The organism is Phycicoccus sp. (assembly GCF_035325325.1).
In the GTDB taxonomy this organism is placed as follows: domain Bacteria; phylum Actinomycetota; class Actinomycetes; order Actinomycetales; family Dermatophilaceae; genus Phycicoccus.
The window spans coordinates 1-55,459 of sequence record NZ_DAOLAC010000014.1 but is presented as its reverse complement, the minus strand read 5'-3'; the positions used below and the strand labels follow the sequence as shown (position 1 = coordinate 55,459).

At 73.1% G+C, this 55,459-nt stretch carries 53 protein-coding genes and 1 tRNA gene (1 of these 54 cut by a window edge); 24 read left to right on the top strand and 30 right to left on the bottom strand.

The features are described 5' to 3' along the window. The 4 genes from PKA89_RS10620 to PKA89_RS10605 form a co-directional block, all read left to right on the top strand. Positions 1-662, top strand: the 3' portion of a protein-coding gene (locus PKA89_RS10620) for a 4Fe-4S dicluster domain-containing protein (protein ID WP_324419225.1). The gene continues 256 nt to the left of window position 1, outside the view; only the last 662 of its 918 coding nucleotides appear in the window; its start codon lies off the left edge, out of view; its stop codon occupies positions 660-662. Continuing rightward, entirely contained in the window at positions 659-1,597 is a 939-nt protein-coding gene (gene nrfD, locus PKA89_RS10615; RefSeq protein ID WP_324419224.1) for an NrfD/PsrC family molybdoenzyme membrane anchor subunit, read from the top strand. Before PKA89_RS10620 ends, nrfD begins: the two co-directional genes overlap by 4 nt. Further along, positions 1,594-2,586 (top strand): selenide, water dikinase SelD, encoded by a 993-nt coding sequence (gene selD / locus PKA89_RS10610; protein ID WP_324419223.1) that lies wholly within the window; start codon positions 1,594-1,596, stop codon positions 2,584-2,586. Before nrfD ends, selD begins: the two co-directional genes overlap by 4 nt. 97 nt (positions 2,587-2,683) lie before the next feature. Further along, positions 2,684-3,133 carry a phage holin family protein gene (locus PKA89_RS10605; RefSeq protein WP_324419222.1) on the top strand — a complete coding sequence of 150 codons (450 nt, stop codon included), beginning with the start codon at positions 2,684-2,686 and terminating at the stop codon, positions 3,131-3,133. Positions 3,134-3,246: 113 nt separating this feature from the next. Here PKA89_RS10605 and PKA89_RS10600 read toward each other — a convergent pair whose 3' ends face one another. Next, entirely contained in the window at positions 3,247-3,783 is a 537-nt protein-coding gene (locus tag PKA89_RS10600; protein WP_324419221.1) for a rhodanese-like domain-containing protein, read from the bottom strand. Continuing rightward, positions 3,780-4,811, bottom strand: a complete 1,032-nt coding sequence (locus PKA89_RS10595) for an MBL fold metallo-hydrolase (protein WP_324419220.1) — start codon at positions 4,809-4,811, stop codon at positions 3,780-3,782. Before PKA89_RS10595 ends, PKA89_RS10600 begins: the two co-directional genes overlap by 4 nt. A gap of 140 nt (positions 4,812-4,951) precedes the next feature. Between PKA89_RS10595 and PKA89_RS10590 the strand changes: the two genes are divergently transcribed. Beyond that, positions 4,952-5,701: a ZIP family zinc transporter gene (locus PKA89_RS10590; RefSeq protein ID WP_324419219.1), complete on the top strand. Its 750-nt coding sequence runs from the start codon at positions 4,952-4,954 to the stop codon at positions 5,699-5,701. 12 nt (positions 5,702-5,713) lie between these two features. Here the strand turns inward: PKA89_RS10590 and PKA89_RS10585 are convergent, their stop codons facing one another. From PKA89_RS10585 to PKA89_RS10575, 3 genes are all read right to left on the bottom strand, one after another. Beyond that, positions 5,714-6,148: a hypothetical protein gene (locus PKA89_RS10585; RefSeq protein ID WP_324419218.1), complete on the bottom strand. Its 435-nt coding sequence runs from the start codon at positions 6,146-6,148 to the stop codon at positions 5,714-5,716. Positions 6,149-6,224: 76 nt separating this feature from the next. Continuing rightward, positions 6,225-7,253, bottom strand: a complete 1,029-nt coding sequence (locus tag PKA89_RS10580; protein WP_324419217.1) for a hemolysin family protein — start codon at positions 7,251-7,253, stop codon at positions 6,225-6,227. After that, positions 7,250-8,587: a hemolysin family protein gene (locus PKA89_RS10575; protein WP_324419216.1), complete on the bottom strand. Its 1,338-nt coding sequence runs from the start codon at positions 8,585-8,587 to the stop codon at positions 7,250-7,252. The genes PKA89_RS10580 and PKA89_RS10575 overlap by 4 nt, the downstream gene beginning before the upstream one ends. Positions 8,588-8,759: 172 nt before the next feature. Between PKA89_RS10575 and PKA89_RS10570 the strand changes: the two genes are divergently transcribed. The 5 genes from PKA89_RS10570 to PKA89_RS10550 all read left to right on the top strand — a co-directional run bounded on the left by PKA89_RS10570 (position 8,760) and on the right by PKA89_RS10550 (position 15,450). Next, positions 8,760-9,755, top strand: coding sequence for an ATP-binding cassette domain-containing protein (locus PKA89_RS10570; RefSeq protein ID WP_324419215.1), 996 nt, complete (start codon positions 8,760-8,762; stop codon positions 9,753-9,755). Further along, a complete protein-coding gene (locus tag PKA89_RS10565; RefSeq protein WP_324419214.1) occupies positions 9,752-10,549 on the top strand; it encodes an ABC transporter permease in 798 nt (265 codons plus the stop codon). The genes PKA89_RS10570 and PKA89_RS10565 overlap by 4 nt, the downstream gene beginning before the upstream one ends. A gap of 165 nt (positions 10,550-10,714) precedes the next feature. Beyond that, entirely contained in the window at positions 10,715-14,563 is a 3,849-nt protein-coding gene (locus PKA89_RS10560) for a multifunctional oxoglutarate decarboxylase/oxoglutarate dehydrogenase thiamine pyrophosphate-binding subunit/dihydrolipoyllysine-residue succinyltransferase subunit (protein ID WP_324419213.1), read from the top strand. Between the two features lie 27 nt (positions 14,564-14,590). Further along, positions 14,591-14,767 carry a DUF6104 family protein gene (locus tag PKA89_RS10555; protein ID WP_324419212.1) on the top strand — a complete coding sequence of 59 codons (177 nt, stop codon included), beginning with the start codon at positions 14,591-14,593 and terminating at the stop codon, positions 14,765-14,767. An 8-nt stretch (positions 14,768-14,775) separates the two neighbouring features. Then, positions 14,776-15,450 (top strand): GDSL-type esterase/lipase family protein, encoded by a 675-nt coding sequence (locus PKA89_RS10550; RefSeq protein WP_324419248.1) that lies wholly within the window; start codon positions 14,776-14,778, stop codon positions 15,448-15,450. 13 nt (positions 15,451-15,463) lie between these two features. Here PKA89_RS10550 and PKA89_RS10545 read toward each other — a convergent pair whose 3' ends face one another. The 4 genes from PKA89_RS10545 to rfbB are packed head-to-tail and all read right to left on the bottom strand — an operon-like array spanning position 15,464 to position 19,221. After that, positions 15,464-16,315, bottom strand: a complete 852-nt coding sequence (locus PKA89_RS10545) for an alpha/beta fold hydrolase (protein ID WP_324419211.1) — start codon at positions 16,313-16,315, stop codon at positions 15,464-15,466. 59 nt (positions 16,316-16,374) lie between these two features. Then, entirely contained in the window at positions 16,375-17,343 is a 969-nt protein-coding gene (locus PKA89_RS10540; RefSeq protein WP_324419210.1) for a zinc-binding dehydrogenase, read from the bottom strand. A 10-nt stretch (positions 17,344-17,353) separates the two neighbouring features. Next, positions 17,354-18,214, bottom strand: a complete 861-nt coding sequence (gene rfbD / locus PKA89_RS10535; protein ID WP_324419209.1) for a dTDP-4-dehydrorhamnose reductase — start codon at positions 18,212-18,214, stop codon at positions 17,354-17,356. Then, complete coding sequence (gene rfbB, locus PKA89_RS10530; protein WP_324419208.1) at positions 18,214-19,221, bottom strand: dTDP-glucose 4,6-dehydratase; 1,008 nt, start codon at positions 19,219-19,221, stop codon at positions 18,214-18,216. Before rfbB ends, rfbD begins: the two co-directional genes overlap by 1 nt. Positions 19,222-19,275: 54 nt before the next feature. On the opposite strand from rfbB, the gene rfbA reads away from it, so the two are divergent. Together rfbA and rfbC are read left to right on the top strand one after the other, a co-directional pair. After that, positions 19,276-20,154 carry a glucose-1-phosphate thymidylyltransferase RfbA gene (gene rfbA, locus PKA89_RS10525; RefSeq protein WP_324419207.1) on the top strand — a complete coding sequence of 293 codons (879 nt, stop codon included), beginning with the start codon at positions 19,276-19,278 and terminating at the stop codon, positions 20,152-20,154. After that, complete coding sequence (rfbC, locus tag PKA89_RS10520) at positions 20,154-20,777, top strand: dTDP-4-dehydrorhamnose 3,5-epimerase (RefSeq protein ID WP_324419206.1); 624 nt, start codon at positions 20,154-20,156, stop codon at positions 20,775-20,777. The genes rfbA and rfbC overlap by 1 nt, the downstream gene beginning before the upstream one ends. On the opposite strand, the gene PKA89_RS10515 is transcribed toward rfbC, so the two are convergent. Continuing rightward, positions 20,747-21,949 carry an NADP-dependent malic enzyme gene (locus PKA89_RS10515; RefSeq protein WP_324419205.1) on the bottom strand — a complete coding sequence of 401 codons (1,203 nt, stop codon included), beginning with the start codon at positions 21,947-21,949 and terminating at the stop codon, positions 20,747-20,749. The two genes, rfbC and PKA89_RS10515, sit on opposite strands and share 31 nt — an antisense overlap. Before the next feature lie 313 nt (positions 21,950-22,262). Between PKA89_RS10515 and PKA89_RS10510 the strand changes: the two genes are divergently transcribed. Genes PKA89_RS10510 through sodN form a run of 5 tightly spaced genes read left to right on the top strand, consistent with a single transcriptional unit; the run spans position 22,263 to position 25,713 of the window. Then, a complete protein-coding gene (locus tag PKA89_RS10510; RefSeq protein WP_324419204.1) occupies positions 22,263-23,183 on the top strand; it encodes an ABC transporter substrate-binding protein in 921 nt (306 codons plus the stop codon). Between the two features lie 3 nt (positions 23,184-23,186). Then, a complete protein-coding gene (locus PKA89_RS10505) occupies positions 23,187-24,101 on the top strand; it encodes an amino acid ABC transporter permease (protein WP_324419203.1) in 915 nt (304 codons plus the stop codon). Positions 24,102-24,121: 20 nt separating this feature from the next. After that, positions 24,122-24,961, top strand: coding sequence for an amino acid ABC transporter ATP-binding protein (locus PKA89_RS10500; RefSeq protein ID WP_324419247.1), 840 nt, complete (start codon positions 24,122-24,124; stop codon positions 24,959-24,961). Then, positions 24,958-25,308 (top strand): S24 family peptidase, encoded by a 351-nt coding sequence (locus tag PKA89_RS10495; RefSeq protein ID WP_324419202.1) that lies wholly within the window; start codon positions 24,958-24,960, stop codon positions 25,306-25,308. Before PKA89_RS10500 ends, PKA89_RS10495 begins: the two co-directional genes overlap by 4 nt. A gap of 9 nt (positions 25,309-25,317) precedes the next feature. After that, the gene (gene sodN, locus PKA89_RS10490; RefSeq protein WP_324419201.1) at positions 25,318-25,713 is read left to right on the top strand and encodes a superoxide dismutase, Ni; all 396 of its coding nucleotides are present in this window, start codon (positions 25,318-25,320) and stop codon (positions 25,711-25,713) included. A gap of 113 nt (positions 25,714-25,826) precedes the next feature. Here the strand turns inward: sodN and manA are convergent, their stop codons facing one another. The 7 genes from manA to PKA89_RS10455 form a co-directional block, all read right to left on the bottom strand. Next, on the bottom strand, positions 25,827-26,981 hold the full coding sequence (gene manA / locus PKA89_RS10485; RefSeq protein ID WP_324419200.1) for a mannose-6-phosphate isomerase, class I: 1,155 nt from the start codon (positions 26,979-26,981) through the stop codon (positions 25,827-25,829). 38 nt (positions 26,982-27,019) lie between these two features. Beyond that, positions 27,020-28,345, bottom strand: coding sequence for an HD domain-containing phosphohydrolase (locus PKA89_RS10480; protein WP_324419199.1), 1,326 nt, complete (start codon positions 28,343-28,345; stop codon positions 27,020-27,022). Continuing rightward, positions 28,342-29,550: an HD domain-containing phosphohydrolase gene (locus PKA89_RS10475; protein ID WP_324419198.1), complete on the bottom strand. Its 1,209-nt coding sequence runs from the start codon at positions 29,548-29,550 to the stop codon at positions 28,342-28,344. Before PKA89_RS10475 ends, PKA89_RS10480 begins: the two co-directional genes overlap by 4 nt. 504 nt (positions 29,551-30,054) lie before the next feature. Next, the gene (rsrA, locus tag PKA89_RS10470) at positions 30,055-30,324 is read right to left on the bottom strand and encodes a mycothiol system anti-sigma-R factor (protein WP_324419197.1); all 270 of its coding nucleotides are present in this window, start codon (positions 30,322-30,324) and stop codon (positions 30,055-30,057) included. Next, complete coding sequence (locus PKA89_RS10465; RefSeq protein WP_324419196.1) at positions 30,324-30,956, bottom strand: sigma-70 family RNA polymerase sigma factor; 633 nt, start codon at positions 30,954-30,956, stop codon at positions 30,324-30,326. Before PKA89_RS10465 ends, rsrA begins: the two co-directional genes overlap by 1 nt. Positions 30,957-31,081: 125 nt before the next feature. Further along, a complete protein-coding gene (locus PKA89_RS10460) occupies positions 31,082-31,705 on the bottom strand; it encodes an alpha/beta family hydrolase (protein ID WP_324419195.1) in 624 nt (207 codons plus the stop codon). After that, on the bottom strand, positions 31,702-32,541 hold the full coding sequence (locus PKA89_RS10455) for an SOS response-associated peptidase (RefSeq protein ID WP_324419194.1): 840 nt from the start codon (positions 32,539-32,541) through the stop codon (positions 31,702-31,704). Before PKA89_RS10455 ends, PKA89_RS10460 begins: the two co-directional genes overlap by 4 nt. A gap of 87 nt (positions 32,542-32,628) precedes the next feature. Between PKA89_RS10455 and PKA89_RS10450 the strand changes: the two genes are divergently transcribed. Genes PKA89_RS10450 through rsgA form a run of 3 tightly spaced genes read left to right on the top strand, consistent with a single transcriptional unit; the run spans position 32,629 to position 35,475 of the window. After that, complete coding sequence (locus PKA89_RS10450) at positions 32,629-33,171, top strand: DoxX family protein (protein WP_324419193.1); 543 nt, start codon at positions 32,629-32,631, stop codon at positions 33,169-33,171. Continuing rightward, positions 33,158-34,450 (top strand): 3-phosphoshikimate 1-carboxyvinyltransferase, encoded by a 1,293-nt coding sequence (gene aroA / locus PKA89_RS10445; protein WP_324419192.1) that lies wholly within the window; start codon positions 33,158-33,160, stop codon positions 34,448-34,450. The genes PKA89_RS10450 and aroA overlap by 14 nt, the downstream gene beginning before the upstream one ends. Beyond that, positions 34,450-35,475 carry a ribosome small subunit-dependent GTPase A gene (rsgA, locus tag PKA89_RS10440; RefSeq protein WP_324419191.1) on the top strand — a complete coding sequence of 342 codons (1,026 nt, stop codon included), beginning with the start codon at positions 34,450-34,452 and terminating at the stop codon, positions 35,473-35,475. The genes aroA and rsgA overlap by 1 nt, the downstream gene beginning before the upstream one ends. Positions 35,476-35,512: 37 nt before the next feature. Here the strand turns inward: rsgA and PKA89_RS10435 are convergent, their stop codons facing one another. From PKA89_RS10435 to PKA89_RS10415, 5 genes are all read right to left on the bottom strand, one after another. Then, positions 35,513-36,739, bottom strand: coding sequence for a dipeptide ABC transporter ATP-binding protein (locus tag PKA89_RS10435; protein WP_324419190.1), 1,227 nt, complete (start codon positions 36,737-36,739; stop codon positions 35,513-35,515). Continuing rightward, positions 36,732-37,769, bottom strand: a complete 1,038-nt coding sequence (locus tag PKA89_RS10430) for an ABC transporter ATP-binding protein (protein ID WP_324419189.1) — start codon at positions 37,767-37,769, stop codon at positions 36,732-36,734. The genes PKA89_RS10435 and PKA89_RS10430 overlap by 8 nt, the downstream gene beginning before the upstream one ends. A gap of 10 nt (positions 37,770-37,779) precedes the next feature. Further along, positions 37,780-38,712 (bottom strand): ABC transporter permease, encoded by a 933-nt coding sequence (locus PKA89_RS10425; RefSeq protein ID WP_324419188.1) that lies wholly within the window; start codon positions 38,710-38,712, stop codon positions 37,780-37,782. After that, positions 38,705-39,634 carry an ABC transporter permease gene (locus tag PKA89_RS10420; RefSeq protein ID WP_324419187.1) on the bottom strand — a complete coding sequence of 310 codons (930 nt, stop codon included), beginning with the start codon at positions 39,632-39,634 and terminating at the stop codon, positions 38,705-38,707. Before PKA89_RS10420 ends, PKA89_RS10425 begins: the two co-directional genes overlap by 8 nt. 210 nt (positions 39,635-39,844) lie before the next feature. Further along, complete coding sequence (locus tag PKA89_RS10415) at positions 39,845-41,467, bottom strand: ABC transporter substrate-binding protein (protein ID WP_324419186.1); 1,623 nt, start codon at positions 41,465-41,467, stop codon at positions 39,845-39,847. A gap of 262 nt (positions 41,468-41,729) precedes the next feature. Between PKA89_RS10415 and hisN the strand changes: the two genes are divergently transcribed. Continuing rightward, positions 41,730-42,545, top strand: a complete 816-nt coding sequence (gene hisN, locus PKA89_RS10410) for a histidinol-phosphatase (protein ID WP_324419185.1) — start codon at positions 41,730-41,732, stop codon at positions 42,543-42,545. Here hisN and PKA89_RS10405 read toward each other — a convergent pair. From PKA89_RS10405 to PKA89_RS10385, 5 genes are all read right to left on the bottom strand, one after another. Further along, positions 42,542-43,054: a methylated-DNA--[protein]-cysteine S-methyltransferase gene (locus PKA89_RS10405; RefSeq protein WP_324419184.1), complete on the bottom strand. Its 513-nt coding sequence runs from the start codon at positions 43,052-43,054 to the stop codon at positions 42,542-42,544. The two genes, hisN and PKA89_RS10405, sit on opposite strands and share 4 nt — an antisense overlap. Beyond that, on the bottom strand, positions 43,044-44,390 hold the full coding sequence (locus PKA89_RS10400; RefSeq protein ID WP_324419183.1) for a pitrilysin family protein: 1,347 nt from the start codon (positions 44,388-44,390) through the stop codon (positions 43,044-43,046). The genes PKA89_RS10405 and PKA89_RS10400 overlap by 11 nt, the downstream gene beginning before the upstream one ends. Beyond that, the gene (locus PKA89_RS10395) at positions 44,387-45,676 is read right to left on the bottom strand and encodes a pitrilysin family protein (RefSeq protein ID WP_324419182.1); all 1,290 of its coding nucleotides are present in this window, start codon (positions 45,674-45,676) and stop codon (positions 44,387-44,389) included. Before PKA89_RS10395 ends, PKA89_RS10400 begins: the two co-directional genes overlap by 4 nt. A 47-nt stretch (positions 45,677-45,723) precedes the next feature. Continuing rightward, entirely contained in the window at positions 45,724-47,079 is a 1,356-nt protein-coding gene (locus tag PKA89_RS10390) for an NAD(P)/FAD-dependent oxidoreductase (protein ID WP_324419181.1), read from the bottom strand. An 85-nt stretch (positions 47,080-47,164) separates the two neighbouring features. Further along, positions 47,165-47,632, bottom strand: coding sequence for a hypothetical protein (locus PKA89_RS10385; RefSeq protein WP_324419180.1), 468 nt, complete (start codon positions 47,630-47,632; stop codon positions 47,165-47,167). A gap of 192 nt (positions 47,633-47,824) precedes the next feature. On the opposite strand from PKA89_RS10385, the gene PKA89_RS10380 reads away from it, so the two are divergent. Then, positions 47,825-48,097, top strand: a complete 273-nt coding sequence (locus PKA89_RS10380) for a DUF4242 domain-containing protein (RefSeq protein WP_324419179.1) — start codon at positions 47,825-47,827, stop codon at positions 48,095-48,097. Here the strand turns inward: PKA89_RS10380 and PKA89_RS10375 are convergent. Next, positions 48,077-51,037 carry an AAA family ATPase gene (locus PKA89_RS10375; RefSeq protein ID WP_324419178.1) on the bottom strand — a complete coding sequence of 987 codons (2,961 nt, stop codon included), beginning with the start codon at positions 51,035-51,037 and terminating at the stop codon, positions 48,077-48,079. The genes PKA89_RS10380 and PKA89_RS10375 overlap by 21 nt on opposite strands. 146 nt (positions 51,038-51,183) lie before the next feature. Between PKA89_RS10375 and PKA89_RS10370 the strand changes: the two genes are divergently transcribed. Next, positions 51,184-51,408, top strand: a complete 225-nt coding sequence (locus tag PKA89_RS10370) for a hypothetical protein (RefSeq protein ID WP_324419177.1) — start codon at positions 51,184-51,186, stop codon at positions 51,406-51,408. A gap of 186 nt (positions 51,409-51,594) precedes the next feature. On the opposite strand, the gene PKA89_RS10365 is transcribed toward PKA89_RS10370, so the two are convergent. After that, positions 51,595-51,671 (bottom strand) — tRNA-Met (locus PKA89_RS10365). A gap of 79 nt (positions 51,672-51,750) precedes the next feature. Next, on the bottom strand, positions 51,751-54,771 hold the full coding sequence (locus PKA89_RS10360; RefSeq protein ID WP_324419176.1) for a UPF0182 family protein: 3,021 nt from the start codon (positions 54,769-54,771) through the stop codon (positions 51,751-51,753). Between the two features lie 111 nt (positions 54,772-54,882). Between PKA89_RS10360 and PKA89_RS10355 the strand changes: the two genes are divergently transcribed. Further along, on the top strand, positions 54,883-55,416 hold the full coding sequence (locus PKA89_RS10355; protein ID WP_324419175.1) for a PPA1309 family protein: 534 nt from the start codon (positions 54,883-54,885) through the stop codon (positions 55,414-55,416). Positions 55,417-55,459: the final 43 nt, after the last annotated feature.

Below are 55,459 nucleotides of genomic sequence, written 5' to 3'. Positions count from 1 at the left end.
CCTCGCGGACCGACCTCGGCATGCCGGGCATGGGTCCGCCCGGAGGCACCGAGCCGCCCGTCGGGCCGGGCCAGGAGACCGACTCCGGTGAGGGCGGCGTGCGGTGGCTGATGTCCTCGGACGTCTGCAAGCACTGCACGCACGCGGCCTGCCTCGACGTCTGCCCCACGGGGTCGTTGTTCCGCACCGAGTTCGGCACCGTCGTCGTCCAGGAGGACATCTGCAACGGGTGCGGCTACTGCGTGCCCGCCTGCCCGTACGGGGTCATCGACATCCGTCCCGGCGACGGCCGGGCCTTCAAGTGCACGCTCTGCTACGACCGGATCGGCGAGGGGATGACCCCCGCCTGCGCGCAGGCCTGCCCGACCGAGTCCATCCAGTACGGCGAGCTCGACGAGCTGCGCGAGCGGGCCGGCCGCCGGCTCGGCGAGCTGCAGGAGCAGGGGGTCGACGGCGCCCGGCTCTACGGCGCCGACCCGGACGACGGCGTCGGCGGCGACGGCGCGTTCTTCCTCCTCCTCGACGAGCCGGAGGTCTACGGCCTGCCGCCGGACCCTGTCGTCACGACCCGCGACCTCGGCTCGATGTGGCGCCACGTCGGCGCCGCGGCCGCCGCGCTCGTCGGCGTCGGCGTCGCCTCGTTCCTCGGGAGGCGCCGGTGAGGGAGCAGCGGATGGTCCCGGAGGCGAGCCCGGACTCCTACTACGGCCGGCCGATCATCAAGCCGCCGACCTGGAAGACCCCGGACGTCCCCCTCTACCTCTTCCTCGGCGGGCTGGCCGGCGCCTCGGCCGTGCTCGCGGAGGGAGCGGCGGTCACCGGTCGCCCCGACCTCGAGCGGGTGGCCCGGGTGGCGGCGAGCGCCGGCGCCGGGCTCGGCACCGTCGCGCTCATCCACGACCTGCACCGCCCCGAGCGGTTCCTCAACATGCTGCGCGTCCTCAAGCCGACCTCCCCGCTGTCGGTCGGCTCGTGGATTCTCGCCCCGTTCAGCGGGCTGTCCGCCGCCGCAGCCGCGTCCGACCTCACCGGACGGCTGCCGCGCCTCGGCCGCGCGGCCGGGATGGGAGCGACCGCGCTCGGCCCGGCCCTCGCCACCTACACCGCGGCCCTGCTCGCCAACACGGCCGTCCCCGCCTGGCACGACGCCCACCGCGAGCTGCCCTTCGTGTTCGCCGGGTCGGGCGCCACGGCCGCCGGCGGCCTCGCCTGCATGTTCACCCCCACCGACCAGGCCGGACCGGCCCGGAGGATGCTCGCCGCGGGCGCCCTCGTCGAGCTCGCCGCGTCCGAGCGCCTCACGAGCCGGCTCGGGATGGTCGGCGAGCCCTACCGGGAGGGTCGGCCGGGGCGCCTCATGAAGGCCGCCCGCGTGCTGACCGCGGTCGGCGGCACCGCGGCACTGCTCGCCGGCGGCCGCTCCCGCACCGTCTCGACCGTGGCCGGGGCCGCCTGCGTCGCGGCCTCGGTCCTCACCCGGTTCGGCATCTTCGAGGCGGGGATGGCCTCGGCCCGCGACCCGAAGTACACGGTCGAGCCACAGCGCGAGCGCCTGCGGGCCCGGGCGGCGCAGGCCGCCAGCACAATGGCGGGATGACCTCCGCCGCCGCGACGTACCGACTCACCCAGTACGCCTCCGGAGGCGGGTGCGCGTGCAAGGTACCGCCCGGCGAGCTCGAGCGGGTGCTCGCCGGGCTCACTCCGGCGGCCGGTCCGGACCTGCTCGTCGGCGTCGAGACCGGCGACGACGCCGCCGTGGTGCGGCTCGACTCCGGACGCGCCGTGGTGCTGACGACCGACTTCTTCACCCCCGTCGTCGACGACCCGTACGACTGGGGCCGGATCGCGGCGACCAACGCCCTCTCCGACGTCTACGCGATGGGCGGCGAGCCCCTCGTCGCGGTCAACCTCCTCGCGTGGCCGCGGGAGCGAGTCCCCTTCGAGCTGGCCGCGGAGGTGCTGCGCGGTGGCGCCGACGTCGCCCGCGTGGCCGGCTGCCACCTCGCCGGAGGGCACAGCATCGACGACCCCGAACCCAAGTACGGACTCGCCGTCACCGGTATCGCCGACCCGGACCGGCTGCTGCGCAACGACTCCGGCCGGGCCGGCCTCCCGTTGACCCTCACCAAGCCGCTGGGCCTCGGGGTGCTCAACAACCGCCACAAGGCGACCGGTGAGGTCTTCCCGGAGGCGGTCGCCACGATGACGACGCTCAACGCCGACGCGTCCCGGGCGGCGCTGGCGGCCGGGCTCACGTGCGCCACCGACGTCACCGGCTTCGGCCTGCTCGGCCACCTCTACAAGCTGTGCCGCGCGAGCGGGGTGTCGGCGGTCGTCGACGCCGCGGCCGTGCCGTACCTCGACGGCGCCCGCGAGGCGCTGGCCGAGGGCTTCGTCCCGGGCGGCAGCCGGCGCAACCTCGACTGGGTGCGGCCGCACCTCGCGAGCGAGGTGGCCGAGGACGAGCTGGTGCTCCTCGCCGACGCGCAGACCAGCGGCGGACTGCTCGTGGCGGGTGAGGTGCCGGGCCACCCGGTGGTCGGCGAGCTCGTGCGCGGGAGCGAGGCGACGATCGCGGTGCGCTGACGGCGGGGCACCGATCTCGCCGCGTAGCCGGCGGTCCGAACGGGTAGGGGCTCGGCGACCACGGCACCGCGACCTGCGGGTCACGAGAGGAGTCCCCATGACGGAGCACCACGGAGGCGAGGCCTCCCCCGACCCCGCGACGACCGGTCAGCTGGTGGCCCGCCTCGGCGAGCAGGTCTCCGACCTCGTCCGCTCCGAGACGGAGCTGGCCCGGGCCGACCTCACCGAGTCCGTCCGGCACGCCGGTCTCGGCGCCGGCCTGTTCGGCGGCGCCGGGGTCGTCGCGCTCTACGGCCTCGGCGTCCTCGTCGCGGCGGCCGTCCTGGCGCTGGCCCTCGTGGTCGACGCCTGGCTCGCCGCGCTCCTCGTGGCCGTCGTCCTCTTCCTCGTCGCCGGGGCGGTCGCCCTCGTCGGCCGCCGCCAGGTGGCGCAGGCGCCACCGCCGGTGCGGCGCAGCGTCGCCAGCGTCCGGACCGACGTCGAGACCCTCCGCGACCGCCGTTCCCACCCGGGCGCGGCCGCGTCCACCACCTCCGAGGAGCAGTGATGAGCCAGACCACCGGTCAGCGCGACCCCGCCGAGATCGAGGCCCACATCGAGCGGACGCGGGAGGACCTCGCGACCACGGTCGACGCGCTCGCGGCCCGGCTCGACGTCAGGTCACGCGCGGCCGCGGAGTGGCGACGGGTACGCAACGGCGGGGCTCCCGGTCCGCTGCTCTACGCCGGCGCGGCCGCCGTCCTCGGGGTCGCCGCCCTCGTCCTGTGGCGCCGCCGGTGACTCCTCGGTGACGGTCCGCCAGGCGAGGTAGCCGCCCGCGAGGTCGGTGGCCCGGTGGACGCCGAGGGCCCGCAGCGAGGCGGCCGCGAGGCTCGACCCGCAGCCCTCGCTGCAGACGAGGACGACGCGGCGCTGCGGGTCGTCCATCTCCTCGATCCGGTGGGCACTCGTCGGGTCGAGGCGCCACTCGAGGGTGTTGCGCTCGACGACGACGGCGCCGGGCAGGTCACCGTCGCGGGCCCGCTGCTCGGCAGGACGCAGGTCGACGACGAGGGCGCCGGCCGCCTGCTCGGTGGCCAGCTCCTCGGGCTCGACGCGGTCGAGGCCGCGCCGGGCGTCGGCGAGCATCCGTGCGACCCCCGAGTCCGGGGGCCAGGCGTCGGCTCCGGCGGGCGACGAGGTGACCTCGGCGCTCACCGGAGCGGACCCCCGGGCGGCAGCTGCTCCTCCGTCGGGGGCAGCAGTGCCCCCTCGTCGTCGATCGGCGTCGGCGTGCCGTCCGGCGCGAGCGGCTGGGTCTGCTCGTGGCCACCGCCGGGCAGGTCGTCCGAGGGCATCGTCGCCGCCCCCGCCTCGACCGTGTCCTCGCCTGCACCGGGGGTCTCCGGCGCGACCCGGGAGCGGCCGCCGCGGGGCACCACCGCGACCCGGTCGCGCACCCCGGCCTCCTCCGCCGCCTCGAGGAAGTCCTCGAGGGAGGAGGTGAAGACGTCGAAGTCCGCGTGGTGGACCGGGACGACCCGCCGCGGGCGGACGCGACGCATCAGCTCGACGCCCTGGTCGGCGTCCATGGTCACGAGGACGCCGAGGACACGCGTCCCGCCGAGGTGCCAGAGGCCGACGTCGAGCTCGGGCCAGCGCTCCTGCACCTCGGCGAGCTCGTCGATGACGAGCGTGTCCCCGGTGACGTACAGCCCGTGCCGCCGCCCGGCGGACGACCACTCGAGCACGCTGCCCATGACGTCCGGCAGGACGAGGTTGGCTCCCGGCGGGCCGTGCCGCGCCGGCACCGCCGTGACCTCCAGCTGCTCCTCCCCCCGGACCACGCGAACGACGTCCCAGGTCTCCATGCCGTGCACGGCTCGGAAGCCCCACTCCCGCAACGTCTCCGCCGCCTCCGCCGTCGTGAGGATCGGCAGGTCGCGGGACAGGCGGTCGCGGGCCACCTGGTCGAAGTGGTCGCCGTGCAGGTGCGAGAGGACCACGAGGTCGACCGGAGGCAGGTCGTCGAACTCCAGGGCCGGGTCGAGCAGGCGCCGGGCGTGCATGCCGTAGCCGATGTCGACCTCCTCGTGGCGGTGGACGAACACCGGGTGGGTGAGGACGGTGATCCCGCCACAGTGCAGCACGGTCGTCGCGTTCCCGACGACCGTGAGCGAGTCGCGCTCGTCCGGCCCGCTCGGGCGCTCGGCCAGCTCGAGGGTGGTGGTGGTGTGCTCGGTCACGGAGTCTCCTGTCGTCGGCGTCCCCTGCGACATACCCGGGATGGCGAGGTGGACACCCACGGGTGGGGACCCGGGCCACCGCGGCCCGGGGTGGCGCGCGAGGATGGGCCGGTGGCCCGAGGACGAGGAGGTGCGCGAGCGTGACGACCTGGCTCGAGGCCGGCCTGTGGGGACTGCTGGCCGGCGGCGCGCTCGTGGTCGGCGCGCTCGTCGCCTGGTCGGTCCGGGTACCCCGTGCGGTCGTCGCCTCGGTCATGGCCTTCGGGGCCGGCGTGCTCATCTCGGCGCTAGCGTTCGACCTCGTCGACGAGGCCGAGCGGACCGGCGGGCTGCTGCCGACGGTGCTCGGCTTCCTCGGCGGCGCTCTCGTCTACTTCCTCGCCAACCTCGCCCTCGCCCGCCGGGGTGCTCGCCACCGCAAGCGCTCGCAGGGGCAGCAGCCCTCGGAGGACGAGCAGGCCGGCAGCGGGGCGGCGATCGCCGTCGGTGCCCTCCTCGACGGCGTGCCGGAGTCGGTCGTCCTCGGGCTCAGCCTGCTCGGCGGCCAGGGCGTCGGGGTGCCGGTACTCGTCGCCATCTTCATCTCGAACCTGCCCGAGGGGCTCTCGAGCGCCGCGGGGATGAAGCAGGCCGGCCGGAGCGCCCGCTACGTCTTCGGCGTGTGGATGGGCATCGCCGTGGCCAGCGGCCTCGCGGGGCTGCTCGGCGTCCTGCTCCTCCAGGGCGCCTCGCCCGAGGTGGTCGCCTCGATCACCGCCGTGGCGGCCGGGGCCATCCTCGCGATGATCGCCGACACGATGATCCCCGAGGCCTTCGAGCGCACCCACCTGGCCACCGGCCTCGTGACGACCCTCGGCTTCGTCGTGGCGTTCGCGATCGAGCGACTCTGACGCGGACGCGCCTCAGCGGGCCGGGGTCCGCCGGTCGTGCCAGACGAGGGCGAGGGCCATCTCGACCAGCCCCAGGCCGGCGATGACCGGCTGCAGGACGAAGTAGCGGCGCAGCAGCAGCAGCTGGACGACGATCCAGAGCACGAGCGCCAGCCCGACGACCCCACCGACGACCGCGGCGCGCGGGTCGCGGCGCCACACGAGCGCCGCCGCCCCGGCCTGCGGCAGGGCCACCGTGACGAGCAGGGCCACCCCGGGCAGCACCCAGGTGTCGACCGGCAGGTTCTCGAGCCACTCCGGCGGCATCCCCAGCCCGTTCACCACCAGCCCGACCCCGCCGTAGACGGCGTTGAGGGCGACGACGGCGAGGACGACGAGCAGTGAGGTGCCGGCCCAGCCCCGGGAGGTCCCGGTGGCGGCGCGGCCGGACGTGGGCAGTGTGGTCATGACAGCCTCCCCACCATCCTCGCGCGGCCGCCGGCACGGGCGGCCGGCGCTGTGGCCGACCCGACATGCCGCCGCGTCAGCGCTGGGACGCGTCCGAGACCTCGCCGACGAGCTCCTCGATGACGTCCTCGAGGAACACGATGCCGACGACCTCGCCGTCGCCCGCGACGACCCGCGCGAGGTGCGAGCCGCTGTCCTGCATCGTCTGGAGGACGAGCTCGACCTCGTCCTCGGGCCGCACCGTGGCCAGCCGCCGCACCCGCTTGGCGGGCACCGGCTCGACCCGCTCCTCGTCGTCGGCGTAGAGGACGTCCTTGAGGTGGAGGTAGCCCGCGAGGTCGCCCGAGGGGTCGACGACCGGGTAGCGGGAGAACCCGTGCTTGGCGACGAGCCGCTCGATGTCGACCGGCGTCGCACCGGCCGTCACCGTGACGAGCTCGTCCAGCGGCACCCCGACGTCGGCGGCGTCCTTGTCGCTGAACTCGAGTGCGGCACCGAGCCGTTCGTAGTCGTCGGCGCCGACGAGTCCCTCCTCCCGCGACTCGTCGAGGATGTGCGCCACCTCCTCGGCGGTGAAGGCGGAGGACACCTCGTCCTTCGGCTCGACGCCGAACAGCCGGATGGCCGCCTTGGAGAGGCGGTCCATGCCGTGGATGACGGGAGCGACCACGCGGGAGACCCACACGAGCGGCGGGACGAGGACGACGGCGGCCCGCTCGGGCCGCGCGATGGAGATGTTCTTCGGGATCATCTCGCCGTAGACGACGTGGAGGAAGACGACGATCGCCAGCGCGAGCGCGAGGGCGACGCCCTCCGCGACCACCTCGGAGAGCCCGGCACCCACGACGACCGGCACGAGCGCGTGGTGGAGCGCTGCCTCGGAGAGTGCACCGAGGAGGACCGAGCAGACGGTGATGCCGAGCTGTGCGGTGGCCAGCAGGATGCCGGTCCGCTGCAGCGCCTCCATCGCGACCCTGGCGCCCTTGCTGCCCGCCTCCGCGAGCGGCTCGAGCTGGCTGCGGCGAGCGGACATCGCGGCGAACTCGGCACCGACGAAGAACGCGTTGGCGGCCAGCAGGACGACGGTGATGACGACGGTGGTCATGCGTCACCGTCCCGCGCCTCGGCCGGCCGGGCCGGCAGCGTGCGGACCGGGAGCAGCCGGATCCGGTCGACCCGGTGGCCGTCCATGTCGACGACCCGGGCCGTCCACCCGTCGACGACGACCTCGTCGCCGACCTCGGGGACGCGGCCGAGGGCGGCCATGACGAACCCGCCGACGGTCTCGTAGGCCGGGCCCTCGGGCACCTCGACGCCAACCCGCGAGCGCACCTCGTCGGGCCGCCAGAGGCCGGGCACCGTCCAGGAGCCGTCCGGCAGACGGCGACCCGTGGTCTGGCCGCGGTCGTGCTCGTCGTTGACCTCGCCGACGATCTCCTCGACCAGGTCCTCCAGGGTGACGACCCCCGAGGTGCCGCCGTACTCGTCGACGACGACCGCGAGCTGCATCCCACCCCCGCGCAGCCGGACGAGGAGCGGGTCGAGGCGCAGGGTCTCGGGGACGAACACGGCGTCGGTCATCAGCGCCGAGACGGGGACGTCCGCCCGGCGCTCGAAGGGCACGGCGATGGCCTTCTTGACGTGCACGATGCCGTCGACGTCGTCCCAGTCGGCGCCGACGACCGGGAAGCGGGAGTGCCCGGTGTGCCGGGCGAGGGCGACGAGCTCGGCGGCGGACGCGGTGCGCTCGATCGAGGTGGCGCGCGAGCGCGGCGTCATGACGTCGGCCGCGGTCTGGTCGGCGAACCCGAGCGAGGCGGTGACCAGCCGCGCAGTGCCGAGGTCGAGTGTGCCGGCCTCGGCCGAGGTGCGCACGAGCGACGCGAGCTCGGCGGGGCTGCGCGCGGCGGACAGCTCCTCCTGGGGCTCGACGCCGAGCGCGCGCAGGGTGCGGTTGGCCACCCCGTTGAGCAGGGCGATGAGCGGTTTCGCGGCCACGCCGAACCAGCGCACCGGCCCGGCGGAGACCTTGGCGGTCGCCATCGGCAGCGAGACGGCGAGCGTCTTCGGCACCATCTCGCCGACGATCATCGAGAAGCCGGTGGCGAGGAGCATCGCGAGCACCGCACCCACCGAGGTGGCGGTGCCGACGGGGAGGCCGACCGCCTCGAGCGGGCCCTGGAGCAGGACACCGACCGAGGGGCCGGCGAGGTAGCCGAGGACCAGCGTGGTCAGCGTGATGCCGACCTGGCACGCGGAGAGCTGGGTCGAGAGCCGGCGGTGGGAGGTGAGCACCGAGCGGGCGCCCGGTTCACCGGCGTCCACCGCGCGCTGGACCGCGGGCCGGTCGAGGGCGACGAGCGAGAACTCGGCCGCGACGAACAGGGCGGTACCGACCGTGAGCACGACGCCGAGGAGCAGGAGGAGCCAGGGCGTCATCGGTGCTCAGGACTGGGAGGGTGCATGCCTCCACAGCGTACGGGGCCGACCCGCGGTTCCGGGCGGTGCTCCCGTGCTCCGCCCCGGGACGGAGCCGGGGGTCCACCGGGGGGTTGACCCCCACGCCGCGCGACACTGCGAGGATCGGTGCCATGAGCACGGGCACCACATCATGACCACGACCACCGCCGCCCCCGAGGGGCGCATCGAGTTCCACCACCTGACCAAGCGGTTCGGCCAGTTCACCGCGGTCGACGACCTGTCCTTCACGGTCGAGCCGGGACGCATCACCGGCTTCCTCGGGCCCAACGGCGCGGGAAAGACGACGACGCTGCGGATGCTCCTCGGGCTGATCCGACCGACGAGCGGCACCGCGACCATCGGCGGGCACCGCTACGCCGAGCTCCCCCGGCCCCTCACCTCGGTGGGGGCGGCCCTCGAGGCGACGAACTTCCACCCCGGCCGCAGCGGCCGCGACCACCTGCGGGTGCTCGCCGACACCGCCGGCATCCCGGTCGCGCGGGTCGACGAGCTCCTCGAGCTGACCGGCATCCCGGCCGCCGCCCGCAAGCGGGCCGGCGGCTACAGCATGGGCATGCGCCAGCGCCTCGGCCTGGCCGCCGCGCTCCTCGGCGACCCGCAGGTCCTCGTCCTCGACGAGCCGGCCAACGGCCTCGACCCCGAGGGCATCCGCTGGCTGCGCGGGTTCCTCAAGCACCTCGCGAGCCAGGGCAAGACGATCCTCGTCTCCAGCCACCTGCTCCAGGAGGTGGCGCAGACGGTCGACCACGTCGTCATCATCGCCAACGGCCGGCTCGTCCGCGCCGGGGCGATGGCCGACCTCGAGGGCACCCCGGGTGCGGCCGTCGAGACGAGCGACCCGGCCGCGCTCGCCGGGGCCCTGCGCGTCGCCGACGTGACGAGCACCGTCCACGAGGACGGGTCGCTCGTCGCGGACACCACCGACCTGCGCCTCGTCGGCGACGTCGCCCTGCGGGCCGGCCTGCCGATCTACGGCCTGCGCCCGGAGCGCGCCGACCTCGAGACCCTCTACTTCCAGCTGACCGAGGGCACGAACCGCAACCTCGGCGACGGCGCGCTGGCCGTGGGCGGTGGCGCCCCGACCGAACGAGACGCCGTGACCGGCGAGGAAGGGGCGAACGAGTGATCCCCGCGATCCGCAGCGAGCTCCGCAAGTTCTTCAGCACCCGCCTGTGGTGGGGAATGGCCATCGCCATCTTCGTCGGGGGCGCCGCGTTCGCCGCGCTCTTCGGCTTCCTCCTGACGAGCGACGCCGCGAGCGCCGCCCAGAACGGGGCGCCGACCGGCAGCCCGGTGCAGGTGGCCAGCAGCGTCTACACCGGCGGGCTCTCGATCGGCTACCTCCTCCTGCTGACCATCGGCGTCCTCCAGATCGGCTCCGAGTACCGCCACAAGACGATCAGCGGCACCTTCCTCGCCACTCCGAAGCGGCTGCGGGCGATGCTCGCGAAGGTCGTCGCGCTGCTCGGCATCGGCGCGGTGTACGGCCTGATCAGCCTCGTCGGCTCGGTGAGCGTCGGGGCCGTCGTCCTCGGCCTGCGCGACCGTGACGCGTTCCCCTCCGGGACCATCGTGCGGACCCTCGCGCTGAGCCTCCTCGTCCTCGGGCTGTGGGCGCTCATCGGCCTCGGCATCGGGATCCTCATCCCGAACCAGGTCGCGGCCCTGCTCATCGGGGTCGGGGTCGCCTGGATCGTCGAGCCGCTCATCGGCGTCGCCATGTCGTTCTGGGAGTTCGGGCGCGAGCACATCGCCCAGTTCCTCCCGAGCCGGGCGACGAACGCGATCGTCGACGCGGTGACCAGCGGCCCGAACGAGGTGCGCCTGGAGTGGTGGGGTGGCGCGTTGACGCTCACCGCCTACGCCGTGGTCCTCGCCGGCATCGGGATCTGGCGGACCACCCGCGCCGACATCTCCTGACGGCGGACGGCAGCACGCGGCGGCGACCGGTGGGGGCACCCCACCGGTCGCCGCCCGTTCGGCACCGCTCGGCGTGCGGCGGCACGGGCGCAACACGTGCGTAATAGGCTGGTGGGTAGTCCCACGACCGCCCCGAGACGAGCCGATGAAAGAGGCGCATAGCCCGTGGCCGAGCAGTCCCCGTCCAGCGACCCCCTGACCACCTTCGGACCGAACGAATGGCTGGTCGACGAGCTGTACGAGCAGTACACGAGGGACAAGAACAGCGTCGACAAGGCGTGGTGGGGCTTCTTCGCCGACTACCAGCCGAGCGACGGCCCGAACGGCACGGCGGCGAAGTCCGCCAACGGGACGAGCGCCGCCCCGCGCACCGAGGAGAAGGCGGCCCAGCCCTCCACCCCGCCCGCGCAGCCGAAGGCCGAGCCCAAGGACCGCCAGCCCGCGAAGGCCGAGGCGAAGCAGCCCGAGGCGAAGCAGGCCGAGGCGAAGCAGGCCGAGCCGGTCCCTGCCGAGCAGCAGGCTCCCGCGGAGCCGAAGCCCGGCGAGGCCAAGAGCGCGCCGATGCCGCGCGAGGCCCAGGCCCCCCGGCAGACCGGCCCGCTCGCCGAGGCGCAGCTGCAGCCGATCCGCGGCGCGAGCGCCCGGGTGGTGACGAACATGGAGTCCTCGCTCGAGGTCCCGACCGCCACCTCGGTGCGCGCGGTCCCGGCGAAGCTCCTCGTCGACAACCGGATCGTCATCAACAACCACCTCGCCCGCAGCCGCGGCGGCAAGGTGAGCTTCACCCACCTCATCGGCTACGCCCTCGTCAAGGCTCTCGGCGTGATGCCCGAGATGAACAACGGCTTCGGGCACGACGAGAAGGGCAGGCCGGTCCTCATCGCGCCGTCCCACGTCAACCTCGGCCTGGCCATCGACCTCGCGCGCCCGGACGGCACCCGCCAGCTCGTCGTCCCGTCGATCAAGGCGGCCGAGACGATGGACTTCGCGCACTTCTGGACCGCCTACGAGGACGTCGTCAAGAAGGCCCGCGGCGGCAAGCTGACCGTCGAGGACTTCCAGGGCACGACGATCTCGCTGACCAACCCCGGCACCATCGGCACCGTCCACTCGGTCCCGCGGCTCATGCAGGGCCAGGGCACGATCATCGGCGTCGGCGCCATGGACTACCCGGCGGAGTGGCAGGGCGCGAGCGCCGAGACGATCAACCGCAACGCGGTGAGCAAGATCCTCACCCTGACCAGCACCTACGACCACCGGATCATCCAGGGCGCCCAGTCCGGCGACTTCCTGCGCATCGTCCACTCGCTGCTGCTCGGCGAGCAGGGGTTCTACGACGAGATCTTCGAGAGCCTGCGCATCCCCTACGAGCCGGTCCGCTGGGTCCGTGACGTCTCCGCGGCGCACGACGACGACATCAACAAGGTCGCCCGCGTCCAGGAGCTCATCCACGCCTACCGGGTGCGCGGTCACCTCATGGCCGACACCGACCCCCTCGAGTACAAGCAGCGCCGGCACCCCGACCTCGACATCACCAACCACGGCCTCACCCTGTGGGACCTCGAGCGCGACTTCGCGACCGGCGGCTTCGGCGGCCAGCCGTTCCTCAAGCTGCGCAAGATCCTCGGCATCCTGCGCGACTCGTACTGCCGCACCGTCGGCGTCGAGTACATGCACATCCAGGACCCCGAGCAGCGCCAGTGGATCCAGGACAAGGTCGAGGTCGGCTACGCCAAGACCACCCGCGAGGAGCAGCTGCGCATCCTTCGGCGGCTCAACGCGGCCGAGGCGTTCGAGACCTTCCTCCAGACCAAGTTCGTCGGCCAGAAGCGGTTCTCGCTCGAGGGCGGTGAGTCGGTCATCGCGCTCCTCGACCGCGTGCTCTCCCGGGCCGCCCAGGACGGCCTCGACGAGGTGTGCGTGGGGATGCCGCACCGCGGCCGGCTCAACGTGCTCGCCAACATCGCCGGCAAGTCCTACGGGCAGATCTTCCGCGAGTTCGAGGGCAAGCAGGACCCCAAGTCGGTCCAGGGCTCCGGCGACGTCAAGTACCACCTCGGCACCGAGGGCGAGTTCACCGCCGAGTCCGGGGAGAAGACCAAGGTCTACCTCGCCGCGAACCCGAGCCACCTCGAGGCGGTCAACCCCGTCCTCGAGGGCATCGTCCGGGCCAAGCAGGACCGCCTCAACCTCGCCGGCGAGGACTTCACCGTCCTGCCCGTCCTCCTCCACGGCGACGCCGCGTTCGCCGGCCAGGGGGTCGTCGCCGAGACGCTCAACCTCTCGCAGCTGCGCGGCTACCGCACCGGCGGCACCGTGCACGTCGTCATCAACAACCAGGTCGGCTTCACGACCTCCCCGAGCAGCTCGCGCTCCTCGACGTACTCGACCGACGTCGCGCGGATGATCCAGGCGCCGATCTTCCACGTCAACGGCGACGACCCGGAGGCGTGCGTGCGCGTCGCCGAGCTCGCCTACGAGTTCCGCAAGGAGTTCCACAAGGACGTCGTCGTCGACATGGTCTGCTACCGCCGGCGCGGGCACAACGAGGGCGACGACCCGTCGATGACGCAGCCGCTGATGTACAACCTCATCGAGGCCAAGCGCAGCGTGCGCAAGCTCTACACGGAGGCCCTCATCGGCCGCGGCGACATCACCGTCGAGGACGCCGAGGCCGCGCTGCGCGACTACCAGCAGCAGCTCGAGCGGGTCTTCGTCGAGACCAAGGAGGCCCTGCGCTCGGCCGAGAAGGACGCCCAGGCCGGGCGCCGCGCCGACGCCGGCTCGGGGCTCGAGCCGCCGGCCGCGCAGGCCCCGTTCGCCGACCGCACCACGCACTCGGCCACCGACACCGCGATCAGCACCGACGTGCTGCACCACATCGGCGACTCGTTCTCGACCCCTCCGGAGGGCTTCACCGTCCACCCGAAGCTGCGCCAGATGCTCGAGAAGCGCACCCAGAGCACCCGCGAGGGCGGCATCGACTGGGGCACCGCCGAGCTGCTGGCGTTCGGCTCCCTGCTCATCGAGGGCACGCCGGTCCGGCTCGCCGGCCAGGACAGCCGCCGCGGCACCTTCGTCCAGCGGCACGCGGTCCTCATCGACAAGGAGAACGCCTCCGAGTGGACCCCGCTGCTCTACCTCGGGCAGGGCCAGGCGAAGTTCTGGGTCTACGACTCGCTGCTCTCGGAGTTCGCCGCGATGGGCTTCGAGTACGGGTACTCCGTCGAGCGCCCGGACGCCCTCGTCCTCTGGGAGGCGCAGTTCGGCGACTTCTTCAACGGGGCGCAGACCATCATCGACGAGTTCATCAGCAGCTCGGAGCAGAAGTGGGGCCAGCGCTCCTCGGTCGTCCTCCTCCTGCCGCACGGCTTCGAGGGCCAGGGCCCGGACCACTCCTCGGGCCGGATCGAGCGCTTCCTCACGATGTGCGCCGAGGGCAACATGACCGTCGCCTACCCGTCCACGCCCGCGTCGTACTTCCACCTGCTGCGCCGCCAGGCGTACGCGCGGCCGCGCAAGCCGCTCATCGTCTTCACCCCGAAGTCGATGCTGCGGCTCAAGGCGGCCGCGAGCGCCCCGGAGGACTTCACGACCGGCACCTTCCGCCCGGTCCTGCCCGACCGCCCGGGCGCGACGCAGGGGCAGGTCACCCGCGTCCTGCTCGCCGCCGGCAAGGCCGTCTACGACCTCGAGGCCGAGCGCGAGAAGCGCGGGGACACGGCCACCGCCATCCTCCGGCTCGAGCAGTACTACCCGGTGCCCGGCCAGGAGCTGGCCAGGGCGCTGGCCGACTACCCGGAGGCCGAGGTGGTCGTCGTCCAGGACGAGCCCCGCAACATGGGCGCATGGCCGTTCCTCGCCCTCAACCTGCCCGAGGCGCTGGCCGAGCACGGCGAGGAGCGACCGATCCGGGTCGTCTCCCGTCCGCAGTCGGCGTCCCCGGCCGCGGGGTCGACCAAGCAGCACCAGGCGGAGCAGGCCGACCTCGTCGCCCGCGCCTTCGACCGGTGAGGTTCACCCGCCGGTAGGCTCGCGGACGTGTACTTCACCGACCGCGGCATCGAGGAGCTCCAGGCGCGGCGGGGGGACGAGGAGGTCACCCTCGACTGGCTCGCCGAGCAGCTGAGGACGTTCGTCGACCTTTTCCCGGAGTTCGAGGTGCCCGTGGAGCGGCTGGCCACCTGGCTGGCCCGACTGGACGACGAGGACGAGTGAGCGAGGACATGGCCGACGAGCAGGGCCCGGCCGAGGGGCCGGCCCCCATCGAGTTCCGCCCGAGCGCGGAGGCGGCGGTCGTCCCCGACGGCCCGCGCGACCTCGCGCTCGTCTTCCTCGGGGCCTCGCTCGTCGCGGGGGTCGGGGACCCGAAGGGGCAGGGGTGGGTGACCCGGGTCGTCGGGCGCACCCAGCACCCGGACCTCACGGTCACCGCCTACAACCTCGGGGTGCGGGGTGACACCTCCGGCGACCTCCTCGAGCGGTGGGCCGGCGAGGTGCCTCGGCGGTGGCGCGGGCGCACCGAGCGCCGCCTCGTCCTCTCGTGCGGCACCAACGACATCGCCTCGGGCATCTCCCTCGCCCGACACCGGCTCAACCTGGCCAACCTGCTCGACGACGCCGCGACCCAGGGTGTCGGCACGTTCGTCGTCTCCCCGCCGCCGACCGACGACGACGAGCTCAACGCGCGCCTCGAGGTCCTCGTCGACGCGCAGGCCGACGTCTGCGCGCGGCGCGGGGTGCCCTTCGTCGACTGCTACGCGCCGCTGCTGGGACACAACCAGTGGCGCACCGACCTCGCGGCCTCGTCCGTCGACCACCACCCGGGGCAGGCCGGCTACGGGCTCATCGCGTGGCTCGTGCTCCACAACGGATGGAACGAGTGGCTCCAGATCGACTGAGCCGCAACCTCACTCAGCGTGAGCGGGCGACGAACTCACGCACCAGGGCAGCGAAGCGGTCGGGGTCGTCGAGGTGCGGGAAGTGCCCCGCGCCGCGGAACAGCTCGACCCGGCAGCCCTCGATGTGCGAGGCAGCGGCACCGGCGTGCCAGGCGGGGATCATCCGGTCCTTGGTGCCCCAGACGACGAGCGTCGGCACGGTCGGGGCCTCCGCGAGGTAGTCCTCCGCCGCGACGGTCTGGCCACCGGGGTCGATGACCGCGCGCGTCGTGGCGAGGAAGGCCCGGCGGGTGTCGGCGTCGCCGAGCGAGGAGAAGCCGGTCCACACCTCGCGGGCGTCCGAGCCCGGCCGGACCCCCACCGCGCCCAGGGCCCGGGCCGCCGCTCCGACCCGGTCGCGCACCCACCCCGAGGCGATGACCGGCAGCACCCACTCGGCCCCCGGCAGGGTGGCCGAGCGCAGCAGCGGGCTGACCTCGCGCCCCAGCCCCCCGCTCGCGACGAGGACCAGGCCCTCGACCCGTTCGGGGAAGAGGTAGGTGAAGACCATCGCGATGCCGCCGCCCAGCGAGTGCCCGACGAGGGTGACCTGCTCGATGCCGAGGCGGTCGAGCAGGTCACGCAGCGTCGCCGCGTGCGCCCCGAGCGAGTAGTCGCCGACCGGCCGGGCGGACTCGCCGTGGCCGAAGAGGTCGGGGACCACCACGCGGTGGTCGTCGCCGAGGACGTCCACGAGGTGGGCCCACTGCCGCTGGGAACCGAGCAGGCCGTGGATGAAGAGCAGGGTCGGGCCCTCACCGGTGTCGGTGTAGGCCATCGCGTGGCCGTGGATGGTCACCACCCGCTCGACCGGCGTCGTGGCCATGGCAGCTCCTCGGGTGTCTGGGACACCCCCGATGTTACTCGCCGGTAGCCGGTGTGGCGTCAGAGGGTGAAGACGACCTTGCCCGTGACCCGCCCCTCGACCATCCGGACGAAGCCCTCGCGGGCCTCGGCGAGCGGCGTCACCGAGTCGACGAGGGGCTCGATGCCGGCGCCGACGACGAACTGCGCGAGCCGCTCGAGCTCGTCGCGGGTCCCCATCGTCGAGCCCACCACGCGCAGCTGCTTGAAGAAGATCTTCGTCAGCTCCGCCTTCGCCGGCGCGTCGCCCGAGGTGGCGCCGGAGATGACGACCGTGCCGCCCGGGCGCAGGCTGTTGATGCTGTGCGACCACGTCGCGGCGCCGACGGTCTCCATCACGGCGTCGACGCGCTCGGGAAGCCGCGCGCCGCTCTCGAAGGCGCGGTCGGCGCCGAGGGCCACGGCGGCCTCGCCGCGCTCGGGGTCGCGGCTGGTCACCCACATCCGCAGCCCGGCGGCGGCGCCGAGCTGGACGAGCGCGGTGGCCACTCCCCCGGCAGCGCCCTGGACGAGCACGGTCGCGCCGGGCTGCACGCCGGCGTTCGTGAAGAGCATCCGGTAGGCGGTGAGCCACGCGGTCGGGAGGCAGGCGGCGTGCTCCCACGAGAGCCCCGCCGGCTTGGGGACGACGTTGTGCCGCGGCACGGCCACCCGCTCGGCGAGGGTGCCGTCGTGCACCTCGGACAGCAGCGAGCGCCGCGGGTCGAGGGTCTCGTCGCCGCTCCATCCGGGCGACGGCACGACGGCGTGCACGATGACCTCGGTGCCGTCCTCGGTGACGCCGGCGCCGTCGCAGCCGAGCACCATCGGCAACCGGTCGGCGGGCAGGCCGACACCGCGCAGCGACCACACGTCGTGGTGGTTGAGGGCTGCGGTGCGCAGCCGGACGGTGGTCCAGCCGTCGGGGACCTCCGGGTCCGGGCGCTCACCGACCTCGAGACCGCTCAGCGGGTCGTCGGCGGACTGGGACTTCGCGAAGGCGGCGAGCATGCCCTCGACCCTACCCAGCGCCCTCCGGGAAGAGGACGGGTGCGGCCCGGTGGAGTGCGTCACGCCAGTGCGGCAGCGGCTCGAGGCCGTGCGCCGCCCACATGTCGTGGGCGAGGACGCTGTAGGACGGCCGGGGCGCCGGCAGCGGGTAGGCGTCGGTGCCGATGGGCGACACCCGGGCCGGGTCGAGCCCGAGCTCCTCGAGGACGGCCTGCGCCAGGCCGTGCCACGACGTCTCGCCGGCGTTCGTGCCGTGCCAGATGCCGTACGGCGCGCCGGACTCCACGATGCGTGCGATGCCGTCGGCGAGGTCGACCGTCCACGTCGGCTGCCCCACCTGGTCGGCGACGAAGCCGAAGGTCTCGCGCTCGCGGGCCAGCCGCGCGACCGTCGTCGGGATGTTCCTGCCGTGCGCGCCGTAGAGCCACGCGGTGCGGACCACCCAGGCGCGGGGGCACTCGGCCCGCACCGCCCACTCCCCGGCCGCCTTGGTGCGGCCGTAGGCCGAGGCCGGGGCCACCGGCGAGTCGGCGGGCCACGGCACCGTCCCGTCGCCGGCGACGACGTAGTCGGTGGACACCTGGACGAGCGAGCCGCCGGACGCCGCGACCGCGCGGGCCAGGTTGGCGGCCCCGACGGCGTTGACCGCGAAGGCCCGGGCCTCGTCGGTCTCCGCCGCGTCGACCGCCGTGTAGGCCGCACAGTTGACGACCACCTCGTGCCCGTCCACGACCGCGGCGCACGAGACCGGGTCGAGGATGTCGACCGCGGGCAGGTCGACACCGCTCACCTCGTGCCCCCGGGCCCCGAGCACCTCGACGAGGTCGGTCCCGAGCATGCCGGCGGCGCCGACGACGAGCCAGCGGGCCATCAGCGGGCCAGGACCTGCTGGGTCGCGGCGTACTTCGCCTCGGTGGCCTCCTTGACCGGTCGCCACCACGCCTCGTTCTCGCGGTACCACTCGATGGTCGCCGCGAGGCCCTCCCGGAAGCCCTCGTAGCGCGGGCGCCAGCCGAGCTCCTGGCGCAGCTTGCCGGCCTCGATGGCGTAGCGGCGGTCGTGGCCGGCCCGGTCGGTGACGTGGTCGTAGTCGTCGGGGTCGCGCCCCATCAGCTCGAGGACCATCCGCACGACGTCGCGGTTGTTCACCTCGCCGTCGGCCCCGATGAGGTAGGTCTCGCCGACCCGCCCGGAGTCGACGACGGTCCACACGGCGTCGTTGTGGTCGTCGACGTGGATCCAGTCGCGCACGTTGAGGCCGTCGCCGTAGAGCTTGGGCCGCACCCCGTCGATGACGTTGGTGATCTGGCGCGGGATGAACTTCTCGACGTGCTGGCGCGGGCCGTAGTTGTTCGAGCAGTTGGAGATCGTCGCGCGCAGCCCGAACGAGCGGACCCACGCGCGCACCAGGTGGTCCGAGCCGGCCTTGCTCGCCGAGTAGGGCGAGGACGGGGTGTAGGGGGTGTCCTCGGTGAACTTCTTCGGGTCGTCGAGCGCGAGGTCGCCGTACACCTCGTCGGTCGAGACGTGGTGGTAGCGCACGTCGTGCCGGCGCGCCGCCTCGAGGAGGGTGAAGGTGCCGACGAGGTTGGTGCGCACGAACGGGGCCGGGTCGGCGAGCGAGTTGTCGTTGTGCGACTCGGCGGCGAAGTGCACCACGACGTCGGCCTCGGCGACGAGCGGCTCGACGGCCGCGGGGTCGGCCACGTCGCCCTCGACGAAGCGCACCCGGTCGAGGACCCCGGCGAGGTTGTCGCGCGACCCCGCGTAGGTCAGGGCGTCGAGCACCGTCACCTCGGTCCCCGGGCGCGTCGCGAGCGTGCGGTGGACGAAGTTGCTGCCGATGAACCCGGCGCCTCCGGTGACGAGGACCCTCATGGCGCTCAGGCTACTTGCCGGTGCGCGGGCGCGTCGGTGGATAGGCTCGCCGCCATGAAGGGCATCGTCCTCGCCGGGGGCTCGGGCACGCGGCTGCATCCCATCACCCTCGGGGTCTCCAAGCAGCTCATGCCGGTCTACGACAAGCCGATGGTCTACTACCCGCTCTCGACGCTCATGATGGCGGGCATCCGCGAGGTCCTCGTCATCACGACCCCCGAGGACGCCGGGCAGTTCCACCGGCTGCTCGGCGACGGGTCGCAGTGGGGCATCGAGCTGTCCTACGCGGTGCAGCCCCGGCCAGAGGGCCTGGCCCAGGCGTTCGTCATCGGCGCGGACTTCATCGGCGACGACTCCGTCGCGCTCGTCCTCGGCGACAACATCTTCCACGGCACCGGCCTCGGCACCGCGCTGCGCTCGCTCACCGACGTCAGCGGCGGCCACATCTTCGCCTACCACGTGAGCAACCCCAGCGCGTACGGCGTCGTCGAGTTCGCCGACGACGGCACGGTCCTCTCGATCGAGGAGAAGCCGGAGCGGCCGCGCAGCGACTTCGCCGTCCCCGGGCTCTACTTCTACGACAACGACGTCATCGACATCGCCCGCGGCCTGACGCCCAGCCCGCGCGGCGAGCTCGAGATCACCGCGGTCAACGACGCCTACCTGCGCCGCGGCGACCTCACGGTCACGGTCCTCCCCCGCGGCACGGCCTGGCTCGACACCGGCACCTTCGAGGGCCTGATGGACGCCAGCCAGTACGTCCACGTCGTCGAGGCCCGGCAGGGACACAAGATCGGGTGCGTCGAGGAGATCGCCTGGCGCGCGGGATGGGTCGACGACGACCAGTTCAGTGCGCTCGGCGACGCGCTCGCCAAGTCGGGGTACGGCGACTACCTCCACGCCTGCCTGTCCCGGGGGAAGGGGGGTCGCTGATGCGGGTCGAGCCGCTGTCCATCGAGGGTGCCTTCGTCGTCACGCCGCGGCAGCACCGTGACGACCGGGGCGTCTTCCTCGAGTCCTTCCGAGGCGACGTCCTCGCCGAGCACCTCGGCCACCGCCCCGACGTCGTGCAGAGCAACGTGTCGGTCTCCTCGCGCGGCACGGTCCGCGGCATCCACGTCTCGAACGTGCCGCCCGGGCAGGCCAAGTACGTCACCGCGCTCACCGGGTCGCTGCTCGACGTCGTCGTCGACCTGCGGACCGGCTCACCGACCTTCGGGCGGCACGAGGCCGTCCTCCTCGACACGGACGAGCGCCGGGCGGTCTACCTCGCCGAGGGCCTCGGCCACGGCTTCTGCGCGCTCGAGGACGACACGACCGCCATGTACCTCTGCACCGCCGTCTACGACCCCGCCACCGAGTACGGGGTCAACCCGCTCGACCCCGCGCTCGGCATCGAGTGGCCGCTCGGTCCGACACCGCTCCTCTCCCCCAAGGACGCGGCCGCGCCGGGTCTCGAGGACGCCCTCGCCGCCGGCCGGCTGCCCAGCTGGGAGGCCTGCCGGGAGCGGGCCGCCGCGCTGGCTCAGCGCGCGGACCGAGCCGCGCCGTCCTGACGGCCGGACGCCGAGGGCGCGAGCCGGCGGACCGCCTCGGCGACCGCGTCCGCGACCCCGGGCTCGAACACCGACGGCACGATCCGGTCGGCCGTCGGCTCGGGCACCATGTCGGCGATGGCCCGGGCCGCGGCGAGCTTCATCGCCTCGGTGATCCGGGTGGCGCCCGCGTCGAGGGCCCCGCGGAAGATGCCGGGGAAGGCGAGGACGTTGTTGATCTGGTTCGGGAAGTCCGAGCGCCCGGTGGCCACGACCGCGGCGTGCCGGTGCGCGACCTCCGGGTGCACCTCGGGCGTCGGGTTGGCGAGCGCGAAGACGATCGCGTCCGGGGCCATCGTCGCCACCTGCTCCTCGGGCACCGTGCCACCGGAGACCCCGACGTAGCAGTCGGCACCGTCGAGCGCGGTGGCCAGCGACCCGGTGAGCCCGTGGGGGTTGGTCGACAGCGCGAGCCGCTGCTTGTGCTCCGAGAGGTCGGCCCGCGAGCCGTGGACCACACCGCGCGAGTCGCACACGACGACGTCGCGCACGCCCGCCCGCTGGAGCAGCCGGGTCACCGCCACCCCGGCCGCGCCGGCGCCGGCGACGACGACCCGCAGGTCCTCGAGGCGCCGGTCGAGCACCCGCACCGCGTTGTGCAGGCCGGCGAGGACGACGATGGCCGTGCCGTGCTGGTCGTCGTGGAAGACCGGGATGTCGAGGCGCTCCTTCAGCTGCTCCTCGATGTCGAAGCAGCGGGGAGCGGAGATGTCCTCGAGGTTGATGCCGCCGTAGCTCGGCGCGATCCGCGCGATCGCCTCGACGAGCTCCTCGACGGTGCCCGACTCCATGACGACCGGCACGGCGTCGATGCCGGCGAAGTGCTTGAAGAGGACCGCCTTGCCCTCCATGACCGGCAGCGCACCGAGCGGGCCGATGTCGCCGAGACCCAGGACGGCGGTGCCGTCGCTGATGACGGCCACCGTGTTGCCGCGGGCCGTGTACCGCGTCGAGAGCGACGGGTCGCCCGCGATGGCCAGGGACACCTCCGCGACGCCCGGGGTGTAGAGCAGCGACAGGTCCGCACGACCGCGCAGCGGCTGGGTCGCGTGTACCCCGAGCTTCCCGCCCTCGTGAGCGCGGAACACCGGGCTCTCCGGGTCGAAGGAGGGCAGGACGGGGGACGCGGACATGACGGCTCCTCGGGGACGACGCGGACGCACGCCGTCGGGCGGTGCGTTCGGAAGGGGTGCGGCGCGAGGGAAGGGTGCGTCTCGGCGCGGCGCACGGCGGGGGTGTCCGCCGGGAGGCCCTCATCATGGCACAGCCGCCGTGCCGGGCCGAGGGGCCCGGATGTGACGCACGTCGCGGCCACCGGCGCGCGCGACACGGGTGCCCGATAGTTACCGAGGCGTGACGCACGTCCCACCCTCCGGTGGCAGGATCACCCCCACACCCTCTCGACCGGACGCCAGCACCGGGTCCGGCACCTGTGAAAGGACCAGCATGTTCCGCACCCGCGCGATCGCCGTGGCCACTCTCGCCACGACGGCCCTCGCCCTCACCGCCTGCGGCTCCGACTCCCTCTCCGGAGGTGGCAGCTCGAGCTCGGCCCCGGCGGCGTCGTCGTCCTCGACGCCGAGCGTCGACCCCGCCCTGGCGGCGAAGCTCCCGGAGAAGATCAAGAGCGCGGGCAAGATCGTCATCGGCACCGACGCCACCTACCAGCCCAACGAGTACCTCGACTCCGACGGCAAGACGGTCATCGGCATGGACGTCGACCTCTTCGACGCGGTGATGGCCAAGTTCGGCGTCAAGACCGAGTGGCAGCCCTCGGCCTTCGACTCGATCATCCTCGGCGTCCAGAGCGGCAAGTACGACATCGGCGTCTCGAGCTTCACGGTCAACGCCGAGCGCGAGCAGCAGGCGACGATGGTCAGCTACTTCAAGGCCGGCACCCAGTGGGTCACCCAGAAGGGCAACCCGAAGAAGGTCGACCCGAACAACGCCTGTGGCCTCAACATCGCCGTCCAGAAGGGCACCGTGCAGTCGGACACCGACCTGCCGGCGAAGAACAATGCCTGCACCGACGCCGGCAAGCCGGCGATCAAGGCTCTCGTCGATGCCGACCAGGCCAAGGTGACCGCCATGGTCCAGTCCGGCAAGGCCGACGCCATGCTCGTCGACCTCCCGCCGGCCATCGCCGCGGTCGCCTCCACGGACGGCAGCCTCGAGCTCCTCGGCGACCAGTACGACTCGGCGCCGTACGGCTACGTCCTGCCCAAGGACCAGACCGACTTCGGCGCCGCCATCGTCGAGGCCCTCAAGCAGCTCGAGGCCGACGGCACCTACAAGCAGATCCTCGCGAAGTGGAAGACCGAGGGCGGCGCGATCAGCGACTTCGCGGTCAACCCCTCCGTCGGCTGACCCATGACCGACACCACCGCCGACCGGCCGGGCGCGATCGACGCCCGGCCGGTCCGACACCCCGGGCGCTGGGTGGCCGTCGCCGTCATCGGGGTCATCGTCGCGATGATGGTGAACTCGTTCGTCACGAACGAGCGCTGGGACTGGTCCTACACGTTCCAGATCATGCAGCAGAAGTCGGTGGTCAACGGTCTGTGGATGGGCACGATCCTCGGCACCGTCATCGCCATGGTCATCGGCGTCGTCCTCGGTGTCGTCCTCGCGATCATGCGGATGTCCGAGAACCCGGTGCTGCGGGGCGTCTCCTTCGTCTACACGTGGTTCTTCCGCGCGATCCCCCGGTACGTGCTCCTCTCGCTGTTCGCGGTGGGTTTCGGCTACCTCTACCTCAACAAGTTCGACGTCGGGATCCCGTTCTCCAGCATCCACTTCGCGACGATCGACTACAGCGCCTGGTCGAGCACGGTGCTCATCGGTGGCCTGGCCCTCGGCCTCTCCGAGGCGGCCTACATGGCCGAGATCGCGCGCGCCGGCATCCTCTCGGTGGACGCGGGCCAGGCCGAGGCGGCCCAGGCCCTCGGCATGGCGCCCGGCCGGACCATGCGCCGGATCGTCCTGCCGCAGGCGATGCGGGTGATCGTGCCGCCGACCGGCAACGAGACGATCGCGATGGTCAAGGACACCTCGCTCTTCATCGCCGCGAACATCACGATCGAGCTGTACTACCAGGCGACCTTCTTCGGCTCGAGGGCCTTCAAGATCATGCCCGGCCTCATGGCGGCCACCCTCTGGTACCTCATCGTGTGCACCATCCTCATGGTCGGCCAGTCCTACCTCGAGCGGTACTTCGGGCGCGGCTACGGCCCGACCCCGAAGGCGACCAAGCAGAAGCTCACGGAGATCGGAGCCGACCACTGATGGCTGCCCAGTCGGAGGCGATGCTCGTCCACGCCGTCAACGTCACCAAGTCCTTCCACGGCAACGAGGTCCTCAAGGGCATCGACATGGACGTCCGCAAGGGCGAGGTGGTCGTGCTCCTCGGGCCGTCCGGCTCGGGCAAGACGACCTTCCTGCGGTGCATCAACCAGCTCGAGACGATCGACGGCGGCCGGATCTGGGTCGACGGCGACCTCATGGGCTACGAGGACCGCGGCGGCACGCTGCACCGCCTCACCGACAAGCGGATCGCCGCCCAGCGCCGCGACATCGGCATGTGCTTCCAGCGCTTCAACCTCTTCCCGCACAAGACGGTCCTCGAGAACATCGTCGAGGCGCCGGTGCAGGTCAAGGGCCAGGACCGCAAGGTGGCCGAGGCCCGCGCCCACGAGCTGCTCGAGCAGGTCGGGATGCAGGACAAGCCGTCGGCCTACCCGAGCCAGCTCTCGGGCGGCCAGCAGCAGCGGGTCGCCATCGCCCGAGCCCTGGCCATGGACCCCAAGCTCATGCTCTTCGACGAGCCGACCTCCGCGCTCGACCCCGAGCTGGTCGGCGAGGTCCTCAAGGTCATGCGCGACCTCGCCCGCAAGGGCATGACGATGATCGTCGTGACCCACGAGATGGGCTTCGCCCGCGAGGTCGCCGACCGGGTCGTCTTCATGGACGGCGGCGTCGTCGTCGAGGAGGGCCCCCCGAGCCAGGTCATCACCGCTCCGCAGCACGGCCGCACCCGCGCCTTCCTCTCCCGGATGCGCCAGGAGGAGCAGGCGCACGCGCAGGCGGTCGCCGAGGTCGTCGCCGCCACGAGCTCCGCGCTCGACGACGCCCCCGCCGAGGAGTGAGGCCGGCGCTGGTCCGCGTCCGCGGCCGGTCGATGCTGCCGACCTACCGGGACGGCGACGTCCTCCTCGTGCTGCAGGGCGTCCGGCCGCGCCCCGGCCGGGCGCACGTCGTGCGCCTGCCCCCGGACGCCGACGGGCGTCCGCGACCCCTCTCGGTCAAGCGGCTCACCGGGCGCGACCCGGACGCCCCGGCCCGGTGGTGGGTCGACTCGGACAACGCGGCGGAGGGGGTCACCTCGTTCGACGTCGGCTCCCTCGCGGACGACGACGTCGTGGCGGTGGTGGCGGGATTGCTGTGGCGGCGCTGGGGTAGGTTGAAGAGGACCGCACGTCCCCGCACAGAGTAGGAGTGACACATGCTGTCCCTGTTCCGCATCACCGAGGTCTCGGCCCACTGCGACCTCCCGTGCGGCGTCTACGACCCCGCCCAGGCCCGCATCGAGGCCGAGTCGGTCAAGGCGATCATCGCCAAGGTCGCGGACAACGACGACCCCGACTTCCGGGTCCGCGCGATGATCATCAAGGAGCAGCGCTCCGAGCTGGTCAAGCACCACCTGTGGGTCCTGTGGACCGACTACTTCAAGCCGCCGCACTTCGAGAAGTACCCGCAGCTGCACACCCTCTTCAACGAGGCGACCAAGCTGGCCGGCGCCGCGGGCACCAAGGGTGAGTTCGACGCCGGCAAGGCCGACGAGCTGCTCGCCAAGATCGACGAGATCGCGACGATCTTCGCCGAGACCAAGGCGGCCTGACCCCTCCCTCCCCTGGCGGCTTTCCCACCCGAGGCGAGAGACCCCGGGGTCGCACCGGAACCCTTCCGGTGCGACCCCGGGGTCTCCGCTGTCCGGGCCCGGAGGGACCGTCCTCAGAGCCCGGGGACGGTGACGACGTAGACCTCGCCGTTGCCCTCGAGGCGGGCCGGCCCCTCCGTGTGCGGCAGGAACGCCGACTCGGCGTCGCCGAGCTCGAGGGCTCCGTGGGCCGAGGCGACGCGCACCGACCCCCGGAGGCAGAAGACGATCCGGGGTCCGACCTCGCCGGGCAGCTCGCGGCCGGGAACCACCCGGTGGAGCAGGAAGCGGTCCGAGGCGCTCGGGTAGACCTCGATGCCGTCGGCCAGCGGCTCCGGCCGGCCGGCGATGCCGTCGGCGGCGGGGTCGACGATCCGGAGCAGCTCGGGGACGTTGACCTCCTTCGAGGTCAGCCCGGCGCGCACGACGTTGTCGGAGTTGGCGAGCACCTCGATGCCCAGCCCGTGGACGTAGGAGTGCAGCACCCCGGCCGCGACGTCGATGTACTCCCCCGGTCGCAGCACCCGGTGGTGCATGAGCAGCAGGACGACGAGGCCGATGTCGTCCGGGTGCTGCTCGGCGACCTGGACGACCGCCGCGGCCGCGGTGCCGAGCTCGTCGGGGTCCTCGGCGAGGCGCAGGCAGGCGGCGACCACCTCGCGGGTGAGCGACGGCACCTCCACCGGTGGGGTCTCGAGGACGGCCCGCAGGACGGCGTGGGCGGGGTCCGGCGCTCCCCGGCCGGCGGCGACGGCCCGCCCGAAGCCCGGCACGTGGAGCCGGCCCGCGAGGTGCTCGACCTCCTCCGGGTCGCGCATCCCGACGAAGACCTCGAACGGGGAGACTGCGAGGAGCAGCTCGGGCTTGGCGGAGTCGTCGACGTAGACCGTGTCGCCGGTCAGCGCGCGCAGCTCGCGGGCCTGCTCGGCGCTCGGGTGGACCTGGATCGAGATGGCCCGGCCCGGTGCGAGCACCTTGAGGAGGAACGGCAGCCGTTCGCCGTGCCGGTCGACGCACGCGTCGCCCAGCTCGCGACGGGGGTCCGCGGCGACGAGGGCGGCGAGGTCGGGGGCGCCGGGCCGACCGGTGCCGGACGGGCCGCTCTCGTGGGCGCCCATCCACAGCTCCGACTCGGGCAGCGCCGTGGGGATGGGCAGCCCGCGCAGGCTCGCGATGGCCACGTGCGAGCCCCAGGCGTCGTTGAAGACGACGGCGTCCAGGCGGTCCACGGGGTCCTTCGGGTCGGCGCGACGGGGGCGGACCGACTCTATCGGGCGACGAGCGGGCGGTCCCCGACCCGCCCGACCGAGCCGTCCTCGACGACGCGGGTCAGCGCGTCGACGACGTCGGGGTCGTACTCGTAGCCGAGCCCGAGGTGGATGCGCTCCATGGCCGCCGAGACCCGCCCCGGGTCCGACGTACCCCCGGAGAGGTCGTCGAAGGCGTTGGCGCACTTGATGATGCGGGCGGCCATCGGCACCTCCTCGCCGAGCTCACGGACCATCCGGTAGGGCGTGGTCTGGCCCTCGACGTACGCCGCGACGTCGTCGAAGATCTCCGCCCGCCGGATGATCCGGCCCCCCTCCTGCGCGATGGCGCGCTGGTCGGCGGGGGCGGCGAGCACGGTCGCACCGTCCGGGATCGGGTCGAGCAGCGAGATCTGGCCGAGGTCGTGCAGGAGCGCCGCGTACTCGAGGTCGCGCAGGGCCCGCTCCCCGAGGCCCAGCACGCGGCCCACCCGCACCGAGAGCTGGGCCACCCGCTCCGCGTGGTGCTCGGGGGTGTAGCCACCGTGCTCGGTGAGGTGGGAGAGCGTGGCGATGAGCTGGCGGTTGGTCTCGCGGTTGCGGATGTACTGGCGCACGGCCGTGTAGGCCAGGGCGAGCGGGACCAGGGCGACCGGGAGCGAGAGCAGCCCGAGCACGGGCGCGAGGAGGGCGACCATCGGGCCGGTGACGAGGACGGCCAGGGTGAGTGGCGCCGCCTCGCCCACCTCGTCGCGGACCGCCGCCGACCACGGGGTCTGCTGGCGCTCGGCCCGCAGGGCGGCGACGAGGACGAGCTCGGTGACCAGACCGACCGCCGCGGCCAGGCCCATCCCGAGGACCACGACGCCGGGGGACGCGGAGGGAAGTCCCTGCAGCTCCCAGAGGGTCGGGCTGCCCCAGTCACGGGCGATGACCGCGGCGACCGAGACACCGACGACCCGGGCGGCGAGCTCCGGGGTGCCGGTGGCCCGGTGGCGGCTGCGGCGCGCGGCGGCGGCGAGCACGAGCCCGAAGGTGACGACGAGCACGACGAGGCCGGAGTCGATGTCGAGCGTCGGTTCGCCCGCGATCTGGCCCAGGAAGACGGCGCTCATCGCGGACGCCGAGGACAGGGGCGCCGTCTCGCGGCCACTCGGCATCCGGATCCGGGCCAGCTCGCCGACCGCGACGAAGCCGACGACGACGAGCAGCGTGTGGCCGTGGGTCGCGAGCAGGGTGGGCAGGTCACCGCCCGAGGTGAGCAGACCGCGCAGCACCGAGAGCGCCCCGACGGCGAGGACGGCCCCGGCGGCGAGCCGTCCCGGACGGCGCAGGATCGGGGTCACGACCGCGAGCCTCCCTCGAACTGGCGGGCCAGCGCGTGGTCGAGGGCCCGGAGGAGCTCGGGGTCGCCCACCGCCCCGGCGACGACCTCGCGCGCCTGGGTGGGCGCGAGCACCGGCCCCGAGGGCGAGCCCACCGTCGTCAGGACGTCGTAGGTGTCGGCGAGCCCGACGATGCGCGCGGGCAGCGACAGCCCGCCGGAGGGCTCCAGGCCGCCCCGGTGGCGTCGGATGGGGTCGAGCGAGCCGTGGAGGAAGCTCAGGTCGTGGAGGATCGCGGCTCCGCGCTCGGGGTAGTCGAGGAGGTGGTCGCGGTCGGTGAGGTCGATGGCGCGCGCGACCCGGGTCGGCAGGCTGGTCTGGCCCAGGTCGTGGAGCATCCCTGCGACCCGGGTGTCGGTGACCTGCTGCGGTCCGAGGCCCAGGTGCTCGGCCATGTGGGCGCTGAGCTGCGCGACGCGGGCGCTGTGCCCCCCGAGCCGCGGCGTCTTCGCCTCCAGCGCGGCGACGAGCACCTCGAGGGCGCGCTGCTGGCCCTCGAGCTCCTCGGCCCGCTGGCGGTAGATCCACTGCGCGACGACGAGCGGTGCGAGGACGATGGCGGCGGCGACCGGCCCGAGGTTCGCCAGCACCCAGAGCACGATCATGATGAACGCGATGACGCCGTGCGCGACGTACGCGAACCCGGTGCCCCGGACCACCGCGAGCATCTGGCCGCGCATCGGGATGCCCTCGGCGACCCGCTTGACGCCGGCGAGCGCGACGAGGTTGGCCACCGCCTGCGCGACGACGGCGACGAGGAGCGGCACGGCGAGCCCGAGGACGATCTGCGGGACGTCGCGCAGCCGCTCCGGGCTCGTGGTCCCCCCGACGACGATGAAGGCGATGCCCCCCACGCACCCGTGCAGCGAGAACTGCGCCGCGTTGAAGACACGCCGCTGCAGCGGTGCGTGCTTGCCCTGCGAGATGCCGAGGACGGCGCCGATCACGGCGACACCGGCGGGACCGACGATGGCCTGCCCGGCGAGCAGGATGACGCCCGACAGCGAGACCCGCACCTGCCCCTCGACGACGGCGTCCGGGAGCACGACGTGGAGGGCTGCGAGGAGGATGAAGACGCCCAGCGCCGCGAACTGGTCGAGCCCGTACGCGATCTCCGACCAGACCGCCAGACCGACCGCGAGGGCCGCGACGGCCGTGATGTACACGGCCGTCGCGGCCCCGCGACTCCTGGGCTCCCGGGGCGCTCCCTTCACGGACGACGCCCGGGGTCAGCGGTCACCAACCCCAGCTGGACCAACCCCAGCTGGACGCCTTGAGGTCGACCTGGGCGGCGGAGGCCGGTGCCGTGGCACCGATGGTGGCGATGGTGGCGAGAAGAGCGGCAGCGGCGAGAGTACGGAACGTGCGCATGATGTGTGTCCTTCCAGAGGGTGAGATGACCCCAGCCCTGGCTCTCCGGGGCGGCCGGGGACGGTCAGATTCTTTCACGCGAGACGGTGTGCGACAATCACTGTGGTCCCACGGGCTCGCGTGTCGTCGGACACCGGCCCATCCCAGACGAGAGGTCACCATGAGCAAGCGCGCCCGCAAGCGTCGCTCGCGCAAGGGCAACAAGGCCAACCACGGCCGCAAGCCCAACGCCTGAGCGACCCGCTGACGACGGAGGGCCCGGAGTGCGATCGCACTCCGGGCCCTCCGTCGTCAGCGGGTCAGTCCTCGCGGTCGTAGCGGATCATCGTGATCCGCTCGACCACCTGCATGCGCAGCGCCGCGGGGGCGACCTCCTCCGCGCACGAACGCTTGACGACGGCCTTGACCGCCGCGTCGAGGTCGTGCTCGGCGAGGCACGGCCGGCACTCGGCGAGGTGGGTCGCCACGCGCCTGACCTCCTCGGGGCTCATCTCGCCGTCGAGGTACTCGTAGATGTGGTGGAGGACCTCGGAACAGTCGCTGTGGCCCTCGTGCTGGGTGCCGCCCATCACTCCTCCTCCGCCGCGACGAGGCCGCGCTCGCGCGCGTAGCCGGTGAGCAGGGAGCGCAGCTGGCGCCGGCCGCGGTGCAGCCGCGACATCACGGTGCCGATCGGGGTGCCCATGATCTCGGCGATCTCCTTGTAGGCGAAGCCCTCGACGTCGGCGAGGTAGACGGCCAGCCGGAAGTCCTCGGGCAGCTCGCGCAGGGCGCGGGTGACCTCGGTGTCGGGGAGGTGCTCGAGGGCCTGGGCCTCGGCCGACTTCAGGCCGGCGGAGGTGTGCGACTCGGCCCGGGCCAGCTGGTAGTCCTCGACCTCGGCGGCGTCGGACTGCTGCGGCTCGCGCTGCTTCTTGCGGTAGCTGTTGATGTAGGTGTTGGTGAGGATGCGGTACATCCACGCCTTGAGGTTGGTCCCCGGCCGGTACTGGTGGAACGCCGCGTAGGCCTTCGCGTAGGTCTCCTGGAGCAGGTCCTCGGCGTCGGCCGGGTTGCGCGTCGTGCGCATCGCGGCGGCGTACAGCTGGTCGATCAGGGGCAGCGCCTCGCGCTCGAAGCGCGCCTGACGCTCCTGCGGGGTCTCGGTCGCGAGGTCGACCTCGACGGAGGTCTCCTCGAGGGGGGTCTGGGGGGTGCTCATCGCCTCCCAGCCTATCCGGGCCCTGGGACGGGTCGAGGTGTCGAGGACGAACACGAACACTGCCTCCGGGTCGGGGAACGCTGACCCAGCCGAGAACGCCGTGCGCGCCCGGGACATTCCGCCGCTCAGCCCTGTGGCGGCACCGCCGCGAGGGAGGCGAGCACGGCCGCGGCCACGGCGCCGGCCGAGCGGCCGAGGGCGTGCGGTCCCGCGACCGAGGTCAGGGTCGCCCCGGGGGGCAGCACGGCCCGGACCTCGTCCGGGGTGCCGAACGGGTCGGTGGTGCCCTGGACGACGTGGACCGGCAGGCCCGCCTCCGCCGGCCGGGCGAGCTCGGCGGCCCGCGAGCGCTCGGGACGGCCGGGCGGGTGCAGCGGGAAGGAGAGCGCGAGGACGGCGTCCGCCCCCACCGCCGCGGCGGTGCGGCAGGCGACCCGCGCCCCCGCGCTGCGGCCGCCGACGACGAGGGTGCCGGCCCGCGGCAGGGCCTCGAGGACCGCGAGCCAGCCGACGTCGAGCGTCGCCGGCGCCGGGCCGACCCGTCGGCCGGCGACCCGCCACGGCTGGTCGACGAGGACGACCCGCCAGCCGGCGGCGACCGCGGCGTCCCGGGTGGAGGTGACGTCGAGGGTCCACCGCAGCCCTCCGGCCCCGTGCCCGAGGACGAGGGTGCCGACCGGGGCGTCCGCGGGCTCCGTCGTCGTGGCCCGCGCCTCGCCCGCCGGCGTCGGGACGAGGCGCTCGCTCACCGCTGCACCCCGATGACCTCGCCGGTCATCGGGTCGACGACGCCGACGAGCTCCTCGGGAGGTGGCGGCTCGAGCAGCTGCGGCCCGTTGGCCCGGTTGCCGCTGACCGCCCGCGAGACCGGATGGGCCGTGAACCGTCCCGGCGGGCGTGGGGCGAGCAGGTCGAGCACGTCGGCGGCGCCGGTCCCCGGGTCGAGCCAGCGGGCCCACTCGTCCGCCTCGAGGACCACCGGCTGACGGTCGTGGATGCGGTCCAGGCCCGGTTCGGCGGCGCCGGTGAGCACGGTGAAGGTGGTGAGCCAGGCCATCGGGTCGTCGGGGTCGGTGACCGCGGGGTCGCGCCAGAACTCGTAGAGGCCGGCCATCGCGACGCTCGCGCCGTCGGCCCGGCTCGTGAAGAACGGCTGCTTGCGGGGCTTGCCCTTCGCGTCGGTCGCGGTCGGCGAGGCCTGCCACTCGTACCAGCCCCGGGCCGGGACGAGGCAGCGCCGCGCGGCCAGGGCCCGGGCGAACGCCGGCTTGTCCGCGACCGACTCCACCCGCGCGTTGATCATCCGCACGCCCCCCTTGGGGTCCTTGGACCAGCTGGGGACCAGGCCCCAGGTGAGCAGCCGCAGCTGGCGCCGGGCGGCGGCCTCGCGGTCCTCCCGTGGCGGCCGGGCGAGGACGACGGGCGCCTGCTTGGTCGGGGCCATGTTGTAGTCGGGCCGCCCGGCCGGCGGGTCCTGCGGGTTGACGAGCACGCTGCGGGCCGGCTCGGCGGTGCGGTCCTCCTCGACCTCGAACTCGAGGACCAGCTCGTCCGGGTTGGCCGTCGCGGCGTAGCGCCCACACATGGTGCTCAGGCTACGCAGCGCAGGGCCGACCAACTACGGTAGGGAGGGAGGTCCTGACCAGCAGCGACCCCGACCCGGAGGTACCGGATGTCCGTGGTGCGCCGCATCGCCCGACCGCTCCTCGCGTCGACGTTCGTCGTCAGCGGCGTCGACCAGCTCAAGCACCCGTCGTCGAAGTCCGAGAAGGCCCGGCCGGTCGTCGAGAAGGTCGCGCCACTGCTCGGGCTCCCCGACGACCCCGAGCTGCTCGTGCGCGCCAACGGCATTGTCATGGTCGGCGCCGGCACGATGCTCGCGCTCGGTCGCTTCCCGCGGGTGGCCGCGGGGGTGCTCGCGGCCTCGCTCGTCCCCACCACGGTCGCCGCGCACCGGTACTGGCAGGAGGAGGACCCCGAGGTCCGGGCCCAGCAGCGCACCCACCTGCTGAAGAACCTCGGCCTGCTCGGCGGCCTGCTCCTCGCGGCGGTCGACACCGAGGGACGGCCGGGCCTGGCCTACCGGGCCCACCTCGCGAGCGAGAGCGTGCACCGCGCGGCCCGGACGACCCGGCGGGAGGCCCGCCACCTGGCCCACTCCGCCACCACCGAGGCCAAGCTCAAGGCGGCCCAGGCCCAGCATGCCTTCTCCTGACTGGGCCGCACCGACCGCCGACGGCCCGGTCCACGCCCGCGTCGTCCTCCCCGGCAGCAAGTCCCTCACCAACCGCTACCTGGTCCTCTCCGCCCTCGCCGGCGACGTCTCGCGGCTGCGGGCGCCGCTCCGCTCGCGGGACACCCTCCTCATGGCGGACGCGCTGCGCACCCTCGGGGTCGGGGTCGATGACGTCGACGACGGCGACTGGCTGGTCACCCCGGCCCCGCTGACCGGCGGGGGCCGGGTCGACTGCGGGCTGGCCGGCAACGTCATGCGCTTCGTGCCACCCCTCGCCGGCCTCGCCACCGGCCCGACCCGTTTCGACGGCGACGAGGGCGCGCGGCGACGTCCGATGGCCCCGGTGCTCGAGGCGCTGCGCACGCTCGGGGTCGAGGTCGACGACGCGGGCCGCGGCGGACTCCCGTTCACCGTCCACGGCACCGGACGGGTGCGCGGCGGCACGGTGACGATGGACGCGTCGGCGTCCTCGCAGTTCGTCTCCGGGCTGCTCCTCTCGGCCGCTCGCTTCGACGACGGAGTCACCGTCCGCCACGACGGCAAGGCGCTGCCGAGCCTGCCCCACATCGAGATGACCGTCGAGACCCTCCGGGATGCCGGGGTGGTCGTCGACGACGCCGACGTGCACACCTGGCGGGTCGAGCCCAGCGAGGTCAACGCCCTGGACGTCCAGGTCGAGCCCGACCTGTCCAACGCGGCCCAGTTCCTCGCCGCGGCGCTCGTCACCGGCGGGTCGGTGCACGTCCCCGGCTGGCCGCAGTACACGACGCAGGGCGGCGACTTCGTCCGCGAGGTCCTCGACATGATGGGGGCCGAGGTGGTCCTCGACCGCTCCGGACTCACCGTCACCGGCGCCGGCGGCATCCTCGGGGTGGACGTCGACCTCCACGACTCCAGCGAGCTGACGCCCGTGGTCGCGGCGCTGGCCGCGCTCGCCGAGGGCCCGAGCATCATCCGCGGCGTGGCCCACGTCCGCGGGCACGAGACCGACCGCCTCGCCGCGCTGAGCACCGAGCTCGGCGCGCTCGGAGCCGAGGTCGAGGAGACCGACGACGGCCTGCGCGTCTCTCCGAGACCGCTGCGCGGCAAGGTCTTCCACACCTACCACGACCACCGCATGGTGATGGCCGCTGCGGTGCTCGGGCTCGCCGTCCCCGGGGTGGTCGTCGAGGACGTCGGCACCGTGGCCAAGACGATGCCCGAGTTCACGACGCTCTGGGACCGCATGCTCCACGAGCGGGTCACCGCGGACGCGTGATGGCGAGGTCGCCCCGGGACTACGACGAGTCCGACGTCCGGATCCGCCCCAACCGTCGCGGCTCGCGGCCACGCACCAAGGACCGTCCGAAGCACGAGGACGCCGTGCTCGGCCGCGTGCTCGGGGTCGACCGCGGCCGCTACCGGGTGCGCGTCGGGGGCGCGGGCGACCACCACGACCTCGTCGCGATGCGGGCCCGCGAGCTGGGCCGCAAGGGCATCGTCGTCGGCGACGAGGTGCACCTCGTCGGCGACACGACCGGCACCGACGGGAGCCTGGCGCGCATCGTGCGGATCACCGACCGCGAGACGGTGCTGCGCCGCACCGCTGACGACACCGACCCGGTCGAGCGGGTCCTCGTCGCCAACGCCGACCAGCTCGTCGTCGTCTCGGCGCTGACCAACCCCGAGCCCCGTCCGCGGCTCATCGACCGCTGCCTCGTCGCGGCCTACGACGCCGGGATGGACCCGCTCCTCGTCCTCACCAAGGCCGACCTCACCGACCCGGCGCCGTTCCTCGAGCAGTACGCGCCGCTCTCGGTGCCGCACGTCGTCACCTCGCGCCTCGAGGACGGCATCGACGGGCTGGACGCCCTGCGCGACGCGCTGCACGGCCGGGTCAGCGTGCTGGTCGGCCACTCCGGGGTCGGCAAGTCCACCCTCGTCAACGCCCTCGTCCCGGAGGCCGAGCGCGCCACCGGCGTCGTCAACGACGTCACCGGGCGCGGGCGGCACACCTCGACCTCGGCCGTCGCCCTGCCGCTGCCCGACGACGACGGCTGGGTCGTCGACACCCCGGGCGTGCGCTCGTTCGGGCTGGCCCACGTCGACCCCACGCGCATCGTGCACCACTTCCCCGACCTCGAGCCGGGCACCGCACAGTGCCCCCGCGGCTGCACGCACGACGAGGAGGAGTGCGGCCTGGACGCCTGGGTCGAGAGCGGCGCCGCCGGCCCCGCCGGCCCGGCGCGCCTGGAGTCGCTGCGGCGGCTGCTGCGGACGCGGACGGTCGCCGGCGAGGACTGAGTCCCGCCGGCGGCCGTCGGTGGTCGCGCCCCGCGCGTCAGCGCGGGCGGTCCTGCGGGTCCTCGGTGAGTGCCGAGAGGTCGTCGGGACGCCTCGCCGGCGGGTCCATCGCCTCCGCCCGCTCGGCGGTCGAGTCCGCCTGCGAGGAGCCGAGCTCCTCACCGCCACCCGCGGTGCCGAGGCCCGCGCCGCTGTCGGGCACGTCGCCGACCTCGGTCGTCGTGAACCGGGTGTCCGGCTGCAGGCCGCTGACGTCGGTGGTCTCGACGATGACCCGGGGCTCGGCGAAGTGGCAGGCCGACAGGTGCGCGCCGTGGCCGTCGTCGCGCAGCTCGAGCTGCGGCTCCTGCTGGCTGCAGACGTCCTGGGCCTTCCAGCACCGGGTGTGGAACCGGCAGCCCGAGGGCGGGTTCGCCGGTGAGGGGACGTCGCCGACGAGGACGATCTGGTCGCGCTTGCCGCGCAGGGTCGGGTCGGGCACCGGCACGGCGGAGAGCAGCGCCTGCGTGTACGGGTGCGTCGGACGCGCGTAGACCTCGTCCTCCTCGCCGAGCTCGGCCATCCGCCCGAGGTACATGACGCCGACGCGGTCCGAGATGTGCCGGACGACGGACAGGTCGTGCGCGATGAAGACGTAGGCGAGGCCGAGCTCGTCCTGGAGCTTCTCCATGAGGTTGACGACCTGCGCCTGCACCGACACGTCGAGCGCGGAGACCGGCTCGTCGCAGACCAGCACCTTCGGGTTGAGCGCGATGCCCCGGGCGATGCCGATGCGCTGGCGCTGGCCGCCGGAGAACTGGTGCGGGTAGCGGTTGATGTGCTCCGGGTTGAGCCCGACGAGGTCGAGGAGCTCCTGGACGCGCTTGCGGCGCCCGCCCTTGGGCACGACGTCCGCGTGGATCTCGAACGGCTCGCCGACGATGTCGCCGACCGTCATCCGCGGGTTGAGCGAGGTGTAGGGGTCCTGGAACACGATCTGGATGTCGCGCCGCAGCCGGCGGGTGTCCTTCGGCGAGGCGCCGGACCAGTCCTGGCCCTCGAAGACGACGCTGCCCGAGGTCGGCTCCTCGAGCCGCATGAGCAGCCGCCCGAGGGTGGACTTGCCACAGCCGGACTCGCCGACGATGCCGAGCGTCTCGCCCTTGTGCAGGTCGAAGCTCACCCCGTCGACGGCCTTGACGTGGCCCACCGTGCGGCGCAGCACGCCCCGACGGATCGGGTAGTGCTTGACCAGGTTCTGGGCGCTGAGGACGACCTCAGGCATCGATGACCTCCTCGGCGAAGTGGCAGGCCGACAGCCGGCCCGGGGCGACCTCCCGCAGGGCGGGCAGGTCGCGGCGGCAGACGTCCTGGGCCATCCGGCAGCGCGGGTTGAAGGGGCAGCCCGGCGGGATCCGCATGAGGTTCGGCGGCAGGCCGCCGATGGCCGCGAGCGTCTGGCCCTTCTGGTCCAGGCGTGGGATGGACTCGAGCAGGCCGCGCGTGTACGGGTGTGCCGGAGACCGGTACAGCTCGTGCACCTCGGCCTTCTCGACGAGCCGGCCGGCGTACATGACCGCGATGCGGTCGGCGACGTCGGCGACGACCCCGAGGTCGTGGGTGATGAGGATGAGCCCCATCTGGCGCTCCTCCTGCAGCTCCTCGAGGAGGCTCATGATCTGCGCCTGGACGGTGACGTCGAGGGCGGTGGTCGGCTCGTCGGCGATGAGCACCGCCGGGTCGAGCGCGATGGCCATCGCGATCATGATCCGCTGGCGCATGCCGCCGGAGAACTGGTGCGGGTAGGCCTTGACCCTCTCGCGGGCGGCCGGGATCTGCACCCGCTCCATCAGCCGGATCGCCTGGTCGAGGGCGTCGCTCTTGTTCATCCCGCGGTGGATGCGGAACATCTCGGCGATCTGCCAGCCGACCGGGAAGACCGGGTTGAGCGACGAGAGGGCGTCCTGGAAGATCATCGAGACCTCCGGGCCCCGCGTCTTGCGTCGCTGCTCCTCGTCCATGGTCAGCAGGTCGTGCCCGCAGTAGCGGATGTGCCCCTGCGGGATGACCGCCGGCGGCATGTCGAGGATGCCCATGATCGCCTGCGCGGTGACCGACTTGCCCGAGCCGGACTCGCCGAGGATCGCGAGGGACTCGCCCTGGCGCAGCTCGAACGAGACGCCGTTGATCGCGGTCGCCACGCCGTCGGCCGTGTGGAACTCGACGTAGAGGTCCTCGACCTCGAGCAGCACGCCGTCCTGGGGCTCGTAACGGATCGCACCGGTGTCGGTGCGAGTGGTGTCCTGAACCGTCATGTCTTCTGCCTCACCGGTTCTTGGGGTCGAGGGCGTCACGGACCACGTCGCCGAGCATGATGAACGCCAGCACCGCCAGGGAGAGGAAGAGGCTGGGGAAGAACAGCATGTGCGGGGTGGTGCGCAGGCCGACGATCGCCGAGCTGATGTCGATGCCCCAGGAGATGGCCGGCGGCTGCAGGCCGATCCCGAGGAAGGACAGGGTCGCCTCCACCGCGATGTAGGCGCCGAGGTTGATCGTCGCGACGACGATCATCGGGGCCAGCGCGTTCGGGAGGATGTGCGAGCGGATGACCCGCCACGGGCTCGCGCCGAGGGCACGGGCCGCCTGCACGTAGTCGTTCGGCTTGACCTGGATGACGCTGGAGCGCATCAGCCGCGCCAGGCTCGGCCACCCGAGGATGACCAGGGCGAAGACGACCTTGAGGACGATGAGCAGGTAGTTGTCGTTGAAGAAGTCCGGCAGCGAGACGAGGAAGATGATCGCGCCGAGCAGCAGCGGGATCGCGAAGAACACGTCACCGATGCGGGAGAGCAGCGCGTCGACCCAGCCACCGAGGTAGCCGGAGATGACGCCGATGGTGCCGCCGAGCAGCACCGTGCCGGTCGTCGTGAAGAGCCCGACGAGGATCGAGGCTCGGGCCCCGTAGATGCACCGCGCGTAGATGTCGTAGCCCTGGATGTCGCGGCCGAACCAGGTGCCCTCGCCGGGCTTGGCCCGCGACTCGGCGAGCACCGCGAAGGTGGGGTCGGTCTTGGTGAACAGGCTCGGCCAGACCGCCATGAGGACGAAGACCGCGATCATCGTCGCGGAGATCCAGAACATGGGGTTCTTGCGCATCGAGCGCCAGGCGTCGGAGGCGAGCGACCGCTCCTCGCCGACGTCGCCCGCGTCGTGCGGGTCGGCGACGGAGCTGGACTCGGTGATGGTGGCTTCAGTCATGGCTGATCCTCGGGTCGAGCAGGCCGTACAGGAGGTCGACGATGAGGTTGACGACGAGGTAGACGATGACGAGCACCGTCACCGCGCCGACGACCGAGGCACCGTCCCGGGAGCGGATCGAGCGGAAGATGTAGCCGCCGATCCCCGGGATGTTGAAGATGCTCTCGGTGACGATGGCGCCGCCGAGGAGGGCGCCGAAGTCGAAGCCGATGAACGTGACGACCGGGATGAGGCTGTTGCGCAGCGCGTGCAGGCCGATGGCCCGGCGCTTGGTGAGGCCCTTGGAGATCGCGGTGCGGACGTAGTCCGAGCGCAGGTTCTCGACGAGGTTGGTGCGGGTCAGCCGGGCCACGTAGGCCACCGAGAGCGAGCCCAGCACCATCGCCGGCAGCAGCAGCTGGTAGACCGTCGCCTCGCCCGAGGTCACCGTGACCGGGAACAGGCCCCACTTGACGCCGAGGAAGTACTGCGCGAGGCCACCGATGACGAAGACGGGGATCGAGATGACCACGAGGGTGGAGACCAGGACGAGGTTGTCCAGGAACCCTCCCCGTCTCACCCCCGTCAACACACCGGCGACGATGCCGATGAGGGTCTCGAAGAGGATGGCCATGAGCGCGAGCTTCGCGGTCACGGGGTAACGCTGCTTGAGCTGGTCGGAGACCTTGATCTGGTTGTAGGTCTCACCGAAGTCGCCGGTGGCCAGCTTGCCGACGTACTTGCCGTACTGGACGAGCAGCGGGTCGTTGAGGTTGTACTTCTCGGTGAACGCCGCGCGGTACGCGGCGGAGCACGGCCGCTCGCCGCACTTCCCGGCGAGGGGGTCACCCGGCAGGGCGAACACCATGGCGAAGATGAGGAACGTCGCTCCGAGGATCACGGGGATCATCTGGAGGAGCCGTCGAAGGATGTAGGTGCCCACAACACCTCCTTGGTTCTCGGGACGCTGGTCCCGATCGGGGACGACGGCGTCGGACTGTATTCGGGGTCGAACCTAGACCATGGGGGTGGGCGTGGGTAGCGCCGGACCCGGCCGGTCGAAAACCCCCCGTCACACGGCCGTCGGCCTGCCAGCGGTGGCTGACAGGCCGACGACTCGTGTGGAGCTCGGGGACCTAGCGGCCCCCGGGGGTCACTTCAGCGAGACCGACGTGAAGTCGATCGTGCCGAAGGCGGTGATCTTCACACCGGTGACCTTGTCGGACCAGCCCATCGTGGTCTTGCCGTACCACATCGGGATGGCCGGCATGTCCTGGGCGAGGAGCGCCTCGGCCTGCTGGTAGAGCTTGTTCGCCTCGGCCTCGTCGGTCGCCGCGGCGGCCTGCACGAGGAGCTTGTCGAACTCGGGGTTGGAGTAGTCGCCGTCGTTCGAGGACGCACCGGTCTTGTAGATCGGGGCGAGGAAGTTCTCGATCGAGGGGTAGTCCATCTGCCAGCCGGTGCGGAACATGCCCTTCATCTTGCGGTCCGCGATCTGCGAGCGGAAGGTGGCGAAGTCCACGACACCCGTGGCCACGCAGTCGACGCCGAGCGCCTGCTTGATGCTGTTGCAGGTGGCCTCGGTCCAGTCCTTGTGGGCCGCGTCCGCGTTGTAGGAGAGGGTGATCTTGCTGCCCTTGAAGCCGCCGGCCTCCTGGAGGAGGGCCTTGGCCTTGGCCGGGTCGTACTTGCAGTACTCACCGCACTGGTCGGCCTTGTAGCCGTCGACGACCGGGGAGACCCAGCCGGTGGCGGGCACGCGGGTGTTGTTGAAGATCTGCTTGATGATCGTGTCGCGGTCGATCGCCATGGAGATCGCCTGACGGATCTTCGGGTCCGCGTAGTTCGGGTCGACCTTGGTCGGCGCGAAGGTGATCGTCTGGATGACGCCGGTCTCCTTCTGCGCGTTGCGGTCCGGGAGGTCCGACTTGTACTTGTCGTCGATCAGCGCGCTGGTCGGGATCTCGTCGGTGATGTCCAGGTTGTTCGCGATGACGTCGTTGTAGGCGGCGTCGGACTCCTGGTAGATCTTGAACGTGATCTTGTCGACCTTGCCGCCGAAGTCACCGTTGTAGTCGGCGAACTTGGACAGGACGATCGACTGCTCCTTGTTCCACGCGTCGAGCTTGTACGGGCCCGAGCCGACCGGCTTGTCGCCGAAGGACTTCGGGTCCTTGAAGAACATGTCCGGGAGCGGCGAGAACGCCGAGTAGCCCAGGCGGACCGGGAGGTTCGAGACCTTCTCGGTGGTCTTGATCGTGAAGGTGTAGTCGTCGACGACCTTGAGGCCGGTCAGCTCCTTGGCCTTCGCGTTGCCGGCGCCGGCGCACGGGTCGTCGCCCTCACCGGTGCACTGCATGTCGCCGTAGCCCTCGATGGGCTCCATGAAGTAGCCCGAGCTCTGGCCGTTGGGCGCGTACGCGGCGTAGTTCCACGCGTCGACGAAGTTCTTGGCCTTGATCTCGGTGCCGTCGTGGAACTTGCGGCCCTTCTTGATCTTGACCGTGAAGTTCTGGTTGTCCGTCGTGTCGATGGACTCGGCGATGTCGTTCTCGGGCTTGGCCGTCTCGGGGTCGTAGTGCACGAGCTTGGAGAAGATCGCGTCGATCACGTTGCCGCCGCAGGTCTCCGTCGTGTTGCTCGGAACCAGAGGGTTCTGCGGGTTGCAGCCGCGGACGGTGATCTCGCCGCCCGTCTTGCCGCCTGCGGCCGAGCTCTGGTCGCCCCCGCTGTCCCCGCTGCCACACCCGGCAGCGAGAAGAGCGATGGCGGACATGGCCGCAACGGCGACCGTGCGAGCAGTTCCTCGCATGGATGTCCTCCTGTGTGAAGTGGTTGACCACGCGGTGTCGTGTGGCCGTTCCGTGAGGTGCCCCGGTCGGGTGCAGCCTCGTGGCAGCGCCCTCCGGCGTGCCCGGTCCACCAAACACCACCGACCCGCGCGGAGGGAAGTTCCGCGACGCACCGAGACCCGATTGTGACCGAGTTGCGACCAACCCGCCGCCGACGCCGGAAGATCTTCGGTGGGAGCCGGTAGGTTGAGCCCCGTGCCGGGCTACGACGACGACCTCCGACTCGCCCACGTGCTCGCCGACGCCGTCGAACGGCTGACGATGGAGCGGTTCCGGGCCGAGGACCTGCACGTCGAGACCAAGCCCGACCTCACCCTCGTCAGCGACGCCGACCGCGACGCCGAGGAGCTCGTCCGGTTCCAGCTCAAGCGCACCCGCCCCCGTGACGCGGTGATCGGCGAGGAGCTGCCTCCGACGGGGTCGAGCCCGCGGCAGTGGGTCATCGACCCGATCGACGGCACCCACAGCTTCGTGCGGGGCGTGCCGGTGTGGGCCACGCTCATCGCCCTGGTCGACGACGGCCGGCCGGTCGTCGGGCTGGTCGCGGCCCCCGCGCTCGGCCGCCGCTGGTGGGCCGCCGTCGGGTCCGGGGCCTGGTCCGGCCGCAGCCTGACCAGCGCCCGCCGGATCCAGGTCTCGGGGGTCTCCCGGCTGGCCGACGCCTCCCTGTCCATCTCGAGCACGACGTCCTGGGACGACGTCGGTCGCCTCGACGCGATGCTCGGCCTCGCCCGCGCCTGCTGGCGCGAGCGGGCGTACGGCGACTTCTGGTCCTACATGCTCGTGGCGGAGGGCGCCGTCGACGTCGCCGCCGAGCCCGAGCTCTCGCTCCACGACATGGCTGCGCTCGTCCCCGTCGTCACCGAGGCCGGGGGGCGCTTCACCTCGCTCGACGGCACCGACGGCCCGTTCGGGGGCAACGCCGTCGCGACCAACGGCATCCTCCACGACGAGGTGCTCGAGCGGCTCTCCGCCGGCCGTCCGTCGGTGGTGCGCGACTAGAAGAGGACGGCCTGGTCGGCCTCGGTCGGCACGCCCTCGAGCCGGAGGAGGGCCGCCTTGCGCTCGAGCCCGCCCGCGTAGCCGGTCAGGGTGCCGTCGGCCCCGACCACCCGGTGGCAGGGCAGGACGATCGGCACCGGGTTCGCGCCGTTGGCCGCCCCGACCGCCCGCGACGCGCCCGGGGGCAGCCCGAGCCGGTCCGCGATCGCGCCGTACGTCGTCGTCGTCCCCCACGGGACGGTGGCCAGCACCTCCCAGACGCGCTGCCGGAACGCGGTGCCGCGGGGCCGGACGGGCAGGTCGAAGACCCGTCGCTCGCCGCGGAAGTACTGCTCGAGCTGGGTGCGCACCTCCTCGAGCAGCGGGCTCGGCGCCGGCGCCCGCTCCTCGGGGACGGGTACCGCGTCGAAGTGGATGGCCACGAGCGCGCCGTCGGCCTCGACGAGGCCGAGCCCACCGACCGGGGAGGGCACGACGAGCGAGAGCGCGCCGCCGGTCTCAGAGCGCAACCGTGCTCACCGGACCCGGGAGCCGGCCCTCGATGGCGGGGAGGACCGACTCGGCGTCACCGACGAGGACGACCGTCCACTCCCCCGTCGCCGCCCGCCGGTACGCGGCGTCGAGGTCCTCGAGGGCCAGTCCCGCGACGGCGGCGAGGTTGCGGGTCGTGAAGTCGAGCGGGAGGCCCTCCAGGGCGAGCGCGGCCGTCTCGTCGGCGACGGCGTCGGCCGTGGCGTAGCGACCCGGTGCCGTCTTGGAGACGAAGTCGACCCCGGAGCGCAGCTCGGCGGCGGTGAAGCCGTCGCGGGCGTCGTCGAGGATCCCGAGGAGCAGGCCGACCGCCTCGCCGGTGACCTCCGAGCGCACCGACCCCGAGGTGACGAACGAGCCCCCCGCGACGCGCGGCCGGAAGGCCGAGCGGATGCCGTACGTGTACCCCTTCTCCTCGCGCAGCACCGCGTCGACCCGGGCGTTCGGGGAGCCGCCGACGACGAAGGAGGCCACGGGGTGCGGGGCCCAGCCGAAGGGGGTCGAGCGGTCCGGACCCGGGCACGCGACGGCGATCTCGGTCTGGACCGACCCGGGGCGGTCGACGACGACGACCCGCGCCCGGTCGGCGGCCGGGACCGGCGCCAGCGGCGGCGGGGCCGGCACCTGCCGGGGCGCCTCCCACTGCCCGAGGGTCGCGTCGAGGACCGAGAGCGGGTCGAGGCCCGAGAGGTCGCCGGCGAGCACGACCGTCGCGCCGCGCGGCCCGACCCGCAACGCGTGGTGCTCGGCGACGGCCTCGCGGGTGATCCGCCCGATCGTCTCGGCGCTGCCGGCGGCCGGCCGGGACGCGCGGTCGGCGGGGTCCCACATCGTGCGGGCCACCTCGCGCGCCGCGCGGTGCGCCGCCGACGCGCGCTCCTGCTCGATCTCGGCGAGCCGGCTGCGCAGGATGCGGCGCACCTCGGGCTCGGGGAAGACCGGGGTGGCCAGCGCCTCGGTGACGAGCCGGGCCGCCGTGGGCAGGTGGGCCTGGGGCACGTCGAGGTCGACGAGGAGGCCGCCGTCGGAGACACCGGCGCCGAGCGCCATCCCGTGCCGCTCCATCAGCTCGGCGAACTCCTCCGGGGAGTGCTCGTCCGTCCCCTCGTCGAGCAGCCGGGCGGTCATCGACGAGATGCCCTCGAGCTCGGGGTCCTCGGTGGCGAGGGAGGAGGGCACGACGACCCGCATCGAGAGGACGTACTGGCCGGGCAGGTCGTGGACGAGGAGGCGGACACCGTTGGGCAGCCGGTGCTCCTCGGGGACCGGGAAGGCCCACGGGGCCGGCGGCCGGACGGCCGGCCGGGCGCTCACGCGACCGCCTCCGCACCCTCGGCGTCGTCGAGGAAGGCGACCACCGCCCGGCTCTCCGGCCGCAGCCAGCGCCGGGTCGCCTCGACCACTCGTTCCGCCGTCACGGCCCGGACCCGGTCGAGGTGGGTGTTGACGACGTCGGGGTCGTCGTGGAGGAGCAGGTAGCGGCTGAGCAGGTCGGCCCGCTCCTCCTGGGAGGCGAGGGCCGACAGCCAGGCCCGCTCGGCCTGCGCGATCGAGGCCTCCAGCTCGGCCTCGGTCGGCCCCTCCTGCGCGAGCCGCTCGAGCTCCTCGACCAGGCCGGCCTCGAGGGCGTCGGTGTCGGCGTCCGGGGCGGCGTCGATGACGACGAAGCCGAGCGAGACGCCGTCGACGAAGCCCCACGCGGTGGCGTGGGCGCCGGTGGCGCTCTGCTCGCGCCGGACGAACCGGCGCACGAGGCGCGAGCTGGACAGGCCGGCGAGGCAGTCGAGGGCGACGGTGGCCGCGACCAGCTCGTCCGTGCCGTCGACGGGGAGCCGGAAGGCCACGTGCAGCCGGTCGTTCGGCACCTTCTCGCGCCGCTCGACCCGCACCGGCGCGGTGAGCGGCTCGAGCTGGGGCAGGTCCGGACGCCGCTCCTCGGCCCGCGCGGTGAGTCCGCCGAAGTACCGCTCGACGAGGGTGAACCCCTCCTCGGGCGCGATGTCGCCGCAGAGCGTGAGGACGGTGTTGTCCGGGGCGTAGTACCGCCGGAAGAAGGCGTGGACGTCCTCGAGGCTCGCCGCGTCGAGGTCGGCCATCGAGCCGATCGTCGGGTGGTGGTACGGGTGCCCCTCGGGGAAGACCGCGGCGTAGACGTCGATGAGGGCCGTGCCGTACGGCTGGTTGTCGTAGCGCTGGCGCTTCTCCTCCTTGACGACGTCGCGCTGGTTGTCGAGGTTCTCCTGGGTCAGCGCGTCGAGGAGGTGGCCGTGGCGGTCCGCCTCGAGCCACAGGGCCAGCTCGAGCGCACCGGTCGGGACGGTCTCGAAGTAGTTCGTGCGGTCGAACCACGTCGTCGCGTTGAGCCGGCCACCCTCGGCCATCAGCGCCTCGAAGTGCTCGCCGCTGCGCACGCCCCGCGACCCCTGGAACATCAGGTGCTCGAAGAGGTGCGCGAAGCCGGTGCGCCCCGCCTGCTCGTGGCGTGACCCGACCCCGACCCAGAGGTTGACGGTGACGTTCGGGACGGTGTGGTCCGGGGACACGACGACCCGCAGGCCGTTGTCGAGCGTCCTCCGGTGGACCGGGTAGTCGAGCGGCATGGCGGCCACCCTACGGTCACTCCCCGCGCGGCGAAACGCCCCGGCGCTCAGCCCACCCGTCGCACCTCGTCGGGCACGGCGTCGCCGCTGCGGGCCAGCGCCCGGCGGGCGAAGACCTGCTGCTCGGTGGCCACCCGCTCGGACCGGCCACGGCCGAGGAAGCTGATCGCCCAGTGCAGGAGCGTGGTCACCCGGTTCTTGAAGCCGATGATGTACACGAGGTGCACGCCGAGCCAGAGCAGCCAGGCGAGGAAGCCGTGGAAGCGCAGCCGGCCGATCGAGGCGACGGCGCTGAACCGGGAGACGGTGGCCATCGAGCCCTTGTCGAAGTACTCGAACCGACCCTGCGAGGGCTTGCCGTCGAGGCGACGGCCGATCTCCTTGGCGGCGAACCGCGCCCCCTGGATGGCGACCTGGGCCACCCCCGGCAGGTCGCGCAGCGCCATCATGTCCCCGACGACGAAGACCTCGGGGTGCCCCGGGAGGGTGAGGTCGTCCTCGACGAGGACGCGGCCGGCGCGGTCGGTCTCGGCGCCGGACTGTTCGGCGAGGCGCGCCCCGAGCGGGCTCGCCTGCACCCCGGCGGCCCACACCTTGGTCAGCGCCTCGACGCGGGTCTCGTGGCCCTGGCGGTCCTTGTAGGTCAGGCCCTGCTCGTCGACGTCGGTGACCATCGAACCGGTGCGCACGTCGACCCCCATCTCCTGCAGCCGGCGCCGGGCGGCGCCACCGAGGCGCTCGCCGAAGGTCGGCAGCACGGTGTCCGCGGCGTCGAGGAGGATGACGTGCGCCTGGGTGGGGTCGATCCGGCGGAAGTCGTGCTTGAGGGTCCGCCCCGCGAGCTCGGAGATCTGGCCGGCCATCTCGACGCCGGTCGGGCCGGCCCCGACGACGACGAAGGTGAGGGCCCGGCGGGCGTCCTCCGGCGAGGTCGCGAGCTCGGCGACCTCGAAGGCCCCGAAGATGCGCCCGCGCAGCTCGAGGGCGTCGTCGACCGACTTCATGCCCGGCGCGAACTCGGCGAACTCGTCGTGGCCGAACCACGACTGGCCCGCTCCCGCCGCGACGAGGAGCGAGTCGTACTCGAGGACGGTCTCGGTCCCGAGCAGCTCGGAGGTGACGGTGCGGGCCTCGAGGTCGATGTCCGTGACCTCGCCGAGGACGACCCGGGCGTTCTTCTGCCGGGCCAGCACCTCGCGGGTGCTCGGCGCGATCTCGCCCTCGGAGAGGATGCCGGTCGCCACCTGGTAGAGCAGCGGCTGGAAGAGGTGGTGCGCGGTGCGCGCCACGAGGGTCACCTCGACGTCGTCGCGGCGCTTGAGCGCCTGCGCGCCGAAGAGGCCGCCGAAGCCGGAACCGATGACGACGACGCGGTGCGTGCGGCCGGTCTGGGTGGTGGTCACGTCGGGTCCAACAGGTCCCCCGGGCCCGGAGATTCCGCCGACACGCCGGTGTGGCGCAGGTCGCTCCGGGCGCCGGGGTGCCGGTTCAGCCGCTCCAGCCGGTGGCCTGGAAGGACAGCGACGCGACGCCACCGTTCCAGAACGTGCCGTCGACGAACGCGCGGGTCGAGCGGTCCATCGTCGCCGTGGGCTTCGAGGTGAAGTCGGTACCGCTGTTGACGGTCCGGACGCCGTGGCGCACGCCGTCCTTGGTCTGGATGCCGAGCTTGACGCCGAAGGCCGAGTTCCCGGCCGAGAAGTGCACGTGCGCCCAGTTGCGCAGCTCGGAGTAGCACCAGCCCCAGTACTGGGTCAGCGTGCCGACCCGCCAGGACGAGGTGCCGACGCCGTACGTGATCGCCCTGCTGTTCACCTTGTGCGGTGTCCCGCAGCCCGAGGGCGAGTCGTTGGCGCTGGCCGGGGCGGCGAGGACCGCCGAGCCGGCCAGGGTGGCGGCGGCGACCGTCGCAGTGGCGACGAGCCGACGGACGCGGGTCGAGGTGGACGTGGTCATGCTTCCCCCAGGTGGTCGTGGTGCGGTGCACCGGTCGGTGCCGGTTCCCCCCGGCTCCGCCACGCTAGCGGGAGGGCGGGGAGTCCGCACGCGGGCGGGACGTCGCGCTCGTGCGGCTCCCCGGGGGCCAGATCTGGTCATGCGCCCGTCCCGGCCCCGCCGTACCGTGGGTGCGGTCGAAGGGAGCCACCGATGCCCATCTTCATGGTCGAGAGGCAGTTCGGGGAGCAGCTGGACCCCACGATCGAGGGCCTGGCCGAGATCAACGCCGTCAACGACGAGGAGGACGTGCGCTGGCTGATGTCCTTCCTGTCGGCGGACAAGCGCAAGACCTACTGCCTCTACGAGGCGGAGTCGGAGGAGGCGATCCGTCGGGCGGCCGCGCGTGCCGGCATCCCGGCCGACGCGGTGACCGAGCTCGACAGCCGGTTGCTGCCGGACGCGTCACGGCTTCCCGTCGTCTGAGGACGGGTGGACGAGCCCGTGGCGCACGGCGTAGCGCGCCGCGGAGGTCCGGTTCCTCGACCCGGTCTTCATGAGGATGCTGCGGACGTGGTTGGCCGCCGTGTGCTCGCTGATGACGAGCCGGCGGGCGATCTCCCTGTTGCTCGCGCCCTCGGCGAGCAGGCCGAGGACCTCGACCTCGCGCCCGGTCAGGCCGTCGGGCACCGGGCGGGGCTGCGTCGGTCCCAGGATGCGCAGCACCCGGGCCAGTCCGTGGTGCGTGGCCACCTCGCGGGCAGGTCGCTCGTGCACCCTGACCCGGTCCGCGGCGGCTCCCGAGCGCCGGAGGTGGGCCGCCCAGTGGGCCTGCGTCGTCGCCTCGTGCAGGACCGACCCGGTGCGGCGGTCCATCTCGAGTGACCGCGCGAAGCACGTCTCCGCCCCGGGGAGCCCGAGACCTGCGCGGAGCAGCCCGATCAGCAGGTCACCGCTGCCACAGAGCGCGAGCATCTCGCCGCCCATGAGGTTGACCCCGACGAACCGCTCCGCCTCCGGCAGGAGGGCACGCATCGCGTCCTCGTCATCCAGCTCGACCGCCGCCTCTCCGAGGAAGGAGAGGGACGCGGGCCAGATCGCCGACCTCCTCAACGTGGTCACGTCCCAGCGCAAGGCGTCATGGAGCGCCTCTCGGGCCCGGTCCGTCATCCCCGTCTCGATGCAGAGCGCGACGACGCCGGGCCGCCAGGGGTCGGTGGGCTGCAGGCCGGACTCCATCATCGTGCGCGCGAACCCCAGGCGTCCGCTCTCGCGCCGGATCATGAACTGCTGCAGGCTGGCCGGCCCCTCCCCCGCACTGGCACCCGGCTCGAACCCGGCCTCGATGCGACGCCCGGCCGCCATCGTCGCGCGCGCCGCGGTCACGTCGCACCGCAGGAGCTGGAGTGACGCGGTGAACAGGTGCAGCGTCCAGGAGATGTAGGGCTGGCGGCTCTCGCGGGCCGCGACGCCGAGCTCCTCGAGGGCCGACGACAGCGCGGTCCGGTCACCGGTCACGTACGCGGCGTGGCACCTCACCATGGCCGCTCTCCCCGCGTGGGTCCAGTGCGGTCCCACCCGGGAGAGCTCGGAGAGCTCGGCGGCGTGCGCCGCCCTCTCGCCGAGGGAGTCCAGGCCCACCCCGACGAAGAGCGACTCGTCGAGGACGGTGGCCAGGAGGCGCCGGTCGCCGATGGCCCGCGCCCGTTCGATGGCGTCCCTGACGCACCGGCGAGCCTCGTCCTCCGCTCCCGTGAGCATGAGTGCGGAGGCGAGGGCCGCCGCGGCGCGCACCACGAGCGGGTCGTCGGCGGAGCGACCCGAGCTGCGGATGGCTCCCTGGAGGAGCGTGACACCGCGGTGGGCGCCGGCTCCGCTCCCGGCGCGCCACATGGCCGCGACGTAACCGATGGCGGCCAGCAGCCGGATCTTCGGATCGGTGGAGGCCGACGCACGCTCGTCCAGCTGCATGGCCCTCAGGCGCCGCCCCGCCAGCAGGTGGCAGCGCGCGGCGGCGAGGAGGAGCCGGTCCCGGGGCGGCCCGGGGACCTCGAACCCGGTGGCGCGCTCGTAGAACGCGGCGGCGTCCGACAGCGCGAGCTGGTCCTCGGCGCTCTGCCCGGCGAGCCGCAGGTGGTGCGCGGCCTCCGCCTCGAGACCGAGGCCTGCCGCCTGGGCGTAGTGGTGCGCCACGCGGTAGAGCTCCGCCGGGCCCGACCCCGTCCGGGACCTGAGGGCCTCCGCGATGGCCGCGTGGGCGCGGGCCACCCGGCGCGCCCCGAACTCGGCCTGGACCGCCTGCTGCGCCAGGACGTGGGCGAAGTGGTACTGCCCGGGGTGGTCGACGACCTGCTCGAGGAGGCCGACGGCCCGGGCTGCCTCCATCGCGGCCAGGGCGTCCTCCGGCGAGACCTGCCGGTCCGAGGCGCCGGCGACCACCGAGGCGTCGACGACGACCCCCGCCACGGCGGCCAGACCGACGAGCTCACGGTGCGCCTCGGTCAGCTCGGCCAGCCGGCCCGCGACGACCGCACGCAGCGACTCGGGAACCCCCAGGACGCCTGCCCGCAGCGCCTCGAGCCCACCGCGGGCGGTCACGTCGCGCCAGAGCTCGTTGAGCACGAACGGGTTGCCGCCGGTGTGGTCGTGCAGCAGCGCGGCCGCGGCGGCCACGGCCTCGGGAGTGCCCGCGCCGGAGGCCACGAGGAACCGGGTCACGTCCGAGACGCCCAGGCCCATCAGGTCGATGCGGTGCACGTCGTCCCGGCGCACGAGGTCGGCGAGCACCCCTCCGAGCACCTCCGAGCGGTCCGGCGGAGTCGCGCGGTAGGTCGCGAGCACGAGCAGCGGGACCTCGGACACGTGCTCGACGACGTAGCGCAGCAGGTTGAGGGCGGACCGGCCGGCCCAGTGGAGGTCCTCGAGGACGAGCAGGAGGGGCCGCTCCACGCAGGCCGCCGCCAGGAGTCCGGCCACGCCGTCGAGCAGGGCGAGGGGGTTGGGGACATCCTCACCGGCTGCCGCCGTCCCGAGCACGGGCGCGGCGACCTGGTGCACGGCCCGCAGCTCCGCGATCGGCTCACCGCCACTGGACACGAAGGACCCGAGGAGGCCGGAGGCGGCGGCCTCGACGAGAACGGACAGAGGGCGGACGAACGGGTCGAACGGTCGCCCGTCCTCGGCGGTGCACTGACCGTGGAGGACGGACGCCCCGGTGCGGTGCACCGCCCGAGCGGCCTCGGCCACGAGCCGCGACTTGCCGACGCCAGCGGCCCCCCCGAGGAGCACCGTCTGCGGTGCCCCGGCGGCCACGTCCGCCCACACGGCCTCCAGCAGGTCGAACTCACGCTCCCGGCCGACGAAGGGCGGGCGGGCGGCACGACCGGTCCACGGGCCGGGCAGGTCGGGGGGCGGCCAGCCGGGCATGGATCCACGGTAGGGCTCGGGCGGGCGAGGCACATGGGCATTTCTGGCCACCCGGCGCCGACCCCGAGTTGCCTCGTTCGGGTCAGGCGCTCGTCGCCCCGACGGCGGACCGTGGCAGGACGTCCCGAGCACGAGAGGAGGAGACCATGAAACGACAGCACCGAGCCCGTCGAGGGATCGCCGTCCTGGGAGCCGGCCTGCTCGCCGCCGGGACCCTCGTCGGCCCCGCCGAGGCACGCCAGGACGCGGGGCCGCCCGTCGGTGACGGCGGCGGCTGCCTGCTGGAGCGCGTCGGCGACCAGTTCGTCCGCTGCGACCTGCTGACCGGCAACGGCGTCCCGGCACCCGCGTTCATCCCGGAACGAGGCTGACCGGGGCCCGAGGGGCAGGACGCCGCGCGGCGGGCGCGCGGGGGGCAGGACGCCGCGCGGCGGACGCGCGGGGGCAGGACGCCGCCGTCGCCGGCGACTCGTTCCTCGTCGCCCGCTCCGGCTCCCGGCATCCCGACCACGAGAAGGGCCCCGACCGGCTGTCGCCGGTCGGGGCCCTTCTCGTTCTGGTAGCGGGGGCAGGATTTGAACCTGCGACCTCCGGGTTATGAGCCCGGCGAGCTACCGAGCTGCTCCACCCCGCGTCGTGGTGAGTCGCGCTCCGGAGAACGCGCTCGGTATGTCCACGAGGTTACGCGACGGTGGGCGGAGACCACAAATCGGCTACCCGGAGCTCGCCGTCGCGGACGGTGACGGGCTCGGCGACGGCGACGCGCTCGGGGTGGCGACCGTGGTCCCCAGCTGCGCGGCGAGCGCGTCCGCCTTGGCGATGGCGGCGGACAGCCGCTTCTGCGCCTCGCCGTACGCCGCGAAGTCGCTCTTGCTCAGCGCCTCCTGGCCGTCGGTGTAGGCGGTCTGGATCTCCGCGATGGCGGCCGCGAGCTGCTGGGCCACGGTCGTCTCGGGCGTGGGCTGGTCCGGCGTCTGCCCGCCGTCCCCGCCCTGGCTCTCGCCGAACAGCCCCGTGATCGCCTGCTCGAGGGTGTCGCCCCAGGCGACGTTCGTGCCGTAGACGGCGACCGTGATCTTGTTCTGCGGGAACGAGCCCGAGCCCTCCGAGGCCTGGACGTAGATCGGCTGCACGTAGAAGGTGCGGCCCTGCAGCGGGAAGGTGAGCAGGTTGCCGTAGTCCAGCTGCTTGCCGCCGCTGGAGTTGTTGGTGATGTACTGCGCCAGCCCGAGCTGCTCGGCGGGGTTCTGCGAGCGCACGTTCGAGTTCTTGATCTGGTTGACCACCTGGCCGGGGCCCGACGGCGCCTGGTTCGAGGAGTACTCGACGAGCCGGAGCTTGCCGAAGTTCGGCGCCGGCTTCCCCGCGGACGACCCCGCGTCGGCGTCCACCGCGAGCAGGCCACGCAGGATCTCCCGGCCTCCCTCGGTGTTGCTCGCGGGGACGAACGGGGAGGTGATCGAGAACGAGGCGCGGTCCTCGCCCGGCAGGGCGATGGACTGGAAGACGACCGGGATGTCCTGGGTCGAGACCGAGGGGTCCCGCGGGACCCGCCACCTGTCGTTACCGGTGAAGAAGTCGTCGGCGCGGGTGACGTGGTACTCGTTGAGCAGGTCGCGCTGGATCTTCACGAGGTCCTGCGGGTAGCGGATGTGCGACATGAGGTCGCCGGAGATCTCGGAGATGTCGCGCACCGACCCGGGGAAGGCCTGCTCCCACGCCTTGAGGATGGGGTCCCCGGTGTCCCAGCCGTAGAGCTTGACCGAGCCGTCGTACGCGTCGACGGTCGCCTTGACGGCGTTGCGGACGTAGTTGGCCTCGCCGGAGCGGACCTGGACGACGGCCGAGCGCTGGGCGACCGAGTCGGTCGTCGCGTCGGCGAGGTCGACGAGGCGGCTGTTGGGGTACGCCGACGAGGTCGTGAACCCGTCGACGATCCACTGCAGGCGCCCACCGACCACGGCGGGGTAGACGTTCCCGTCGAGCTGGAGCCACGGCGCGACCCGCTCGACGCGCTCCTTCGGCGTGCGGTGGTCGAGCAGGCGCGACTGGCCGTTGACGGCGTCGGAGAGGAGGAAGTTCGCCTCCCGGTACTTCACCGCGTAGGCGAGCCGGCGGAAGGTGGAGCCGATCGGGACGCCGCCACCACCGGTGTAGGTGTTCTTCACCGACGAGCCCTCGGTGCTGCCGGGGCGGTCGTACTCCTTGGGCTGGCTGCCCGTCGGGGCACCGACGACCGAGTACTGGGGCGACAGTTCGCCGAAGTACACCCGCGGCTCGTAGTCGCCGAGGCTGTTGCGCCCGCCGCCCTCGAAGAAGACCGGGTCGCCCTCGGGCGTGCGCTGGTTGCCGTAGGCGGCGTAGAAGCCGTAGCCGTGCGTGTACACGGTGTGGTCGTTGAGCCAGTTGCGCTGGCCGTCCGGCAGTCCGGCGAGGTTCATCTCGCGGACCGCGACGACGGCGTCGTTGACCTTCCCGTCGATCGTGTACCGGTCGACGTCCAGGGTGTCGGGGAAGGCGTAGAAGTCGCGCTCGCCCTCGAGCTGGCGGAAGGTCGGGGCGACGACGTTGGGGTCGATGACCCGCACGCCGGGGATGGACTCGGCGTCCGCGCGGAGGCTGGCCTGGCTCGGCGCCTGCTCGGGCACCGTGTTCTGGATGCGCTCCACGCGGTCGAGGCCGAACGCGGAGTTCGTCGCCGCGATGTTGCGCTGGATGTACGTCGCCTCGAGCGAGCGGGCGGACGGGCCCACCTTGAGCGACTGGATGAGGGCCGGGTAGATCGCCCCCGCGACGATGGCCGTGACGACGAGCAGGCCGACCCCGATGATCGGCAGCCGCCAGCTGCGGTTCCAGATCGCCGCGAGGAAGAAGGCCGCGCACATCACCGCCGCGACCGCGAGGATCGCCTTCGTCGGCAGCACCGCGTTGGCGTCGGTGTAGGTGATGCCGGTGAGCAGCGAGCCCTTCTGGGTCGAGAGCGAGTAGCGGTCGAGCCAGTAGGACGCCGCGCGGGTCAGCGCGATGAGCGCGCCGAGGACCCCGAGGTGCACGTACGCGGCGCGGGTCGAGGGACCGCGCCCGGGCAGCTGGAGCCCGCCGTAGACGTAGTGGGTGAAGGCACCGGCGATGAAGGCGAGGACGAGGACGACGGTGACGAAGCTGACGACGAAGCGCAGCCACGGGAGGGTGAAGACGAAGAAGCCGACGTCGAGGCCGAACTGGGGGTCCTTGGTGCCGAACGGCTGGCGGTTGGCCCACAGCAGGAACGTGCGCCACGAGCCCATCGACCCCGAGCCCGCGAGCAGCCCGAGGACGACCGGGACGACGATGATGGCGAGCCGGCGCAGCGGCTCGATCGCCTGGCGGTACTGCTCGAGCACCTGCTGCGCCGGGGTGACCGGGACGTAGAGCGGCCGGGTGCGGTACGCCACGGCGAGGGAGACGGCGACCGCGCCGCCGGTGACGAGGGCGGCGACGACGAAGATGCCCGCCTTGCTCAGCAGCTCGGTGACGAACACACCGCTGTAGCCGACCGACTGGTACCACCACACGTCGGTGAGGACGTCGGCGGCGATGCCCCCGAGGACGGCGAGCGCGATGAGGACGAGCAGCGTGGGGAGCAGGGGCCCGCGGCGGCGCAGCCGGCCCGGCCGGGGCCCCTCGGGGCGTCCGGCGCCCTCGTCGGGCCCGTCGGCTCCGTCGCGTCCGTCGAACCAGTCCGAGCGACTCACAGCTCTCCTCGTCCCGTGTGCCGGGGTCGTCCTGCACCAGTGGTGGTCAACCTACCTCGCAGACCCCAACGCACGAGCAGCGCCCGGAGTTCGGTCGGGCACGATGGACCCGTGAGCCACGACCGCCAGCCCGTCACCGACCCCCTGACCCTCGCCGCCCTCGACACCGAGCGGCACGTCGCCCGCACCGGGTGGGACCAACCGGTACGGCTCTTCGCCCTCGTCCCGACCGCTGAGCTCGTCGACCGCGAGCCGCAGCTCGCCGACGGGCTCGCGACGCACGACCGGGTCGCGGGTGCGCTCTCCGCCGTCGAGCAGGACGAGCTGCCGGACGCCGACGGCCTCGAGGACCTGCTGGCCCGGATCGCCTGGCCCGACGAGGTCGCCGGCTGCGCGGTCGCCGTCGAACGCGTCGTCCTCCCGCCGGCGGCCGAGCGCGACCTGCCCGAGGACCCCGAGGCCGCGGTGCGGGCGGTCGCCAAGCACCCCGACCGCGCCGACGTGCGCCTCCTCGTCGCCGTCACCCGCGACGGCGCCGCCCGCTGCCTGCTGCGCCAGCGAGCGCACGACAGCGACGACGAGGTCGCGCTCGGCGACGACATCGCGCCCGGCCTCGTGCACGCCCTCCGGGCGACCTTCGACTGATATGTAGCGGTTTCCTGTCAAGTGGGCAGGGTGAGGCGCCGCC

What these genes read in the sequence shown, in the direction of transcription:
- PKA89_RS10455 (WP_324419194.1), bottom strand. Translation starts at nt 32,541, where the DNA reads ATGTGTGGGCGCTACGCCGCGACGGCCAACCCGGACGAGCTGGTCCTC.
- rfbC (WP_324419206.1), top strand. Translation starts at nt 20,154, where the DNA reads ATGCGGGTCGAGCCGCTGTCCATCGAGGGTGCCTTCGTCGTCACGCCG.
- rfbA (WP_324419207.1), top strand. Translation starts at nt 19,276, where the DNA reads ATGAAGGGCATCGTCCTCGCCGGGGGCTCGGGCACGCGGCTGCATCCC.
- PKA89_RS10380 (WP_324419179.1), top strand. Translation starts at nt 47,825, where the DNA reads ATGCCCATCTTCATGGTCGAGAGGCAGTTCGGGGAGCAGCTGGACCCC.
- PKA89_RS10465 (WP_324419196.1), bottom strand. Translation starts at nt 30,956, where the DNA reads ATGAGCACCCCCCAGACCCCCCTCGAGGAGACCTCCGTCGAGGTCGAC.
- PKA89_RS10550 (WP_324419248.1), top strand. Translation starts at nt 14,776, where the DNA reads ATGGCCGACGAGCAGGGCCCGGCCGAGGGGCCGGCCCCCATCGAGTTC.
- PKA89_RS10580 (WP_324419217.1), bottom strand. Translation starts at nt 7,253, where the DNA reads ATGACCACCGTCGTCATCACCGTCGTCCTGCTGGCCGCCAACGCGTTC.
- PKA89_RS10545 (WP_324419211.1), bottom strand. Translation starts at nt 16,315, where the DNA reads ATGGCCACGACGCCGGTCGAGCGGGTGGTGACCATCCACGGCCACGCG.
- PKA89_RS10375 (WP_324419178.1), bottom strand. Translation starts at nt 51,037, where the DNA reads ATGCCCGGCTGGCCGCCCCCCGACCTGCCCGGCCCGTGGACCGGTCGT.
- PKA89_RS10435 (WP_324419190.1), bottom strand. Translation starts at nt 36,739, where the DNA reads ATGCCTGAGGTCGTCCTCAGCGCCCAGAACCTGGTCAAGCACTACCCG.
- PKA89_RS10425 (WP_324419188.1), bottom strand. Translation starts at nt 38,712, where the DNA reads ATGACTGAAGCCACCATCACCGAGTCCAGCTCCGTCGCCGACCCGCAC.
- aroA (WP_324419192.1), top strand. Translation starts at nt 33,158, where the DNA reads ATGCCTTCTCCTGACTGGGCCGCACCGACCGCCGACGGCCCGGTCCAC.
- PKA89_RS10505 (WP_324419203.1), top strand. Translation starts at nt 23,187, where the DNA reads ATGACCGACACCACCGCCGACCGGCCGGGCGCGATCGACGCCCGGCCG.
- PKA89_RS10450 (WP_324419193.1), top strand. Translation starts at nt 32,629, where the DNA reads ATGTCCGTGGTGCGCCGCATCGCCCGACCGCTCCTCGCGTCGACGTTC.
- PKA89_RS10430 (WP_324419189.1), bottom strand. Translation starts at nt 37,769, where the DNA reads ATGACGGTTCAGGACACCACTCGCACCGACACCGGTGCGATCCGTTAC.
- selD (WP_324419223.1), top strand. Translation starts at nt 1,594, where the DNA reads ATGACCTCCGCCGCCGCGACGTACCGACTCACCCAGTACGCCTCCGGA.
- PKA89_RS10575 (WP_324419216.1), bottom strand. Translation starts at nt 8,587, where the DNA reads ATGACGCCCTGGCTCCTCCTGCTCCTCGGCGTCGTGCTCACGGTCGGT.
- PKA89_RS10570 (WP_324419215.1), top strand. Translation starts at nt 8,760, where the DNA reads ATGACCACGACCACCGCCGCCCCCGAGGGGCGCATCGAGTTCCACCAC.
- PKA89_RS10540 (WP_324419210.1), bottom strand. Translation starts at nt 17,343, where the DNA reads ATGCTCGCCGCCTTCGCGAAGTCCCAGTCCGCCGACGACCCGCTGAGC.
- PKA89_RS10385 (WP_324419180.1), bottom strand. Translation starts at nt 47,632, where the DNA reads ATGACCACGTCCACCTCGACCCGCGTCCGTCGGCTCGTCGCCACTGCG.
- sodN (WP_324419201.1), top strand. Translation starts at nt 25,318, where the DNA reads ATGCTGTCCCTGTTCCGCATCACCGAGGTCTCGGCCCACTGCGACCTC.
- PKA89_RS10500 (WP_324419247.1), top strand. Translation starts at nt 24,122, where the DNA reads ATGCTCGTCCACGCCGTCAACGTCACCAAGTCCTTCCACGGCAACGAG.
- PKA89_RS10415 (WP_324419186.1), bottom strand. Translation starts at nt 41,467, where the DNA reads ATGTCCGCCATCGCTCTTCTCGCTGCCGGGTGTGGCAGCGGGGACAGC.
- PKA89_RS10395 (WP_324419182.1), bottom strand. Translation starts at nt 45,676, where the DNA reads ATGCCGCTCGACTACCCGGTCCACCGGAGGACGCTCGACAACGGCCTG.
- PKA89_RS10515 (WP_324419205.1), bottom strand. Translation starts at nt 21,949, where the DNA reads ATGTCCGCGTCCCCCGTCCTGCCCTCCTTCGACCCGGAGAGCCCGGTG.
- rfbD (WP_324419209.1), bottom strand. Translation starts at nt 18,214, where the DNA reads ATGGCCCGCTGGCTCGTCGTCGGCGCCGCCGGCATGCTCGGGACCGAC.
- PKA89_RS10605 (WP_324419222.1), top strand. Translation starts at nt 2,684, where the DNA reads ATGACGGAGCACCACGGAGGCGAGGCCTCCCCCGACCCCGCGACGACC.
- PKA89_RS10510 (WP_324419204.1), top strand. Translation starts at nt 22,263, where the DNA reads ATGTTCCGCACCCGCGCGATCGCCGTGGCCACTCTCGCCACGACGGCC.
- rsrA (WP_324419197.1), bottom strand. Translation starts at nt 30,324, where the DNA reads ATGGGCGGCACCCAGCACGAGGGCCACAGCGACTGTTCCGAGGTCCTC.
- rsgA (WP_324419191.1), top strand. Translation starts at nt 34,450, where the DNA reads ATGGCGAGGTCGCCCCGGGACTACGACGAGTCCGACGTCCGGATCCGC.
- PKA89_RS10585 (WP_324419218.1), bottom strand. Translation starts at nt 6,148, where the DNA reads ATGACCACACTGCCCACGTCCGGCCGCGCCGCCACCGGGACCTCCCGG.
- PKA89_RS10370 (WP_324419177.1), top strand. Translation starts at nt 51,184, where the DNA reads ATGAAACGACAGCACCGAGCCCGTCGAGGGATCGCCGTCCTGGGAGCC.
- rfbB (WP_324419208.1), bottom strand. Translation starts at nt 19,221, where the DNA reads ATGAGGGTCCTCGTCACCGGAGGCGCCGGGTTCATCGGCAGCAACTTC.